This is a genomic window from Streptomyces sp. NPDC048659, from assembly GCF_040650575.1.
Lineage (GTDB): Bacteria > Actinomycetota > Actinomycetes > Streptomycetales > Streptomycetaceae > Streptomyces.
This window is the reverse complement of sequence record NZ_JBEZHM010000036.1, coordinates 1-56,916: the sequence shown is the minus strand read 5'-3', so window position 1 is coordinate 56,916 and position 56,916 is coordinate 1. Positions and strand designations below refer to the sequence as shown.

The window sequence follows — 56,916 nt, the reverse complement described above, 5'->3', positions numbered from 1 at the left end:
GACCGGCCCAGCCGCCCGGACCGCACAGAGAGCACCACGCACCCGTCATGGCCCCCAGCTCCGCCCAGGCCCCCGGACCCACCGCCGGACCCCCGTCCCCCGTCGGAGCCATGGGGGCGAGCCGCCCCGGTGACCTGCCCGCCGTGCACGACGCCCTCGTCTGCGTCGCCCTGCCCGCGCTCTCCGTCAGCCCCCGGCAGGCCCAGCTCACCGGCGCCGGCCTCGAAGGGGTCTACCTCTCCGGACGCAGGCTCCTCTCCCGCTGCGTCCTGCGGATCGCGGGCCGCGAACCCGTCCCGCTCCAGGGCCGCGCGAGCGCGGCGGACCGCGCCGACTTCCTCGGCGTCGTGCGCACGCCCGGCGACATCGGACCCGACCCCGGCCTCACCGTCGAACGCTCCCGGGAGGCCGACGGCACCGAGCGGATCACCCTGCGCAGCTCCGCCCCCCGCACCGTGCGGCTCCCCGTGGAGATCGCTCTGGGCACGGATCTCGCGGACCTGGGCGCGGTGGCGGCCGGACGCCCGGGGCCCGAGCTACGGGCCAGCGTCCACGGCACCGGGCTGCGCTGGACCGGCACCGACGGAAGCGCCGTGGCGGTCACGGCGGACCCGCCGCCCAGCGACGCCCTCGCCGCCGCCGGCCTGCTCCGCTGGGAGGCCGAGCTCACCCCCGGGGACGGCTTCGTCCTCACCCTCCGGGTCCGCGGCGAGCGGATCACCCGTCAGCCGGGCGGCGGCGCCGGCCGACCCGGCGGCCACATCCTCGCCGACGCCACCGCCGAGGGGGACGACCCCCGTCTCGGAGAGCTGCTGCGCACCTCCCTCGCCGACCTGCGCGCCCTGCTCCAGCGCGACCCGGTCCACCCCGTCGACGTCCACCTCGCCGCCGGAGTGCCCTGGCGCTGCGGGCCCGTCACCGCGGAGGCGCTGTGGGCGGCCCGCATGGCCCTCCCGCTCGGCACACGCCTCGCCGCCACCACCCTCCGCGCCCTCGCCCGCACCCAGATCCAGGGGGCCGGGCCCGAATCCGGCCGCGTCTCCGGGCCGCTGCGGGACGCGGGCCCCCATCTACCGCCCCGCTGCACCGGCGTCGAGGCCACCCTCGCCTTCCCCGCCGTGCTCGCCGAGGCCCGGCGCTGGGGACTGCCCGAGCAGGACCTCGCCGAGCTCATGCCGGCCGCCGAGCGCTGCCTGGAGTGGCTGCGGGCGTCCCTCGACGACAGCGGCTTCGTGCGGGAGTCGGGGCCCGCCGGTCCGGTCCGGGCCGAGACCCAGGCCCACGCGCACCGCGCCGCCGTCCTCGGCGCCGACCTCCTCGACGCCTGCGCGCGGCCCGGCGGGGATGCCTGGCGGGAGTGGGCGCGGGCCCTGCGCGACCGGTTCCGCGACCGGTTCTGGATCGACGACCCCACCGGCGGACGCCCGGCGCTCGCCCGCACCCCCGATGGCTGCCGACTGCCGTACTTCGGCGGCTGGGCGGCGCATCTCCTCGACACCGGGCTCACCGCCTCCGGACGGTACGCGCCAGGTCTGCTCGACAAGAGCCAGACGGAGCGGCTCGCCCGGCTGCTCACCGCTCCGGGGGCGGACTCCGGCTGGGGACTGCGGGGCCTCGGCACGAAGGAGCCGGGCTACAACCCCCTCGGGCACCGCTCCGGAGCGGTGCGGACCCACGAGACCGCGGTGGCCGTCGCCGGGCTCTCCGCGGCGGGGTACGAGGCCGAGTCGGCCGCGCTGCTGCGCGGGATCCTCGACGCGTCGGCCGCCTTCGGGCACCGGCTCCCCGAGATGTACGCGGGGGAGCGGCGGACGTCCGGCTCGCTGCCCGTGCCGCACCCGGCCGCCTGCCGGCCCGCGGCCGTGGCGGCGGCCGCCGGGGTCCAGCTGCTGGCCGTGCTGGTCGGCGTCCGGCCCGACGCCCCCGGCCGCACGGTCGCCCTGCACCCGCTCCGCTCGGCCCCGCTCGGCGAAGTCCGGCTGTCGGGGCTCCTCGTCGACGGCGAGCCCTTCGCCGCGCGGGTCGGGAGGCTCGGCCTCGGGATGGTCGAGGAGGCCGCGCCGGGCCTCCAGCTGGGGGTGTGAAGAAGTGGAAGGCGATCCTTCCCGCGGGCGTGTTTATCGTCAGGGAGACGACTATGATCGCGGCATGCCTCCCTACGACCCGTCGGCCTTTCCGCCCTTCGCTGTCACCGTCGACCTGGTCGTGCTCACCGTGCGGCGCCACGCCCTGTGCGCGCTGGTCGTGAAACGGGGCGAGCAGCCGTTCCAGGGGCGGTGGGCGCTGCCCGGCGGCTTCGTCCGGGCCGACGAGGACCTCGACGGCGCCGCCGCGCGCGAGCTGGTCGAGGAGACCGGGCTGTGCGTGCACGACCCGGGCGACCCCGGGCCCGTACCGGGGACCGGGGCGCATCTGGAGCAGCTCGCCACCTACGGGGCGCCCGACCGGGACCCGCGGATGCGGGTGGTCAGCGTGGCGCACCTGGCCCTGGCCCCGGACCTTCCGGCGCCCCGCGCGGGCGGCGACGCCAACAGCGCGCGCTGGGCACCCGTCGAGGAGCTGCTGGGCCTGGAGGCGGCCGGCGCGCACGAGGACGGGCAGCCCGAGGCGCTGGCCTTCGACCACGCCCGGATCCTCGCCGACGGCGTGGAGCGCGCCCGCTCCAAGATCGAGTACTCCTCGCTGGCCACGGCGTTCTGCCCGCCCGAGTTCACGGTCGGCGAGCTCCGCCGGGTCTACGAGGCGGTGTGGGGGGTCGCGCTCGACCCGCGCAACTTCCACCGGAAGGTGACCGGCACGCCCGGCTTCCTCGTACCGGCCGGTGGCACCACGACCCGTCAGGGCGGCCGTCCCGCCCAGCTGTTCCGCGCTGGTGGGGCCACCCTGCTGAACCCGCCGATGCTCCGCCCGGAGGTCTGACCCGCGGTCTTCCGGCGGCCTCGCGCCGCCAACCCTGCGCCAAAAGTCCGAAATGTGGCGTTATCTTGCTGGGACAGCCGCCCTGCCGCGGAGCGGTCTCACCTACCCGCGAGAGAAGCGATGCTCCAGGCCATCGGACTCACCAGCACCCCCCGCCGGGACCGCCCGGCCGCCGTGGACGACCTCACCTTCGAGGCCCGGCCGGGCGCCGTCACCGCCCTGCTCGGACCCGCGGGCTCCGGCAAGACCACCGCCCTGCGCCTCATGCTCCAGCTCGAACCGGGCCGTGGCGTCACCTACTTCCGGGGCCGGCCGCTGCACCGGGTCGCCCACCCGGCCCGCGAGGTGGGCGTGCTGCTCGGCGACGTCCCCGGCCACCCCTCCCGCACCCTGCGCAGCCAGCTCAGGATGCTCTCCGCCGCCGCCGGGGTGTCCAGTGCCCGGGCCGACGACCTCCTCCGGGCCGTGGGCCTCACCGGCGTCCACGACCAGCGCATCGGCACCCTCTCCCTCGCCATGGACCGCCGACTCGGCCTCGCGTCGGCCCTGTTGGGCGACCCCCACGCCCTGCTCCTCGACGAGCCTGCCGCCGGACTCTCCGTACGCGAGAGCGGCTGGCTGTACGCATTGTTGCGCGCCCACGCCGACGAGGGCGGCACCGTGCTCTACACCACCGCCGATCCCAAGGACGCGGCCCGCAACGCCGACCGGGTCCTCGCGCTCGACCGCGGCAGGCTCGCCGCCGACCAGGACGCCGCCGACTTCACCCGCACCCGGCTGCGCCCCCGGGTCGCCGTCCGCACCCCCCACGCCGCCCGGCTCGCCGCCGCGCTCACCCAGGAGTCCCGCGCCGCCCGCCGCCCCGTCGAGGTGGTCACGGACGGCGGGAACCGGCTCTCCGTCTACGGCAGCGACTGTGCCACCGTCGGCGAGAGCGCCTTCCGCAACGGTGTCCTGGTCCACCGGCTCACCGAGGAGACCGGCGACGACGGCCGGGCGCCGGCCGGGGACCATCCGGCAACCGGCGCCCACTCCGTCGCCGACGCCCCGACGCCCGCCGCCGCCCCGGGCACCCCCACCGGCGGTGCCGACACCGCCGCCGCACCCGCCTCCGCCGGGCGGACGCACCGCGTCCGGAGCCGTTCGCCCCTGCGCCCCCTGCGCTACGAGGTGCGGCGGCTGGTCGGGGTACCGTCCACCTTTCTCGTCGCCGGAGCGGTCCTGCTCGTCTCCGTGGCGCTCTCCGTGCTGCTCGCCCGCAGCGGGCGGACCCCGCTGCCCGCCGTACTGGCCGGGTGGCCCGGGATCTCGCCGCTGCCGCCCGCCGCCCTCGGGGCCGGGCTGCTCGGCGCCTTCGCCTTCGCCGAGGAGTACCGCTACCCGGCGCTCACCACCGGGCGCGGGGTCGTACCGCGCCGCCTCGGCCTGCTCCTCGCCAAGCTCGCCGTCGCGGCGGGCGTCGGCGCGGCCCTCGCGCTCCTCGTCGTCGTCGCCGACCTGGAGGCCCTGCGCCTCGTCTACGGCGGCGAGTTGATCCCCGTACCGGAGAACTGGGCCACTCTGTGCGCGAATTGGTTCGGGCTCGTGATCGGCTGTGCCTGGGCGGGGGTGCTCGGCGCCGGTGTCTTCCGGGCGGCGGCGGCAGGGGTCGCCGCCGTCCTCGCCGTACCCGTGCTCCTCGCCCCGCCGCTGCGGACCGCCCTCGCGGGGGCCTCCGGCCGCTCGGTGGCGGGACTCCCGGCCCGGCTGCGCGAGTTCGCGAGCGTCGAGTGGTCCTCGGCCGCCGACCGCTGGGTTATGGGGGCGCTGCGCGTGGTCGGACAGCCCGTGGGGATGGCGTTCGCGATGACATTGACGGTCCTGCTCTGCGCCTATGTGCTCACCGGCCTTCGCGGTAGAGCCCGTTGGTGATCATGTTTGGACCGAAATCGTTCGCTTGGCGTCAACTCCCTTGAAAAGCGCCCTTTATGTCCGTTTAATCGTCAATTGTGTAAGGAGCGCCGATCACCCTTTCGTGTGCTTTTCACCAAAGACCTCAAGGGGCACGAGGGGAGCGCCGACAAAGGATGCGTGAGTACCCTTGCGCACACGATGATGACCGCCGCCCGTTCCGTCGAGTCCGGCCTCGGCGCCCCGGGCGATCTCGACCGCTACCCCTACGCGGAGGCGCCCGGCGCCGACCGCGTCGGACCGCCCGCCTGGGAGGGCGCGGACTCCGACCTGGGCCGCGTCGGCCGCCGCACCGCCGGCAATCGTGGCCGCGGACTGCACGGGCAGCTCGTCCAGCAGCTCGGCCAGATGATCGTCTCGGGCGACCTCGGCGCCGACCGCCCCCTCGTGCCGGAGGAGATCGGGCAGCGCTTCGAGGTGTCGCGCACGGTCGTCCGCGAGTCGCTGCGCGTGCTGGAGGCCAAGGGCCTCGTCAGCGCCCGGCCCAACGTCGGCACCCGGGTCCGTCCGGTCAGCGACTGGAACCTCCTCGACCCCGACATCATCGAGTGGCGCGCCTTCGGCCCGCAGCGCGACGACCAGCGCCGCGAGCTGAACGAGCTGCGCTGGATCATCGAGCCCCTCGCCGCCCGGCTCGCGGCCGGCCACGGCCGGGAGGACGTCCAGCAGCGCCTCGCCGACATGGTCGAGATCATGGGGCACGCCTACGCCCAGGGCGACGGCATCACCTTCTCCCGCGCGGACGCCGAATTCCACGCCCTGCTGATCCAGCTCGCCGGCAACCGGATGCTGGAGCACCTGTCCGGCATCGTCGGTGCCGCGCTCCAGGTGTCCGGCGGCCCCGCCACCGGCTGCGACCGCCCCGGCGAGGCGTGCCTCGCGCACCACGCGCGGATCGTCGACGCCCTCGCCGCCGGGGACGCCCACGGCGCCGAGGCGGCCATGCGCCAGCTGCTGACCGTCCACCCCGAGGTGGAGCGTGTGGTCCCGGCCCCCCGCGAGCACTGACGCCCGCGCGCGCCGCCGCGGCCGGGGCGCGGTGGAAGGCCCCGCCGGGCGCCGCCGGACCCGAGCGGAGCCCGGGAGCGGACGGCGGTCCCCGGCCGCGCCCGGGTCCGGCGGCCCGTAGGCGCGGGCGGGCGGATCGCGCCGAACGGGTCGATCGCGCCGAGTCATGGTGATCACGAAGAAGCAGCCGATCGAGCTGATCGCGTCACCTTCCGACCCTTTCGTTCAATAATGGGCGTGAATGGGGTGTGACTCGGGCCACGTGGATTGGGCGTAACACTCCTCGAAGCCGCGCGATGACCTAAGAGGTGACAGCCGAGGAAGGAATACAGCAGCCGCTGAGGGCGCTGTGCAGTTCCCCGGTCCAGCCCGCGCCGTCGGCACATTCCCGGCCGACGGTCGTCGGCTCCAGCCTGATCCAGGGCGGGGCCGGAAGCCGTTTTCCATCGTTCCGAGAGGTTGTTCGTGTCGGCCAGCACATCCCGTACGCTCCCGCCGGAGATCGCCGAGTCCGAGTCTGTGATGGCGCTCATCGAGCGGGGAAAGGCTGATGGGCAGATCGCCGGCGATGACGTGCGTCGGGCCTTCGAGGCTGACCAGATTCCGCCAACCCAGTGGAAGAATGTTCTGCGCAGCCTCAATCAGATCCTCGAGGAAGAGGGTGTGACGCTGATGGTCAGTGCAGCGGAGTCGCCGAAGCGCGCCCGCAAGAGCGTCGCTGCGAAGAGCCCGGCCAAGCGCACCGCCACCAAGACCGTCACCGCCAGGACGACGACCGTGACGAAGACCGTCGCCGCCTCCGCGGCCGCGACGGCCGAGGGCGCGGACCCGTCCGACGAGGCGGGCGCGCCCGCGAAGAAGGCCGCCGCCAAGAAGACCGTCGCCAAGAAGACGGTGGCCAAGAAGGCCGTCGCCAAGAAGACGGCCGCCAAGAAGACGTCCAAGAAGGACGACGAAGAGCTGCTCGAGGGCGAGGAGCTGCTCGAGGACGTCGCGCCCGGCAAGGACGAGGAAGAGACCGAGGGCGAGAGCAAGGGCTTCGTCCTGTCCGACGAGGACGAGGACGACGCGCCCGCGCAGCAGGTGGCCGTCGCCGGTGCCACCGCGGACCCGGTCAAGGACTACCTGAAGCAGATCGGCAAGGTCCCGCTGCTCAACGCCGAGCAGGAGGTCGAGCTCGCCAAGCGCATCGAGGCCGGTCTGTTCGCCGAGGACAAGCTGGCCAACTCCGACAAGCTCGCTCCCAAGCTCAAGCGCGAGCTGGAGATCATCGCCGAGGACGGCCGCCGCGCCAAGAACCACCTCCTGGAGGCCAACCTCCGTCTGGTGGTCTCCCTGGCCAAGCGCTACACCGGCCGCGGCATGCTCTTCCTGGACCTGATCCAGGAGGGCAACCTCGGTCTGATCCGCGCGGTCGAGAAGTTCGACTACACCAAGGGCTACAAGTTCTCCACGTACGCCACCTGGTGGATCCGGCAGGCGATCACCCGCGCCATGGCCGACCAGGCCCGCACCATCCGTATCCCGGTGCACATGGTCGAGGTCATCAACAAGCTCGCCCGCGTGCAGCGCCAGATGCTCCAGGACCTGGGCCGCGAGCCCACCCCGGAGGAGCTGGCCAAGGAACTCGACATGACCCCGGAGAAGGTCATCGAGGTCCAGAAGTACGGCCGCGAGCCCATCTCGCTGCACACCCCGCTCGGTGAGGACGGTGACAGCGAGTTCGGTGACCTCATCGAGGACTCCGAGGCCGTCGTCCCGGCCGACGCGGTCAGCTTCACGCTCCTCCAGGAGCAGCTGCACTCCGTCCTCGACACGCTCTCCGAGCGTGAGGCCGGTGTCGTCTCGATGCGCTTCGGTCTCACCGACGGGCAGCCGAAGACGCTGGACGAGATCGGCAAGGTCTACGGCGTGACGCGCGAGCGCATCCGCCAGATCGAGTCCAAGACCATGTCGAAGCTGCGTCACCCGTCGCGTTCGCAGGTGCTGCGCGACTACCTCGACTGATCCACGGCATCGGCGTACGAAGGGCCCGGTTCCCCCGGAAGGGGGCCGGGCCCTTCGCCGTCCGCGCGTGCGGCGAAGGCGGGTGTGGACGACTCTGGGTGAACCGACATCACCGGAGAGTCAGGAGACTTCATGCGTCGTTCCATCGCCCGAGCGCTGACGGGTGCCCTGGGCCTGATCGCGGCGGCGGCGCCGCCCCTCGCCACGGCGGCGCCCGCCGCCGCGGACAGCGTCGTGGTCGGCGGTCAGCCGGCCAGGATCACCGACGCGCCCTGGGTCGTGGCGCTCTCCAGCCGTGACCGGTTCGGGGGTACGCGCGCGGGGCAGTTCTGCGGCGGGGTGGTCGTCGCGCCGACCAAGGTGCTCACGGCGGCCCACTGCCTGGGCCGGGAGGCCCTCGGCGGCGAGCCGTGGCAAGTGCGCGACTTCAAGGTCATCGCCGGCCGCACCTCGCTGCGCGGCCAGGGCGGACAGGAGGTCCGGGTCGCCGGGACCTGGGTGAACCCGGACTACGACCCGCGGACCAACTCGGGCGACATCGGCGTGCTCACCCTGGAGCGGGCGCTGCCCGCCTCGTACGTGATCGCGGTGGCGGCTCCGGGCGACTCCGCGCTCGGCCCGGGGACCCCCGCCGACGTGTACGGCTGGGGCGACACGACCGGGAACGGCTCCTACGCGATGTCGCTGCGCTCGGCGCGGGTCCAGGTGCTCCCGGACGCGGCCTGCGAGCGGGCGTACCCGGGCGGTGCGGGTGTCGCGTACCGCGGCGACACGATGCTGTGCGCGGGGGACCCGCAGGGGGGCAGGGACGCCTGCCAGGGGGACAGCGGCGGGCCGCTGGTGGCCCAGGGCCGGCTCATCGGCCTGGTGTCCTGGGGGAGCGGCTGCGGCCAGGCGGAGAACCCCGGGGTCTACACCCGGGTCCCGGCGGTGCTGCCGCAGCGCCTCTGAGGGCATGAGAACGGGCGGCCACCCCCCTTGTGCCTCGGGGATGGCCGCCCGTCGGCCGGTCGTCAGGAACCGGCGCCACGCTCGTCGTGGATGAGAAGCGTCAGTGCTCGTCGCCCATCGTGCGGGCCGGCACGTCGGTGAGCCGGTCCGTCTCGTCCTGTATCTCTGCGGCGATCTTCTTGAGTTCCGGCTCGAACTTGCGTCCGTGGTGGGCGCAGAAGAGCAAGTCACCGCCGCTCGTCAGCACGACACGCAGGTATGCCTGGGCGCCGCAGCGGTCGCAGCGGTCAGCGGCCGTCAGGGGGCTCGCGGGGGTCAGAACAGTAGTCACGTCGCCTCTTCTCTAGCTCGACGAGCTGTCGTACCAGGGTCAACATCCAACCAGGCCGAAAACGTTCCCGCTCGTGGCTTTTCCTCGAAACTTCTTCCCAAGGTGGCTGTCTGCTGCCGGTTGGCGGCGAATGAGCCGTATTGCTTCGCTCTACGGGTTTCGCATTGCTGTGTGTGGTCGCATCCTCCCGGCGGGTTGCCGGTTGTTCATGAGGACGTGCCCGAACCCTAAATGGTTCATGCCTGGAAGGGAACGTGATGTTCGCGTCACCCCATCGAGGGATCGAACATCCATGCGACCCTGGACTAGCATGAGGAATCAGGTGGGTGGCGTTACAACGGCTCTACCAGGCATCGGTACCCTCTGACCGGTGACCGAGGCCGGGCCCTACCCCACCGGGCCAGATTTCAAATTCAGCGAGGAGCGAACCGCGTGACCGCCGAGACGTCCGTGCCGTCCAGTGCGCTGCTGACCGCAGACCGTGACGGTTCCAACTACACCGCGCGGCACCTGCTCGTCCTGGAGGGGCTCGAAGCCGTTCGCAAGCGACCCGGCATGTACATCGGGTCCACCGACAGCCGTGGCCTGATGCACTGCCTCTGGGAGATCATCGACAACTCCGTCGACGAGGCCCTCGGCGGCTACTGCGACCACATCGACGTCATCCTCCACGAGGACGGCTCCGTCGAGGTCCGGGACAACGGGCGCGGCATCCCCGTCGACATCGAGCCCAAGACCGGGCTCTCCGGCGTCGAGGTCGTCATGACCAAGCTGCACGCCGGCGGAAAGTTCGGCGGCGGCTCGTACGCCGCCTCCGGCGGTCTGCACGGCGTCGGCGCCTCCGTGGTGAACGCCCTCTCCGCGCGGCTCGACGTCGAGGTCGACCGCAACGGCGCCACGCACGCCGTCAGCTTCCGCCGCGGCGTCCCCGGCATGTTCACCGAGCAGGGCCCCGACAGCCCCTTCGACCCGTCCGGCGGGCTGATCAAGGGCAAGCGCGTCCCCAAGACCCGCACCGGCACCCGTATCCGCTACTGGGCCGACCGCCAGATCTTCCTCAAGGACGCCAAGCTCTCCCTGGAGACGCTGCACCAGCGCGCCCGGCAGACCGCCTTCCTCGTGCCCGGCCTCACCCTCGTCGTCCGCGACGAGCGCGACCTGGAGGGCGTGGGCAAGAGCGAGGAGACGTTCCGCTTCGACGGCGGCATCAGCGAGTTCTGCGAGTTCCTCGCCCAGGACAAGGCCGTCTGCGATGTGCTGCGCCTCACCGGCCAGGGCACCTTCAAGGAGACCGTCCCGGTCCTCGACGACCGCGGCCACATGACCCCCACCGAGGTCACCCGCGAGCTGGGCGTCGACGTCGCCCTGCGCTGGGGCACCGGCTACGACACGACGATCAAGTCCTTCGTCAACATCATCGCCACCCCCAAGGGCGGCACCCACCTCTCCGGTTTCGAGCAGGCGATCACCAAGACGGTGAACGAGGTGCTGCGCTCCGCCAAGCTGCTGCGCGTCGCCGAGGACGACATCGTCAAGGACGACGCCCTGGAGGGCATCACCGCGGTCGTCACCGTCCGCCTCGCCGAGCCGCAGTTCGAGGGCCAGACCAAGGAGGTCCTCGGCACCTCCGCGGCCCGCCGGATCGTCGCCAACGTGGTCGCCAAGGAGCTCAAGGCGTTCCTGACCTCCACCCGGCGCGACGCCAAGGCCCAGGCCCGCGCGGTGCTGGAGAAGGCCGTCGCCGCCGCCCGTACCCGGATCGCGGCCCGCCAGCACAAGGAGGCCCAGCGCCGCAAGACCGCGCTGGAGACCTCCTCGCTGCCCGCCAAGCTGGCCGACTGCCGCAGCGACGACGTCGAGCGCAGCGAGCTCTTCATCGTCGAGGGTGACTCCGCCCTCGGCACCGCCAAGCTGGCGCGGAACAGCGAGTTCCAGGCGCTGCTCCCGATCCGGGGCAAGATCCTCAACGTCCAGAAGTCCTCCGTCTCGGACATGCTCAAGAACGCCGAGTGCGGGGCGATCATCCAGGTCATAGGGGCGGGCTCGGGCCGCACCTTCGACATCGACGCCGCCCGCTACGGCAAGATCGTCCTCCTGGTCGACGCCGACGTCGACGGCGCGCACATCCGCTGCCTGCTGCTGACCCTCTTCCAGCGCTACATGCGTCCCATGGTCGAGGCCGGCCGGGTCTTCGCCGCCGTGCCGCCGCTGCACCGCATCGAGCTGATCCAGCCGAAGAAGGGCCAGGACAAGTACGTCTACACGTACTCGGACGGCGAGCTGCGCCAGACGCTCCTGGAGTTCCAGCGCAAGAACGTCCGCTACAAGGACTCCATCCAGCGCTACAAGGGCCTCGGCGAGATGGACGCGGACCAGCTGGCGGAGACCACGATGGACCCCCGCCACCGCACCCTGCGCCGGATCAACATCGGCGACCTGGACTCGGCCGAGCAGGTCTTCGACCTCCTCATGGGCAACGACGTGGCTCCCCGCAAGGAGTTCATCACGAGCTCCGCGGCGACCCTCGACCGCTCGCGCATCGACGCCTGACGCCCGCCCGGGCACCACCGGCCGGTCCGTCCGATATGCCTATCGGACGGACCGGTCAGGCGCATCGGGGGATCCGTCACCTAATGGGGTGAAGAGCGCGGGAGAAGAGTCCGAGATCTTCCCGCTCTGTCCATCCTTGGCACGCGGCCGAAACGGTTCGCTGACAAGGAGAGTTCACCGGTGGAGAAGCAGGAGGGGCGCGAGCCCGCCGCGGTGCGGATCGACGACCCCTGGTACGACACACCGGCCGCCGGCCGGGGCGAGCACGACACGGTCGGAGCGCCCGCCACGGGAGCGCTCGGCGGCCTCCCCGGGCAACGGGCGCACAGCGCGGCCGAGATCTATCTGGAGGTCCAGCGCAGCCCCGCCTTCCAGGAGGTGCGACGCCGCTACCGCCGCTTCGTCTTCCCGGCCTCCGCCGCGTTCATCCTCTGGTACCTCGCCTACGTCGTCGCCGCGACCACCGCCCCCGGCCTGATGGCCCGGCCGGTCGTCGGCGCGGTGAACGTGGCGATGCTCGCCGGACTCGGCCAGTTCGCCACCACCTTCCTGCTGACCTGGGCGTACGCCCGGCACGCCCGGCTGCGCCGCGACCGCGCGGCGCTGGAACTGCGCTGGGACACCCAGGAGATGACCCGGGGGGCGCGCCGATGACCGCGCACCACCAGACCCTGTCCCTGGTGCTTTTCAGCCTCTTCATCGCCGTCACCCTCGGGATCACCACCTGGGTCGGCCGGAAACGGCAGGGCTCCGCCGAGGAGTTCTACGCCGGTGGGCGGCTCTTCTCGCCCATGGAGAACGGCTTCGCCATCGCGGGCGACTACATGTCGGCCGCCTCCTTCCTCGGCATCTCCGGACTGATCGCCCTCTTCGGCTACGACGGGATGCTCTACTCCGTCGGCTTCCTCGTGGCCTGGCTGGTCGTCCTCCTCCTCGTCGCCGAACTGGTCCGCAACTGCGGCCGGTTCACCCTCGCCGACGTCGTCGCCTCCCGGATGGCCGAGCGCCCCGTGCGGATCGCCGCCGGAACCTCCTCCGTCACCGTCTCCGTGCTCTACCTCGTGGCCCAGATGGTCGGCGCCGGAAGCCTCGTCGCCCTCCTCCTGGGCGGCACCAGCGAAGCCGCCCGCGCCTGGACCGTGATCGGCGTCGGCGCGCTGATGGTCGTGTACGTGTCGCTCGGCGGCATGCGCGCCACCACCTGGATCCAGATCGTCAAGGCCGTGCTCCTGATGGCCGGAACGATCACCCTGACCGTGCTCGTCCTGCTCCACTTCCACGGCGACTTCGGCCGGCTGCTCACCGCCGCGGCCGACCGCAGCGGCCACGGACGGGCTTTCCTGGCCCCCGGGCTGCGCTACGGCGGCGACTGGACCGCCCGCCTCGACTTCGTCAGCCTCGGGCTCGCCCTGGTGCTCGGCACCGCGGGACTCCCGCACATCCTGTCCCGCTTCTACACCGTCCCCACCGCGCGGGCCGCGCGGCGGTCCGTCGTGTGGTCGATCGGGCTCATCGGCTGCTTCTACCTGATGACGATCGTCCTCGGCTTCGGCGCCGCCGCCCTCGTCGGCCCCGATGCCGTCCGCGCCTCCAACAGCGCCGGCAACACCGCCGTACCCCTGCTCGCCCTCGACCTCGGCGGCGGCGCGGGATCCACCGGCGGCACCGTCCTCTTCGCGGTCGTCGCCGCCGTCGCCTTCGCCACGATCCTCGCCGTCGTCGCGGGCATCACCCTCGCCTCCTCGGCGTCCGTCGCCCACGACCTCTACGCCTCGCTGCGCCGCCGGGGCGCCAGGGAGTACAGCGAGGTGACCGTCGCGCGCTGCGCCGCCGCCGGGATCGGGGTCGCGGCCATCGGCCTCGGGCTGCTCGCCCGCGACCTCAACGTGGCCTTCCTCGTCGGCCTCGCCTTCGCCGTCGCGGCCTCCGCGAACCTGCCGGTGCTGCTGTACTCGCTGTTCTGGCGCCGCTTCACCACCCGGGGCGCGGTCTGGTCGGTGTACGGGGGCCTGATCCCCGCCGTGCTGCTGGTGCTGGTCTCCCCGGTCGTCTCCGGTAGTCCGGAATCCCTCTTCCCCGGTGTCGACTTCCAGCTCTTCCCGCTCCAGAACCCGGGTGTGATCTCCATCCCGCTCGGGTTCCTCGCGGGCTGGTTCGGCACGGTCACCTCGCACGAGCCGCCGGACGAGGCCCGGCACGCCGAGACGGAGGTACGGGCGCTCACCGGGGCGGGGGCGGTGTGAGAGCCCTCGGGGGCGGGCGGGGCCCGTCCCGGCACGCCGCGTGGGCCCGGGGCCCTCAGGCCGGCTCCGCGCGGCTCAGCGGGCCGCCGAGGTCGTCCACTCGTAGCGGTGCTCGGGGCGGCCCGTCTCGCCGTACTTCAGGGAGAGGCGGACGCGGCCCGTCCGCTCCAGCAGCTTGAGATAGCGCTGGGCGGTCTGCCGGCTCACCCCGGCCCGCTCGGCGATCTCCTGCGTCGACAGGGCGCCCTCGGCGGCGAGCAGCACCTGCCGCACCAGCTCCGCCGTCGTGGGCGAGTGGCCCTTGGGGAGTTCGGGGGCGACCGCGCCCGCCGAGAGCGCGGCGAAGAACCGGTCCACCTCGGCCTGCTCCGCCTCCCCGCCGCCCTCCAGGGCCCGCCGCAGCACCGCGTACGCCTCCAGCTTGGCCCGCAGCCCGGCGAAGCTGAACGGCTTGACCAGGTACTGCAGGGCCCCGTGCCGCATCGCCGCCTGGACCGTCGCCACGTCCCGCGCGGCGGTCACCATGATCACGTCGCTCTGCTGGCCGCGCGCCCGCAGCTCCCGGACCACCGCGAGGCCGTTGCCGTCGGGCAGGTAGTGGTCCAGCAGCACCAGGTCCACCGGGGGCTCGGCGTCGGCGAGCCGGGCCAGGGCCTCGGCCGCCGAATGCGCGACCGCGACCACCTGGAAGCCGGGCACCTTGGCCACGTACGCGGCGTTGATCTTCGCCACGCGGGTGTCGTCGTCGACGACCAGGACGCCGATCACCGGGCCTCCCCGCTCGGCTCCCCGGCGGGCGCGGGCAGCGCGGGCACCGCCTCGCCCAGCGCGTCCGGCAGGACGACGGTGAACTCCGCGCCCCCGTCCGCGCCCGTGCCGACCCGGGCGGCGCCGCCCCGGCGCTCCGCGAGCCGGCGCACCAGGGCGAGCCCGAGCCCGCGCTTGCCGTGCGCCGGGAGCTCCTTGGTGGTCCAGCCCTCGGTGAAGATCAGCTCGCGCCGCTCGGCCGGAACGCCGGGACCGCTGTCGGCGACCCGCAGGACCACCGTGCGGCCCTCCGCGCGCAGATCGACCTCCACGCGCGCGTCGGCGGTGCCGGCGACGGCGTCCAGGGCGTTGTCGACCAGGTTGCCGACGACCGTGACCAGCTCGCGCGGATCGACCAGGCGGTCCGGGAGGAGCGAGCCGGCGGCGATGCGGAGCGACACGCCCCGCTCGGCGGCGACGGTCGCCTTGCCGACGAGCAGCGCGGCGAGCAGCGGGTCGCGGACCTTCTCGGTGACCTGCTCGGCGGTGGTGCGGTGCACCCCGACCACCTCGTTGACGAAATCGGCCGCCTCCTCGTACATCTCCAGCTCCAGCAGCCCCAGCAGGGTGTGCATCCGGTTGGCGTGCTCGTGGTCCTGGGCGCGCAGGGCGTCGATGAGGCCGCGCGTCGAGTCGAGCTCGCGGCCCAGCCGCTCCAGCTCGGTGCGGTCGCGCAGGGTGGCGACGGCGCCGCCGTCGTGGGTGGGCATCCGGTTGGCGATCAGCACCCGGCTGCCGCGCACCGTCACGAGGTCCTCGCCCGTCGCGCGCCCAGCGAGCACGTCCGCCGTCCGCCCGGAGCCCAGCACCTCGTCCAGAGGGCGCCCGGTCGCCTCGGGGCCCAGCCCGAGCAGCCGCTGGGCCTCGTCGTTCATCAGCCGGATCCTGCCCGTCCGGTCGAGCGCCACCACACCCTCCCGGATGCCGTGCAGCATCGCCTCGCGCTCGGCCAGCAGCGCCGTGATGTCGGAGAAGGCCAGGTCGTGCGTCTGCCGCTGAAGTCTGCGCGAGATCAGGTACGCGGCCAGCGCCCCGGCCGCCAGGGCGCCGCCCGCGTACTTCAGGATGCCGGGGATCGCCGCGACCAGGCGGTCGCGGACGCTGTCGTACTCGATGCCGACGGACACCGCGCCCACGATCTCCCCCTTGGTGTCCCGCAGCGGCGCCTTGCCACGTGCGGAGCGCCCCAGGGTGCCGCTGTCGATCTCCATGACGTGGTGGCCGGCCAGGACCTCGCTGGGGTCGGTGGAGACGACCCGGCCGATCTGGCCGGGGTCGGTGTGGGACCAGCGGATCCCGTGGGTGTCCATCACCACCACGTACTCGGCGCCCGTGGTCCGCCGGATCCGCTCCGCCTCCGCCTGCACCGGGCCCCGCGCGGTGGGCTTGGTCGCCCGCAGGTCGGCGGCGACGTCCGGGGAGGCCGTGGTCTGCGCGATCGCGAGGGCCCTGCGCATGGCCTGGTCGTCCAGCTGGGCGCTCAGCGGGGCCAGGAAGAGGCCGGTGGCCAGCACGGTGACACCGGCGGCGATGGCCAGCTGCATCAGCAGGACCTGCGAGAACATCCGCCGGGGCCACCCGAACCTGCGGCGGCGGACGGGGGGCCGCGCGGAGGTGGGGGCTGCGGGGCTCATGGCGGAAACGGTACGGGGACGGGGGCGCCGACCGGAAATGCCGCTCCCCGGATCCCGGCGGCGGCCTGCCTATCCTGGGGGCTTCGCGCGCGGGCTCAGCCGACCCGCGCGGGCGCCGAAGTCCCGGAGGACAGCACCCTTGACCAGCCAGCGGATCCCCGTCGTCGTCCTGGCCGGGTTTCTCGGGGCGGGGAAGACCACCCTGCTCAACCATCTGCTGCGCAGCGCGCGCGGGACGCGGATCGGGGTCATGGTCAACGACTTCGGCGACATCGGCATCGACGCCATGACCGTCGCCGGGCAGGTCGGCTCGACCGTCTCGCTGGGCAACGGCTGCCTGTGCTGCGCGGTGGACGCGAGCGAGCTCGACACCTACCTGGAGGTGCTCACCCGGCCCGAGGTCCGCCTCGACGTGATCGTGATCGAGGCCAGCGGCCTCGCGGAGCCGCAGGAACTGGTCCGCATGCTGCTCGCCAGCGAGAACGAGCGGATCGTCTACGGCGGGCTGGTCGAGGTGCTCGACACCGCCGAGTTCGCCGCCACGCGCGCCCGGCACCCGGAGACCGACCGGCATCTCTCCGTCGCCGACCTGGTCGTCGTCAACAAGGCCGACCGGGTCGCGGCCGAGGAGCTGCGGGCCGTGCGCGAGACGGTGACCGCGCTCGCCCCGAGGGCGGCCGTGATCGAGGCGTCGCACGGGCGGATCGACCCCGAGCTGCTCTTCGACCGGGTCGTGCCGGAGGGCGAGATCGAGGGCCAGATGTCCATCGAGGACTTCCTCTACGGCCCCGACAGCCCCGACGGGGCCGAGGACACCGGGCACGCGCACCCGCACGCGGCCTACGACACGGTCTCCCTGAGCACGGCGACCCCACTGCACCCGCGCCGGCTGATGGCCTTCCTGGACGGGCGCCCCGAGGGCCTCTACCGGCTCAAGGGCTTCGTCGACTTCGGCGGCGCCGACCCGGCCAACCGCTACGGCGTCCATGCCGTCGGCCGCTTCCTGCGCTTCCTTCCCGAGCCCTGGCCCGAGGGCGAGGAGCGGCTGACCCAGCTGGTCCTGATCGGCACCGGCGTCGACGCCGCCGCCCTGCGCAAGGAGCTCGCCGGCTGCGAGCAGGACGGGCCGGGCGACCTTCCCGACGAGCGCTCCATGTGGGGCGTCCTGCGGTACGTGCCCGGCAGCGAGGACGAGCCCGAGGCCACGGACGGCACCGTCTAGACCGCCGCTTCGGCCGGGGCCGTGCCGAGGGCGGCGAGATAGCGGCCGAGGCCGCCCGCGTCCGCCCCGGCCCAGCCCACGTACCCGTCGGGGCGGATGAGGAAGAGGCCCGTCCCGTACGCCTCGTAGGCGGGCAGCTCGGCCGTGCGCACCGTGCCGTACGGCAGGGCGGGCAGCGGCATTCCGACGGCGAGCAGGGTCGGGTGCGGGCCCCGGAACACGTCGAAGAGCCGCCCGGCGCCGTACCGGCCGTCGGGGGCGCGGTCGCCCGCGCGCAGGGCGCCCTTGGGGAGCCCGGTCCGGGTCTCCGCGGTGAGCGGGGAGTCCCGGTAGCCCAGGGCGAGCTGCTGGACCTCCGCACCGCGCCGGGTGCCCGCGCCGCCGCCGGAGCCCGCCCGGTGCAGGCGCGTGCTGATGCCGAGGACACCGGCGGCGACGGGCAGCCGCTCGGCCTCGTAGGAGTCCAGCAGCGCCGCCGGGGCGCCGCGCCGCAGCACCCGGCCCAGCTTCCAGCCCAGGTTGTACGCGTCCTGGATGCCCGTGTTGAGGCCCTGCCCGCCCGCCGGGGAGTGCACATGGGCCGCGTCGCCCGCCAGGAACACCCGGCCGTCGCGGAAGCGGTCCGCCATCGCCGCGCGGGCGCGGAAGCCGGAGGCCCACAGCACCTCCAGGACGTCCGCCGCCCGCAGCGGCGTGCGGTCGGCGAGAAGCGCGCGCACCGCCTCGGGGCCGGTGCCCACGGTGTCTTCCTCGTCCTCGAAGGCGGCGGTGAGCTGGAACTGCTCGCCTCCCGGCAGCGGGCACAGGGCCACGGCCCCGCCCGGCGCCTTCGGCCACACATGCCAGTGGTCCCGGTCCGCGAGCGTGCCCGGGGCGAGCCGGAGGTCCGCGACCAGCATCGGCCGAGGGTCCACGGTCTCGCCCGTCATGCCGATGCCGAGTGCCCGCCGCACCGTCGAGCGTCCGCCGTCGGCCGCCACGAGATAGCGGGCCCGCACCCGCCCGCCGGTGGAGAGCTCGGCCTCGACCCCGTCCTCGTCCTGGCGGAAGGCGGTGAGCGCGGTGCCGAACGCCACCTCGCCGCCGAGCTCGCGGAGGCGTCCGTACAGCACCTCCTGGGTGCGGGACTGCGGGACGAGCAGGGTGTTCGCGTACGGCACCCGCTCGGTCGGCTCGGAGCGGGCCATCATGTCCCACTCGCCCTGCCGCTCGGCGCCCTCCCAGGCGCGCATCAGGGGATAGGGCGCGCCCGCGGCCAGGATCCCGGGCAGGGCCCCGAGGTCGTCGAGCACCTCCAGGCTGCGGGGCTGGATCCCCTTGCCGCGCGAACCGGGGAAGAGCCGGTCCGCCTTCTCCAGGAGCAGGGCCCGCACGCCCTGTCTGGCCAGGTCGACGGCGAGCACAAGACCGGTGGGTCCCGCCCCGGCGATGACGACGTCCGTCTCGACGACCTCGGTGGTCTCCATGCGCTGCCTCCACTCCCGGAATCCTTAACGGCGTTAAGTTCCGCTGATCAGAGGATCCCCTTAACGGCGTTAAGGTGTCAAGGGGATACCGTGACCGGGTGGCGACGAAGAAGACGACCCGGCTCGACCCCGCATCGGTCGCGGAGACCGCGCTGAGCCTGCTGAACGAACGGGGCCTCGACGGGCTGACGCTGCGCGCGATCGCCCAGGAGCTGAACGTCCAGGCACCCGCGCTCTACTGGCACTTCAAGAACAAGCAGGCGCTGCTCGACGAGATGGCGACCGTGATGTACCGGCGGATGGTCGAGGACCCCGCTTCACGCCCGGCCGGAGAGCTCACCTGGCAGGAGCGGATCCTCGCGGCCAACCGGGGCCTGCGGGCCGGGCTGCTGCGCTACCGCGACGGCGCCAAGGTCTACAGCGGCGCCCGCTTCACCGGCACCGACTTCGCCGCCGACATGGAGCTCCAGCTGGGCTCGCTCGTCGACGCGGGCTTCTCGCTGCACCAGGCCGTCCGGGCCAGCACCACGGCGTACATGTACACCCTTGGGTTCGTCACCGAGGAGCAGGGCACCGAGCCGGTGCCCGGCGAGCGCCGGGAGGGCTTCGACCTGGAGGCGCGCGCGGAGCGGCTCGCCGGCTACCCGCTCGCGGCGGCGGCCGGACCGGAGCTCTTCGCCGACTACGACAACGGCTTCGAGGAGGGCCTGCGCCTGATCGTCGCCGGGATCGAGGCCGTCTACGCCCCCGCCGGGGCCCCCTGAGGCGCCGCCGCCCGTACACCCGAAAGCCCTCCGCCCCGCGCGGGTGCGCGCGGGGCGGAGGGCTTTCCGGGGGACCGGGTACGGGCTAGCCGATCGGGCCCGCCACGATGTCCACCGGCTGCGCCAGCGGGGTGCCCGAGCCGTCGCGGCGCGGGTCGGGGTCCGGGAGCTGGGACGGGGTGCCGTTCTTCTGCGCCGCGTGGGCCGGGACGGCGCCCGCCCAGGCCAGGATCAGGACGTCCTCGCCCTTCAGGAAGCGCTGGCAGCGCACGCCGCCGGTCGCCCGGCCCTTGCGCGGGTACTGGTCGAACGGGGTCAGCTTCGCCGATGTGCCGGCCGAGGCGTCCAGCGTGCCCGTGGAGCCCGCGACCGTGAACACCACCGCGTCCGCCGCCGGATCGACGGCCGTGAAGGAGATGACCTCGGCGCCCGGGGTCAGCTTGACGCCGGCCATGCCGCCCGCGGGCCGGCCCTGGGGCCGGACCTGTGCGGCCGGGTAGCGCAGCAACTGGGCGTCGGAGGTGATGAAGACCAGGTCCTCCTCGCCGGTCCGCAGCTCCGTCGCGCCGACGATCCGGTCGCCGTCCTTGAGGGCGATGACCTCCAGCTCGTCCTTGTTGGACGGGTAGTCCGGCACCACGCGCTTGACCACGCCCTGCAGCGTGCCGATCGCGAGGCCCGGCGAGGTCTCGGCCAGCGTGGTGAGGCAGATCACCGTCTCGTCCGTCTCCAGGGAGAGGAACTCGGTCAGCGGCGCGCCACCCGACAGGTTCGGCGCGGTGGCCGTGTCGGGGAGCTGTGGGAGGTCGATCACGGCGATTCTCAGCAGCCGGCCGGTCGAGGTCACCGCCCCGACGTCACCACGCTGGGTGGCCGCGACCGAGGAGACGACGGCGTCGTGCTTGACGCGCTTGCCGTCCGGATCGGCGGGCGGCACCTCCGCCGTCGCCGTGCGGGCGAGCAGGCCCGTGGAGGACAGCAGCACCCGGCAGGGGTCGTCCGCGACCTCCAGGGCCACGGCGGCGACGGGGGCGCCCGCCGACTCCAGCAGGACCGTGCGCCGGTCGGTGGCGAACTTCTTGGCGACCGCCGCCAGCTCCGCCGAGACCAGCTTGCGCAGCTCGGAGTCGGAGTCCAGGATCCCGGTCAGCTCGTCGATCTCACCGGTGAGCCGGTCGCGCTCGGTCTCCAGCTCCAGCCGGTCGAACTTGGTGAGCCGGCGCAGCGGGGTGTCCAGGATGTACTGCGTCTGGACCTCGCTCAGGGAGAAGCGCTCCATCAGGCGCTCCTTGGCCTGCGCGGAGTTCTCGCTCTCCCGGATCAGCCGGATGACCTCGTCGATGTCGAGGAGCGCGACGAGCAGCCCCTCCACCAGGTGCAGCCGGTCGCGCTTCTTGCCGCGGCGGAACTCGGAGCGGCGCCGGACCACCTCGAAGCGGTGGTCGAGGTAGACCTCCAGGAGCTCCTTGAGGCCGAGCGTGAGCGGCTGGCCGTCGACCAGGGCCACGTTGTTGATGCCGAAGGACTCCTCCATGGGAGTCAGCTTGTACAGCTGCTCCAGGACCGCCTCCGGTACGAAGCCGTTCTTGATCTCGATGACCAGGCGCAGGCCGTGGTTGCGGTCGGTGAGGTCCTTGACGTCGGCGATGCCCTGGAGCTTCTTGGAGCCGACCAGGTCCTTGATCTTGGAGATCACCTTCTCCGGGCCGACGCTGAAGGGCAGTTCGGTGACGATGATGCCCTTGCGGCGGGCCGTCACGGTCTCCACGCTCGTGGTCGCGCGGATCTTGAACGTGCCGCGGCCCGTGGCGTACGCGTCCTTGACGCCGGAGAGGCCGACGATCCGGCCGCCGGTCGGCAGGTCGGGACCCGGCACGAAGCGCATCAGCGCCTCCAGGTCCGCGTTCGGATGCCGGATCAGGTGGCGGGCCGCCGCGATGACCTCGCCCAGGTTGTGCGGGGGCATGTTGGTCGCCATGCCGACCGCGATGCCGGAGGCGCCGTTGACCAGCAGGTTCGGATAGGCGGCGGGGAGCGCGACCGGCTCCTGCTCCTGGCCGTCGTAGTTCGGCGCGAAGTCGACGGTGTCCTCGTCGATGGACTCCGTCATCAGGAGCGCGGCCGGCGCCATCCGCGACTCCGTGTACCGCATGGCGGCCGGCGGGTCGTCGTTGCCGAGGGAGCCGAAGTTGCCGTGGCCGTCGACCAGCGGGAGGCGCATGGAGAAGGGCTGCGCCATGCGCACCATCGCGTCGTAGATCGACGCGTCGCCGTGCGGGTGCAGCTTGCCCATGACCTCGCCGACGACACGGGCGCACTTGACGAATCCGCGCTCGGGACGCAGACCCATCTCGCTCATCTGGTAGACGATGCGGCGCTGCACGGGCTTCATGCCGTCGCGGGCGTCGGGCAGCGCGCGCGAGTAGATCACCGAGTACGCGTACTCGAGGAAGGAGCCCTGCATCTCGTCGACGACGTCGATGTCGAGGATTCGCTCCTCGAACGCGTCGTCCGGCGGCGGTGTCTTCGTGCTGCGGCGGGCCATCGCGGCTGCGGCTCCTTCACCAACAAGGTTGATCTGACGCGGACCATTGTGGACCGTCCCGCTGACAACCGGCACCGCGACCCGTGCCTGACGGCCCTCGGGGTCACCGTCGCGCCCCTCCGCGACCCGGAAGAGGGACGTCGGCGGGGGACGGGAACTTCGCCAGGTGTCGGCGCGCTTGCATACAGTGGCAGGACTTCACATCGCGATCGAAGGGACGTACATGCCCATGGGTCACACGGCCACGGCCGAGGCCGGCTCCGGCGGCCTGACAGCGACCGAGCACCGGCTGGCCAACGGCCTGCGCGTGGTGCTCTCGGAGGACCACCTGACCCCGGTCGCCGCGGTCTGCCTCTGGTACGACGTCGGCTCGCGTCACGAGGTCGCGGGCCGCACCGGCCTCGCCCACCTCTTCGAGCACCTGATGTTCCAGGGCTCGAAGCAGGTCCACGGCAACGGCCACTTCGAGCTGGTGCAGGGCGCCGGCGGCTCCCTCAACGGCACCACCAGTTTCGAGCGCACCAACTACTTCGAGACCATGCCGGCCCACCAGCTGGAGCTCGCGCTCTGGCTGGAGGCCGACCGCATGGGCTCGCTGCTGGCCGCCCTCGACGACGAGTCGATGGAGAACCAGCGCGACGTCGTCAAGAACGAGCGCCGCCAGCGCTACGACAACGTGCCGTACGGCACCGCCTTCGAGCGCCTCACCGCCCTCGCCTACCCCGAGGGCCACCCGTACCACCACACGCCCATCGGCTCCATGGCCGACCTGGACGCGGCCACCCTGGAGGACGCGCGGAACTTCTTCCGCACGTACTACGCGCCGAACAACGCGGTCCTCTCGGTCGTCGGCGACATCGACCCGGAGCAGACGCTCGCCTGGGTCGAGAAGTACTTCGGCTCGATCCCCGGCCACGACGGCAAGCCCGCGCCGCGCTCCGGCGAGCTCCCCGAGGTCATCGGCGAGCAGCTGCGCGAGGTCCTCGAGGAGGAGGTCCCGGCCCGCGCGCTGATGGCCGCCTACCGGCTGCCGCACGACGGCACCCGCGCGTGCGACGCCGCCGACCTGGCGCTGACGATCCTCGGCGGCGGCGAGTCCTCCCGCCTGCACAACCGGCTGGTCCGCCGCGACCGCACCGCCGTCGCCGCCGGCTTCGGCCTGCTGCGGCTGGCCGGCGCGCCCTCGCTCGGCTGGCTGGACGTGAAGGCGTCCGGCGGCGTCGAGGTGCCCCAGATCGAGTCGGCCGTCGACGACGAGCTGGCCCGCTTCGCCGCCGAGGGCCCGACACCCGAGGAGATGGAGCGCGCGCAGGCCCAGTTGGAGCGCGAGTGGCTGGACCGGCTGGGCACGGTCGCCGGCCGCGCCGACGAACTGTGCCGGTACGCGGTGCTGTTCGGTGACCCCCAGCTCGCCCTGACCGCGGTGCACCGGGTCCTCGACATCAGCGCCGAGGAGGTGCAGGAGGTCGCCAAGGCCACGCTGCGCCCGGACAACCGCGCGGCGCTGGTCTACGAGCCGGTGGGCGCCGACGGCGACAGCGAGAGCGACGAGGAAGAGGGAGCGGACCAGTGACCGACACGGCCGCGTCTTTGACGAACATGACGTTCCACCCCCAGCCCCAGCCGGGCCAGGCCAAGCCCTGGGCCTTCCCGGCCCCGGAGCGCGGCGCCCTGGACAACGGGCTGACGGTGCTGCGGTGCCACCGCCCCGGCCAGCAGGTGGTGGCCGTCGAGATCTCCCTCGACGCCCCCCTGGACGCCGAGCCCGAGGGCCTGGACGGCGTGGCCACGATCATGGCCCGCGCCCTGTCCGAGGGCACCGACCAGCACACCGCCGAGGAGTTCGCCGCCGAGCTGGAGCGCTGCGGCGCCACCCTGGACGCGGCGGCCGACCACCCGGGCGTACGGGTCTCCCTGGAGGTCCCGGTCTCCCGGCTGCCCAAGGCGCTCGGCCTGCTCTCGGAGGCGCTGATCTCCCCGGCGTTCCTGGAGACCGAGATCGAGCGGCTGGTGAACAACCGGCTCGACGAGATCCCGCACGAGTCGGCCAACCCGGCCCGCCGCGCGGCCAAGCAGCTCTCCAAGGAGCTGTTCCCGGCCTCCGCGCGCGTGTCCCGGCCGCGCCAGGGCACCGAGGAGACCGTCGCGGCGATCGACGCCACCGCCGTCCGCGCCTTCTTCGACGCGCATGTGCGGCCCGCCACGGCCACCGCCGTCATCGTCGGCGACCTCACGGACGTGGACGTCGACAAGGTGCTCGCGGAGACGCTGGGCGCCTGGACGGGCGACGCCGGCACCCGGCGCCCCATGCCGGCCGTCACGGCCGACGACACCGGCCGGGTCGTCATCGTGGACCGCCCCGGCGCCGTCCAGACGCAGCTGCTCCTCGGCCGCGTCGGCCCCGACCGCCACGACCGCGTGTGGCCGGCCCAGGTGCTCGGCACGTACTGCCTCGGCGGCACCCTCACCTCGCGCCTGGACCGCGTCCTGCGCGAGGAGAAGGGCTACACGTACGGCGTGCGCGCCTTCGGCCAGGTGCTGCGCTCCGACGACGCGGGGCACGGGGTCTCGCTGCTCGCCATCAGCGGCTCGGTGGACACCCCCAACACGGGCCCGGCACTTGACGACCTGTGGAAGGTGCTGCGCACCCTCGCCGCCGAGGGCCTGACGGACGCCGAGCGCGACGTGGCCGTGCAGAACCTGGTGGGGGTGGCCCCGCTCAAGTACGAGACGGCCGCCTCCGTCGCGGGCACCCTCGCCGACCAGGTCGAGCAGCACCTCGCGGACGACTACCAGGCGCAGTTGTACGCGCGGCTGGCCGAGACCGGCACGGTGGAGGCGACCGCGGCCGTGGTCAACGCCTTCCCGGTGGACCGGCTCGTGACCGTGCTCGTCGGCGACGCGGCGCAGATCGAGGAGCCGGTGCGCGCCCTGGGCATCGGCGAAGTGACGGTCGTGACCGGCTGATTGAGCCGCTGTCACGCGGACGAGGAGACCCCGACGACCTGGTTCGTCGGGGTTCTCCTTTTTGTCCGTATTGTCGTGCGTGTGATCTTCTGCCCTGTGGCATGTCTTACAAAAGAGCGTGTCTGTTTGGCGATTGACCGAAGATCGGCCTAGCGTCGATCCGGCTGTCCGGCCGTTGTACGACGCCGCATTCGCGGCAACGGACAGTCATCGCCGAGTCCCCGTAAGGCGCGAGCCTGGGGAGCCGGGGACCCATCGCAGTCCCTGGGGTGAATCGGACGCCTTCGCTCGGTGAGCGGAGGGGCCCGTAGGAGACCTTCCTGCTCCGAACCCGTCAGCTAACCCGGTAGGCGAGAGGGAAGGAAAGGATCAGCCACTACATGGCGTTCACCCGTGCCACCGGGAAGCATCGTGGTCCGAGCCGCATGGCGCGCCGCTCCGTGGGCATCGCCGGTGTGGCGACCCTCGCGACGACCGGCGTCATCGGCACCCTGGCCTCCCCGGTGTTCGCCGCCGACGCGGAGCCCGCCTCTCCGGAGGACACCGGCCTCACCCAGGTGATCACCGCCGAGTCCATCGCCGAGCGCGTCGACGCCCAGGCCGATGCCCAGGAGAAGGAGGCCGTCGAGGCCGCCGCCCGGGTCAAGGCCGCCGCCGAGGCCAAGCGCAAGGCCGAGGCCCGCGCCAAGGAGGCCCGCGCGGCCGAGGCCCGCGCCGCCCGCGAGGCCGAGCGCAAGCGCCTGAACTCCTTCCAGCTCCCCGTCGCCGGCACGTACGTGAGCACCGGCTACAAGACCGGCGGCTCGCTCTGGTCCTCCGGCAGCCACTCCGGCATCGACTTCCACGCCGCCTATGGCAGCAAGGTCGTCTCCGTCGGCTCCGGCACCGTCGTCGAGGCCGGCTGGGGCGGCGCGTACGGCAACAACATCGTCATCCGGATGAACGACGGCACGTTCACCCAGTACGGCCACCTCGCCTCCATCGGCGTCGCCGTCGGCCAGACGGTCACCCCCGGCGACCAGATCGGCGTCTCCGGGTCCTCCGGCAACTCGACCGGCCCGCACCTCCACTTCGAGGCCCGTACGAGCGCCGAGTACGGATCGGACGTCAACCCGGTCTCCTACCTGCGTGCCCGCGGGGTCCACGTCTGACGTGTGCGTTCTGTGAAGAAGTCCCGGCTCGAACGAGCCGGGGCTTCTTTTTTGTTTCCGTATTATCGGGTGGCATCGGAAATTCCGGCGTCCTGCAATAGAGTCGCAGGGGCGGATCGAAGAGGCTCGAAGCGGATCGAATAGCGGATCACATACGGAGGTCGGACATGCGTGTTCCCGCGCGCTCGGTATGCACGGCGATCCGGGACGACATCGTCTCCGGCGTCTTCGCGCGAGGTGCCCGCCTGACGGAGGAGCAGCTCGCGCGCCGCTACGGGGTCTCCCGCGTCCCGGTCCGCGAGGCGCTGCGCACGCTGGAGTCCGAGGGCTTCGTGGTCACCCGGCGGCACGCGGGCGCGCATGTCGCCGAGCCCACCGACCAGGAGGCGGCGGACCTGCTCGACGTACGGACCCTGCTGGAGCCGCTGGGAGCCGCCAGGGCCGCCCAGCGCCGCTCGGACGCGCACCTCAAGGTGCTGCGCGGGCTGGTCAGGCTGGGGCAGGAGCGGGCCAGGCGCGGCCAGGGGGAGGACCTGCGCGCGCTCGGCTCCTGGTTCCACGAGACGCTCGCCCAGGCGTCCGGCAGCCCGCCGCTCACCGCGCTCCTCACCCAGCTGCGCCACAAGATCGCCTGGATGTACGCGGTCGAGCCGGCCACCCGGCCCGTGGAGGCGTGGGCCGAGCACGGGGCGATCGTCGACGCCGTCGCGCGCGGGGACGCGGAAAGGGCCCGCGCGCTGACCGCGCTGCACGTGGAGCGCGCCCTTCCGCTGCACCGGCCGCGGCGGCCGGAGCGCCCCCGTGTGAGGGTTTCGCAACACGTCGTCAACACGGCGGGGCCGCGGAATTAACGCGGGCGCCGTATACAAGGGGGAGTGGATTTCCGGCGGTCGCTCTAATTCGTGCCGCCGAATAGGGTGACTTGCGTAATGCCTGCGGAATGCCCGTGGGAAAATACTCCAGGGAAGCGGAAAGGACCGTACCGGCCGGAATTCCGGCGAGTACGGCCCTTGGTGATCCGTCGTCGGGGAGGAGACGGATCAGACGGTCTCGGGAAGCTCCTCGAGACCCTCGGCGACCAGCTTCGCGAGGCGGTCGAGCGCGGCCTCGGCGCCTTCGGCGTCCGAAGCGAGCACGATCTCCTCGCCGCCCTGGGCACCCAGGCCGAGCACCGCGAGCATGGACGCGGCGTTGACCGGGTTGCCGTCAGCCTTGGCGATCGTCACGGGGACGCCGGCGGCCGTGGCGGCACGGACGAAGATGGAGGCGGGGCGGGCGTGCAGGCCCTCGGCCCAGCCGACGTTGACGCGGCGCTCAGCCATGGTGGTTGCCCTTCAACTTTCAGCGGTTGTCTAGACCAGTCTCTCACGGGAGGCGAGATGCTCGTGCCGACCTTCGGCCCGATGTCGGCGGCCTTTAGGCCCTCCCTACCTTGCACGGCGGGCACCCACCGCGCGACCGGTGCCGCTGTCGGACCCCGGTCGTAGTCTTGCCCCATGCAGAGCGCGTCGGAACAGTCCGAACAGCCGGAGCACGCGTACCCCGACCACTGGGAAGCCGACGTGGTCCTCCGTGACGGCGGCACCGCGCGCATCCGCCCGATCACCGCCGACGACGCCGAGCGGCTGGTCAGCTTCTACGAGCAGGTCTCGGACGAATCGAAGTACTACCGCTTCTTCGCGCCCTACCCCCGGCTCTCCGCCAAGGACGTGCACCGCTTCACCCACCACGACTTCGTGGACCGCGTGGGACTCGCCGCCACGGTCGGCGGGGACTTCATCGCCACCGTGCGCTACGACCGGATCAACCCCCTGGGGCGCCCCGCCTCCGCCCCCGCCGACGAGGCCGAGGTCGCCTTCCTCGTCCAGGACGCCCACCAGGGGCGGGGCGTCGCCTCCGCGCTCCTCGAACACATCGCGGCGGTCGCGCGGGAGCGGGGCATCCGCCGGTTCGTCGCCGAGGTGCTGCCCGCGAACACCAAGATGATCAAGGTGTTCACGGACGCCGGCTACACCCAGAAGCGCAGCTTCGAGGACGGCTCCGTCCGCCTCCACCTCGACCTGGAGCCCACCGACCGCTCGCTCGCCGTCCAGCGCGCCCGCGAGCAGCGCGCCGAGGCCCGCTCCGTGCAGCGGCTCCTCACCCCCGGCTCCGTCGCCGTCATCGGCGTGGGCCGCACCCCCGGAGGGGTCGGCAGGGCCGTGCTGCGCAACCTCCTGGACGCCGGTTACACCGGCCGGGTCCACGCCGTGAACAGCGCCCTGGGGGACGGGCCGCACGAGTTGGAGGGCGTCCCCGCCTTCCGGGGCGTCGCCGACATCGGCGAGGACGTCGACCTCGCCGTCGTGGCCGTGCCCGCGGAGCGCGTCCCCGAGGTCGTCGCCGCCTGCGGGGAGCACGGCGTGCGGGGCCTGGTCGTGCTCTCGGCCGGCTACGCGGAGAGCGGGCCCGAGGGCCGCGAGCGCCAGCGCGCGCTGGTGCGGCAGGCCCGCTCGTACGGGATGCGGATCATCGGGCCCAACGCCTTCGGGATCATCAATACGGCCGAGTCCGTCCGGCTGAACGCCTCGCTGGCCCCCCAGATGCCGGCCGCCGGGCGCGTCGGGCTGTTCACCCAGTCCGGCGCCATCGGCATCGCCCTGCTCGCCGGACTGCACCGGCGCGGCGCCGGGCTCTCCTCCTTCATCTCCGCCGGGAACCGGGCGGACGTCTCCGGCAACGACCTCCTCCAGCACTGGTACGACGACCCCGCGACCGACGTCGTCCTCCTCTACCTGGAGTCGATCGGAAACCCCCGGAAGTTCACCCGGCTCGCCCGCCGCACCGCCGCCGTCAAGCCGGTCGTCGTCGTCAAGGGCGCCCGGCACAGCGGCAGCGCCCCGCCCGGCCACCGGGTCCCCGTCACCCGCATCCCGCACGCCACGGTCTCCGCCCTGCTGCGGCAGGCCGGCGTCATCCGCGTGGACACCGTCACCGAGCTCGTCGACGCGGGCCTCCTCCTCGCGGACCAGCCCCTCCCGGCCGGCCCCCGCGTCGCCATCCTCGGCAACTCCGAGTCGCTGGGGCTGCTCACCTACGACGCCTGCCTCACCGAGGGCCTGCGCCCGCTGCGCCCCCTCGACCTGACCACCGGGGCCACCCCCGCCGACTTCCGCACCGCGCTCGCCGCCGCCCTCGCGGACGACGCCTGCGACGCCGTGGTCGTCACCGCGATCCCCTGGGTCGGGGAGAACGGGGCGACCGAGTCCGGCGACGGCGAGGTCCTGGCCGCCGCCCTCCGCTCCGCCGTCGAGGACGCGCGGGGCACGGCCAAGCCGGTCGTCGTCGTCCACGTCGAGATGGGCACCCTCGCGGACGCCCTCGCCGCGGCGACCCGCACCCGCCCGGCGGCGGGCGAGCGTACGGGCGGGGCCGGGCGTACCGGCGAGGCCGGCAGGTCCACTCCCTCCCGGCTCGCTCCAGCTCCCGCTCCTTCCGTTCCTGCCCCTGCTACTGCTCCCGCTCCCGCTCCCGCTTCTGCGCCCGCAGCCGGGCATCCCTCCGCGTCCGATCCGGAGACCCCGCCCCCCGGCGTGCCCGTCGTCCGTCCCATCCCCGCCTACCCCGCCGCCGAGCGGGCCGTACGGGCGCTCGCCGAGGCCGTGCGGTACGCGCAGTGGCGGCGGCAGGCGGCGGCCGAGCCCGGGCGGGTGCCCGAGTTCGACGGCATCGACGAGAGCGGGGCGGCCGGCCTCATCGCGCGGGCGCTCGCCACCGACGGCGGCGACCCGCGCGGGGTGACGCTCGACGCCGAGGGGACCAGGGAGCTTCTCGGGCGGTACGGGATCCAGGTCCCGCCCACCTTTGCCGCGCCCACCCCGGACGAGGCCGTCCGCGCAGCCGCCAGGCTCGGTTTCCCCGTCGCCCTCAAGACCACGGCCCCGCACCTGCGCCACCGCCCGGACCTCGGCGGAGTCCGGCTCGACCTGGCCACCGAGGAGCAGCTCCGCACCGCGTACGCCGAGCTCACCGAGGCGCTCGGCAAGCCCGAGGAGCTCCAGCCGGTCGTCCAGGCGATGGCCCCGCGCGGGGTCGACACCGTGGTCCGCGCGGCCATCGACCCGGCCGTCGGCGCCGTTCTCTCCTTCGGCCTCGCCGGAGCCGCCTCCGAGCTCCTCGGCGACATGTCCCACCGGCTGGTTCCCGCCACCGACCGGGACGCCGCCGAGCTCGTCCGCTCCATCCGCACCGCCCCGCTCCTCTTCGGCTGGCGGGGCGCCGCCCCCGTCGACACCCCCGCCCTCGAAGAGCTGCTGCTGCGGGTCTCCCGCCTGGTCGACGACCACCCCGAGGTCGTAGCCCTCTCCCTCGAACCGGTCGTCGTCGCCCCGCGCGGCCTCTCGGTGCTGGGCGCCACCGTCCGCCTCGCGCCGCCCCCGCCCCGGACCGACCTCGGCCCCCGCCACCTCCCGAGCTACCAGTGACCGACGCCGACGCAGCCGACGCAGCCGACGCCGGCGGCACCGACGCCACAGCTGCCACCGCCGACACCGGCGGCACCGCAGACACAGCCGCCACCGCCGACACCGGCGATGCCGCGACTCCCCCCGGCGAGTCCGATGTCACATCCCCGGCGCTCACGAACGGCCCCGACCCCGCGCACAACCGGCCAAGCCGTCCTTGTGCACGGATTAGGATGGAGTCCATGGCGAAGACCGGTACGACGACCCAGGGGCTGCGCGCGGCGATCGAGCGCAGCGGCTATTACCCGGCCCTCGTGGCCGAGGCGGTGGAGGCCGCCGTCGGCGGCGAGGCGGTCTCGTCGTACGTGGTCCACCAGGAGACCACCTTCGACGCGAACGAGGTCCGCCGCCACGTCACCGTCCTCGTCCTGACGGCCCACCGCTTCATCGTCAGCCACACCGACGAGCAGGCCGCCGACACCAGCTCCCCGACGCCGTACGCCACGACGTCCACCGAGTCCGTGAAGCTCGACCGGATCTCGTCCATCGTCGTCAGCCGCGTCGTCGCCAACCCGGAGTCGTACACCCCGGGCACCCTGCCCCGCGAGGTCGTCCTCACCATCGGCTGGGGCGCCGTCTCCCGGATCGACCTGGAGCCCGCCGCCTGCGGCGACCCGAACTGCGACGCCGACCACGGCTACACCGGCAACTCCACCGCCGACGACCTCAGCCTCCGGGTCAGCGACGCCGGCGACGGACCGGACACCGTCCGCCAGACCCTCGCCTTCGCGCAGGCGCTCTCCGAGGCCACCGCGGACACCGCCTCGGTGACCCGCTGATGGCCCAGCCCGCCGCCATGGCCCAGGGCTGGCCGGACGACCCGGTCCCGCTCGACCCGGCCACCGCGCCGCTCCCCGAGTACGGCAGCGGTTCCCTCGGCGACCTGCTCCCGACGCTCGTGGTCGGCCAGGGTGTGCCCGGCTTCGAGGCCCGGATAGCGGAGCTCGCCCCCGCCGACCGCAACTGCGTCTTCCTCATCGACGGGCTCGGCTGGGAGCAGATCAAGGCCCACCCCGACGAGGCCCCGTACCTGACCTCGCTGCTCGCCGGCTCCCGCGGCGGCACCGGCCGTCCGCTGACCGCGGGCTTCCCGGCCACCACCGCCACCTCGCTCGCCTCGGTCGGTACCGGCCTCGCCCCGGGCGTCCACGGACTCCCCGGCTACACCGTGCGCAACCCCGCGACGGGCGAGCTGATGAACCAGCTCCGCTGGAAGCCCTGGACCTCGCCGCGCGCCTGGCAGCCGTACCCCACGGTCTTCCAGCTCGCCCACGAGGCCGGGATCCACACCGCCCAGGTCTCCTCCCCGATGTTTCAGGACACCCCGCTCACCAAGATCGCGCTGAGTGGCGGAACGTTCCACGGGCGCCTGTCCGGCGACGAGCGGATGGACTTCGCGGCCGAGCAGCTCGCCGCGGGCGACCGCTCGCTGGTCTACACGTACTACAGCGAGCTCGACGGCGCCGGGCACCGCTTCGGCATGGACTCCGACGCCTGGCGCGGCCAGCTGATGTTCGTCGACCGTCTCGTGCGGCGCCTGGCCGAGCAGCTTCCGCCGCGCGCCGCGCTCTACGTCACCGCCGACCACGGCATGGTGGACATTCCGTTCGACGAGGACCACCGCATCGACTTCGACGAGGACTGGGAGCTGCGCGCCGGCGTCGCCCTCCTCGGCGGCGAGGGCCGCGCCCGGCACGTGTACGCCGTCCCGGGCGCCGAGTCCGACGTCCTCACCTGCTGGCGCGAGGTCCTCGGCGACCGCTTCTGGGTGGCGGGCCGCGACGAGGCCATCGAGCTCGGCTGGTTCGGCGACCGGGTCGACGAGCGGGTGTACGGGCGCATCGGCGACGTGGTCGCCGCGGCCCAGGACGACCTCGCCATCACGGCCTCCGTCAACGAGCCGAACGAGTCCGCCATGGTGGGGATGCACGGTTCGATGACCGCCGCGGAGCAATTCGTGCCGCTGCTCGAAGTACGCTCCTGAGGCCGCGGCGCGCCGCCCGCACCACGCCCGACCCGCCCCCGACCACCCGTACGCCCTCCGTCGCCCCTGACCCGAAAGGTCCCCGACCTCCCATGCCCGAGCTGGTGTTCTTCTCCGGAACGATGGACTGCGGAAAGAGCACCCTCGCTCTTCAGATCGAACACAACCGGTCCGCGCGCGGGCTCCAGGGCATGATCTTCACCCGGGACGACCGGGCCGGCGAGGGCAAGCTGTCCTCGCGGCTCGGCCTGGTCACCGACGCCGTCGAGGCGGCCGAGGGCTTCGACTTCTACGCGTACCTCGTCGCCCACCTGTCCAAGGGCGGGCGCTGCGACTACGTCATCGCCGACGAGGCGCAGTTCCTCGCGCCCGAGCAGATCGACCAGCTCGCCCGGGTCGTCGACGACCTCGAACTCGACGTCTTCGCCTTCGGCATCACCACCGACTTCCGCTCCAAGCTCTTCCCCGGCTCCCAGCGGCTCGTCGAGCTCGCCGACCGGGTCGAGGTCCTCCAGGTCGAGGCCCTCTGCTGGTGCGGCGCCCGCGCCACCCACAACGCGCGCACCGTCGGCGGCGAGATGGTCGTCGAGGGCGCGCAGGTCGTGGTCGGCGACGTCAACGCGGGGGACCAGGTCGGCTACGAGGTACTGTGCCGCCGCCACCACCGCCGCCGGATGACGGCCGCGTCCGCCCGCGCCGCCGCGCTCTCCCCGGACGTCCTGCCGGTCCCGCAGGGCTGACCGCGCCCGCCGCTCATTCCCCGGCCGGGGCGGAGGCGGGTGCGGGGACAGGCGCGGGCCCGGCACCGGTGACGGCGCCTCCGCCGGGCACGGCGCGGAACCGGCGCCGGTACTCCATCGGCGTCGTGTCAAGACGGCGGCGGAACGCCCGGATCAGCGTGTCCGTCGTGCCGAACCCGCACAGCGTCGTGATCCGTTCGAGCGTGGCGTCGGTGGATTCCAGTTGGTGGCGCGCCCGCTCGACCCGCGCCGACTCCACGTACGCGCTCGGCGTCATGCCCAGCTCCGCCTTGAAGATACGGGTGAGCTGACGCTCGCTGACATGGGCGGTCGCCGCCAGGTCCGCCAGGGTCAGCGGCTCGCCGAGGTGGCGCGTGATGTGGTGGCGCAGGTCCTCGATCCGCCGCGTCGTGGAGACCGGTTCGAGCGGCACGCTGAACTGGCTCTGCCCGCTGGGCCGCTTCAGGTACATCACGAGCTGCCGGGCCACCCGCAGCGCCACCGCCTCCCCGAAGTCGTCGGCCACCAGCGCCAGCGACAGGTCGAGGCAGGAGCTGATCCCCGCGCCCGTCCACACGTCGCCGTCCCGGATGAAGATCGGGTCCGCGTCGACCTCGACCTCCGGGTGCTCGGCGGCGAGCTGCCCCGCCGTCGACCAGTGGGTGGTGGCCCGCTTGCCGTCCAGCAGCCCGGCGGCGGCGAGGAGGTGCGCCCCGACGCACACCGACGTCACCCGCCGGGTCCGCTCCGCGAGCCTCCGCACCCACGCCACGACGGCCGGATCGACCAGGGCGCGGACCCGCCGCCGCTCGTCCGTCTCGACCGAACCGGGCACCAGCAGCGTGTCGATGGCGCGCCCGGCCAGCTCCTCGAAGGTGATGTCGGGGAGGACCCGCACCCCGGCGGAGGTGGTGACCGGGCCCGTCGTCTCGGCGGCCAGCAGCACCTGATAGCCCGTCGACTCGTCGGTCTCGCGCCGCAGCAGGGCGAAGACCTCCGGCGGCCCGGTGACATCGAGCAGGTCGACGCCCTCGAAGAGGACGATGACGACGAGTCGTCCGGCGCTGCTCATGGTGTCTCCGTCCGAGGGGTGCGGGCGAGCCCGATGTCCGGATCCGCATGTTAGGCGACGTCACCGACATCGAGCGGGCCCGCCGCCGGGGACGGCACGCGCACCGGCTGTTCACCTGAGGTGCGCCCGGGGACCCCCTCCCGCTCGGGCGCGGGTCGTACGCCTCGGCGGTAATGCGTCTCTACGCCGATGAGCCCGGCCGGCTCCATGCCGATCAGCCCGCCCGGCCGAACCCGCCCTGGAGGAAGTGTGCCACCCGCCGCCGAGACCGCGCCCGCCCCGTCCCGGTCCCGGCCGAGGCTCCGGGCGGCGACCGGCGCGGCCCTCCTCACCGGAGCGCTGTTCTGCCTCGCCGGGGCGCTCGCGGGCAGCCACCCCTTCGGCCCCCGGACGCGCAACATCGTCGATCTCGGGCAGCAGTACCTGCCCTTCCACGTGTACTGGCGCAAGCTGCTCCTCGGCGACACCCACGGCGACCTCTTCCTCAACTGGTCCTCGGGCTTCGGCGCCAACTTCCTCGGCGACTTCGGTACGTACCTGAGCAGCCCCTTCGACCTGCTCGTCCTGCTCTTCCCTGCCGACCGGCCCGAACTCGCCCTGTACGTGATCACCGCCGCCAAGATCGCCGCCGCGGCCGCGGGCATGGCGGCCCTGCTGCTCACCCTGCGCCGCGGCCCCTGGCCGGTGGCGGCCGTGCTCGGCACCGCGTACGCGCTCTCCGGCTGGACCTTCAACTACGGCGCCACCGTGCCCATGTGGCTGGACGGGCTCGCGGCCTTCCCGCTGCTGTGCCTGGTGGGGGAGTGGGCCCGGCGCGGACGCCGCCCGGTGCTCGGGCCGCTGGTGGTGGCCCTGGCCTGGTTCGCCAACTTCTACACCGCGTACATGGCGACGATCGGCGCGGCGGTCGTCCTGACCGTACGGCTTCTGACGACGAATCCGGAGTCGGCCGATCCGGCGTACGGCACCGGGTTCGTCCCCCGCCACCCCCGCCTCACCGCCCTCCTCCGCGCCGCCCGCAGCGTGCTCATCGGGATCGGGCTCGCCGCCCCGCTCGTCGTCGTCATCTTCTTCGCCACCCGGGTCGCCGACCCGACCCCGCCCACCGCCTTCGTCCCCGCCGACTGGACCGACGTCCTGGCCCGCCTGCTGCCGGCCACGGCGAGCGTGGCGACCCCGGCGCTGTTCATCGGCACACCCGCCCTCGCGCTCGCGCTCACCCTGCCGTTCAACCGCGCGGTCGCGACCCGCGTCCGCGCCGGGTGGACGGGCGCGATCGTCCTGGTCGCGCTCTCCCTCCAGTGGAAGCCCACCCATCTGCTCTGGCACGCCGGGGCCTCGCCCAACGGCATCCCGTACCGCCAGACCTTCGTCCTGTGCGGGCTGCTGCTCATCGCCGCCTGGCTGTCGACCGCCCAGGGCCTGCCCCGGCCCGCCGCGCTCCTCTGCGGCGGCGCCCTGCTCGCGGGCGCCGCGTGGGCGGCCCGGGGCAGCGCGGACATCGACCGCTGGACGTACCCCGCCGTCGCAGCCGCCGGTGCCCTCGCCGTGCTCGCGGCGGCGGCGGCCCTGCTCGGCGCCCGCCGGGGCGGGCGACTGCTGCCCACCCTCGCGGTGCTCCTCCTGCTCGCCGCCCAAGCGGGCGAGACCCTCGTGACCGGCAAGCGCATCGAGGAGCAGCAGCTCGCCAAGGTCTCCTGGGCGCCGAGGCTCGGCCCCTGGCACACCGACACGGCCCGCGCCGTCGCCGAGAAGGACGCCTGGCCGCGCCACCGCACCGAGCCCGGCGAGGTCCCGGGCGGCAACGACGCCCTGCTCGTCGGTGGCGAGGGCGCCGACTACTACAGCAGCCTCACCTCCGACACGTACTCCCGCACCCTCGCCGGGCTCGGCTTCGGCTACTACGCCAAGGGCCGGCACCCGGTCGGCCTCGACAACCCGGTCACCGACGCGGTCTTCTCCGTCGGCAGCCGCGTCCGCTCGGTCCCCGAGGGCCCCCTCGCCGTCGACCGGCTGCCCCGGGCCGACGTGACCGCCGCCGACAGCCCCGTACCGCCGCTCGTCACGGTCCACCCCGCCGACCCGGAGACGCCGTCCCAGGGGGACGCCGACTCCGCCTTCGCCCGCCAGGAACGACTCCTCGGCCACACCGTGTACGAGGTCCCGGACGTCCGCCGCATCAGTACGGGCACGAGTACGGCCACGGGCACAGGCGCAGGCACGAGTACGGGCACGGGCACGGGCGCCGGTAAGGGCCCCGGCGCCCCCCTCACCCTCACCGCGCGCTGCCCCGTCGGCTCCCAGGTCTGGCTCTGGGCCCCCGAGTACCAGGGCACCGCCGCTCTCGACGGACACCCCTTCGTCTCCTTCGCCGGGAAACTGCCCTCGGTCCTCGCCCCGATGCGGGCGCTCGGCGCGGTCCCCGGCTCGGGCGAAGTCCGGGTGACCCTGAAGCCCGAGGCGGGGTCCCGGCCCACGCTGCCCGCGCGGGCCGTCGGCTGTCTCGTGCCCGAGCGCCTCGCCGCCGCCGTGCGGCAGCTCACCGCCACCGGTGCCACCGCGGTCCGCACCACCGGCCACACCCTCACCGCAGACCTGCCGCCCGGCAGCACCGGCACCGCCGTCCTCGCCGTGCCCAGGATCTCCGGCTGGCGCTGCGCCGCGGGCGACGCGCCCCTCGCCCCCGCCCGCAGCCGCCTCGGCCTCGTCGCCGTCCCGCTCGACGGCCGGGCCACCTCCGTGACCTGCTCCTTCCGGCCGCCGGGCGTCAAGCTCGGCGGGGCGGTCGGCGTGACCGCCCTCGCCGCGTTGCTGGCCACGGCGTGGCTCCACCGGCGTCGGCGCCGCACCCGCGAACCCGCAGGACCGCAAGAGTTCACCGCCCGTGCACACGAGGCTCGTCCGGCCGAGAAAAGCGCTGTCTAACCTGTCTGCTCTGCCCGCCAGTACGCGAGTTGGGAATTCCCGAGTGCCGAAGCTGTCCGTCGTCGTGCCCTTCCACAATGTCGGGCCCTATGCGCCCGACACCCTGCGCAGTCTCGCGGACAACGCGGACGCGGACACGGAATTTCTGCTGGTCGACGACCATTCCACGGACGAGACCCCCGATCTCCTCGACCGCTGGAAGGGCAGAATTCCGCAGGCCAGGGTCATTCGCCATGAGACGAATCTCGGCGTCGCGCAGGCACGCAACACCGGAATCGACGCGGCCACCGGCGACTACCTCACCTTCCTCGACGGCGACGACTGGTACGCCCCCGGCCACCTGGCCGCCATGCGGGCCGGGATCCACTGGCTGGGCTGCGACTTCGCCCGCACCGACCACGTCCTGTCCACCGACCGTACCCGGCAGATCCGCTACGCCCCGGCGAAGGCGCGCGACACCGTCATGGACCCCAGGGACGGCATCGCACCGGCCAGCATGGTGACGATGGTCGACTATCCGTTCGTCCCGTTCGGCATTTACAGCGCCCGTCTGTTCGAAAACGGCGCCTCGCGTTTCGAGACGAAACTGCGGACCGCCGAGGACCGCCTCTGGATCTGGCGTCTGCACCTCACCGCCCGCACCTATGCGGCACTTTCCCTGCGCGGCGTCTTCTACCGGCGCGGAGTCACCACGTCGCTCACCCAGATCACCGACAACCGGCAGCTGGACTTCATTCCCTCGTACGACCTCCTCCTCGAAGAGGTCTCCCAGGACCGCGACGCCGAACGCTTTCTCCCGAAGGCCGTCCGCACCTATTGCGCGATGATCGCCTTCCACATGGCCAAATCCGACCAGTACGAGCCGGCCGTGGCCAAGCGGCTCCGGCGCGACGTCACCGACGCCCTGCGCCGGATGCCCCGACAGGTCCTCGACGGGACTCTCGCGACCATGGACACCCCCCGCGCCACCCTCCTCAGGAGCCTGCGCGACACCGGAAAGGCCGCCTGAGCATGTCGCCCACCGACCGCGTCCAGATCTTCCAGGCGTCCACGCTGTACGGGGCCGCCACCGTCGCCGCCGCGATCGACGCCGGGCGGTTCGGCGCCCCCGGAGACGCCCGCCGCCTGCTGCTCGTCTCGAACAACGCGGAGATCCCCGAGACCGCCCTGCGCCTCGACGAGATGACCGGCTACGACCGGATCGCCGCCCGCTTCGACGGGACCGTCGACTGGAACGAGGCGATCCACCCGCACCACCCCAGCTCCTGGGCACCCCGCCCCGAGGAGTCCCCGCTGTGGCAGCGGGTCTTCCGCACCGCCTGGGGCCTGGGCACCGCCACCGTCGAGCTCGTCGTCGAATCGATCCAGGTCAACCCGGCCAAGGCGCTCGCCGCCGTCTTCGCCGAGAGCGCCGTCCAGGTCTACGCCGACGGGCTCATGAGCTACGGCCCGACCCGCGACGAGCTGCCCCAGTCCATCGCCTGCCGGGTCCGCCGCGTGCTCCACCTCGACCTGGTGCCCGGACTGCGCCCGCTGCTGCTCACCGAGTACGGGGTCGGGGCCGAGCTCGTCCCCGACGACGCCTTCCGCGCGGTGCTGCGCGAGATCGCCGAGGCCGCCGCCGACGACCCCCGGCTCGCGGCCGCGTCCGAGGCCGCGCCGACCGCCCTGCTGCTCGGCCAGTACCTCGCCGTCCTCGGCATCCTCACCGCCGAGGAGGAGGAGGAACTGCACGCGCGGATGCTGCGCGGCGCCGCGGCGGCCGGACACCGCGGCGTCGTCTTCAAACCGCACCCGACCGCCCCGGCCCGCTACTCCCGGGCGCTGCACGAGGAGGCCGCCCGCGCGGGCGTCGCCCTCACCGTCCTGGACGGTCCTCTTCTCGCCGAGACCTTCTACGAGCGCTGCCGTCCACACCTCGTCGTGGGATGTTTCTCGACCGCGATGCTGACCGCCGCCGTCTACTACGGCGTCCCCGTCGCCCGGGTGGGCACGGAGACCGTCCTGGCGCGCCTGACCCCGTACGAGAACAGCAACCGGATCCCGCTCACCATCGTCGACCACCTCGTGCCCGACCTGGAGAGCGGCGCCGCGCCCGGGGTCCCCGGGACCACGCCCGCCACCCTCGCCCCGCTGGTCCGGGCGGTCGGCTACTGCATGCGCCCGACCGCACACCCCGGGCTGCGCGAGGAGACGGTCCGCCACCTGGAGCGGCACGCCGAGGCGCACCACTTCCCGGCGGACCGCCTGACGGAGCTCGGCCTCCGCGTCCCGGCGGCGCGCTAGGGCCTGGTCATCCCGGAGGCGCCTCGTCCGGTCCCCGCCCTCCGTCCGACGACCGCACCAGCGTGAACACCGCGCCCTCCGGGTCGGCCACCACCGCCGACCGCCCCGCCGCACCCTCGTGCGGCGGGCGCACCACCCGGCCGCCGAGCTCGGCGGCCAGCCGGGCCGACGCGTCCACGTCGGCGACCTCGAAGTACGTCATCCAGTGCGCGCCCCGGTCGCGGGGCAGGGCGGCGCCCACGCCGTGCAGGGAGGCGACCGGGCGGCCGTCGAGGCGGAGCGTCAGGCGGTCGAGGTCGGCCGGGGCGGCGGGCTCCGTCTCGTACCCGAAGATCGTTCCGTAGAACTTCGCGACCGAACCCGTCTCGTACGTCAGGAGCTCGTTCCAGACGGGCGTCCCGGGCGGGCCCGTCGTGGCGGTGCCGGGATGGGCCCCGGCCTGCCAGACGCCGAAGACGGCGCCGGCCGGGTCGGAGCAGATCACCATGCGCCCCGCCTCGCCCGCGTCCAGCGGGCCGACCGCGACGGTGCCGCCGCAGCAGCGGATGCTCTCCGCGGTCTCGTCGGCGTCGTCGGTGGCCAGATAGGTGGTCCAGGCGATCGGGAGATGCCGGTCCGGGGGCAGCTGGCCGATGCCGGCCACCTCCCGGCCGTCGAGCAGCGCGCGCACGTAGGGGCCGAGCTGCTGCGGACCGGGTGCGAACTCCCAGTCGAACAGCGCTCCGTAGAATTCCCGCGTCGCGTCAAGTCCATGCACCATCAGGCTCACCCAACAGGGTGTACCCGGTGTGCGCCGAGTCGCCTCGGTCATCGTCTTCGTCTCCTCGCCAGTGGCCGTACGAGGTGGGGCCGGCGGGCCGCGAAGCGGCTCCCCGGCGGGTCCTGCCCGCCGTCCGCCCGTCGTACACCCGGGCAGGTCGTGCGTCCCGTGCCGATGGTTGCACCACGCGACCGGCCGCGCGCCCCGGCGCATCGGTGCGAGGGGCGTTCTCAGGGGGCGGGCTGCGCGAGGATGGCCCCCATGAAGCCCATCATCTCCGCAAGCGAACTCGTGAGCGAGTCGGCCGGGGCGGTGCCCCCGGTCCTCCTGGACGTCCGCTGGACCCTCGGCGGCCCGCCCGGGCGCCCCGAGTACGAGGCAGGACACCTCCCCGGCGCCGTCTACGTGGACCTGGACACAGAGCTGGCCGGCCCGCCCGGGCGCGGCGGCCGGCACCCGCTGCCGGACCTCGCGGCCTTCGGCGCCGCGATGCGCCGCGCGGGTGTCTCGGCGGACCGGCCGGTCGTCGCCTACGACGGCGGTCTCGGCTGGGGCGCGGCCCGCGCGTGGTGGCTGCTGCGCTGGGCGGGCCACCCGGACGTGCGGGTCCTGGACGGCGGTCTGGCCGCCTGGACGGGGGAGCTGTCCAAGGACACCCCGGCGCCCGAGGAGGGCGACTTCACGCCCGCGCCGGGTGCCCTCGGGCTGCTCGACGCGGACGCGGCCGCCTCCCTGGCCCGCTCCGGGCTGCTCCTGGACGCCCGCGCGGGGGAGCGGTACCGGGGCGACGTGGAGCCCATCGACCGGGTCGGCGGGCACATCCCGGGCGCGGTCTCGGCCCCGACCACGGAGAACGTCGGCACCGACGGGCGCTTCCTGCCCGAGGCGGCCCTCACGGCCCGCTTCACGGCCCTGGGCGCGGCCGAGGCCCCCGAGGTCGCGGTGTACTGCGGTTCGGGCGTCTCCGGCGCCCACGAGGTGCTCGCCCTGGAGATCGCGGGCTTCCGCGCGGGGCTCTACGCCGGCTCGTGGTCCGAGTGGTCGGCCGACCCGGCCCGCCCGGTGGCCACGGGTCCGGATCCCCGGTAGCGGCCGCCCGCGCGGGTACGCGAAAAGGGGCCCGCGCCGTCGGAACGGCGCGGGCCCCTCTCCCGTACGCGAGGCGTCAGTCCTGCTTCTTGCGCCGGGTGCCGAAGACGATCTCGTCCCAGCTCGGGACCGCCGCGCGGCGGCCCGGCCGGACGCCGTCCGCCTCGGCCTGCCGGTCGGTGGTGCCGGTGAGCCGGTCGCGGTGACCGGACACCGCGCGGGGCATCAGGACGTCGGCGTAGGCCGAGCCCGCGCCCGCGGAGGCCGCGGGAGCCGGCGGCTCCTCGGTCTCGACCTCGTCGGACGGCTCCGTGTCGGCCGGCTCGGGCACGACCATGTCGCCGCGGAAGCTCGGGACCGCCTCCAGGAGACTGGTCAGGGAGTCGCGCTCCTCCTCCGGCTCGGGCGCCGGAGCGGGCCGCTCCATCTGGCGGTCGAGCGCGCGGTCCAGCGGCCGGTCCCGGGGCAGCCGGGCGATCCGCGGGACGAAGGGGAAGCTCGGCTCCGGCACCGCGGCGAGGGTGTCGTCGGTCTCGCCGATCAGCGCCCGCGCCTCGTCGTCCACGGCCTGCACGAGCCGCCGGGGCGGGTCGTACGTCCAGCTGGCCGTGTGCACCTCGCCCGCGACCCGGTACACGAGCAGCACCTCCCAGGTGCCGTCGTCACGGCGCCAGGAGTCCCACTGCACGGTGTCCTTGTCGGCGCCGCGCAGCAGCAGGCGCTCCTGCACCGCCTCGCCGAGCTGGGGTCCGGTGTTCTCGCCGGGACGGCGGACCGGGGTCTTGCGGGCCCGCTCGGCCATGAACGCGCGCTCGGCGAGCACCGGGCCCTCGAAGCGCCGGACCCGGTCGACGGGGATGCCGGCGAGCTGTGCGACCTCCTCCGCGGACGCACCCGCACGTATCCGTGCCTGGATGTCGCGGGGGCGGAGGTGGCTCTCCACCTCGATCTCGATCTGGCCGAGGCGCGCGCGGTCGTTGCGCACGGCGGCACGCAGCCGCTCGTCGATCGGAAGCGTGTACTCCGTGCTGTCAGCAGCCTTCAGCACCAGTCGTGTGCCGTCGTTCGAGACGGCCACGACACGCAGTTCGGGCATGGGAACCTCCCGGGTGGTGCCTGCCGACGTCACGTGCGTCGCTGCTTCCGCTAGTCGAGTGTGGCCTGCCCGGGTGCAGCCTGCCACAACCCTGCCGAGTTGCCCGGCGTGTCGGGCCTGGACCCTGGAACGCCGCTGTGACACGGTTGCCTTTTCGCCACCCAGAGTGACAGGTCGTCACGCTGCGTCGCGGGCGTCCGTGCGGTGCCGTGGCGCCGCCGGTTCGAGTGCCACCTGCGGCCCCCTTCCGTCGATTCCGGACACCCATGGGGGAGTCCGGACCCAGGGCTCGCCACAGTACTCCATTCGGGCCACCGGGGTGGACCGGCGCGCCGCCCAACTTCTCGGGCGGTACGGGAGTTGAGTCTCCGCGATCTCCGGGCACGCGTGTCCCTCTTCACAGAAGCGCCAGAAACGGAACTAATCCCTTCGTGCATTTGTCCCTTCTGGGTGCATGGTGGAACGAATGAACAAGCAGGGGTTGGACATGCGCGAGAGGCTGGAATCGGGTGAAGCGGCCACGGAGGAGAAGAAACGATTCGACCTGAGCCTGGCGCAGGTCGCGGGGAGTGCCGTCGCGGCGGTGGTCGCCGCCAAGCTCGCCTCCACGCTCGGCGTCTACGGGACGATCCTCGGCGCCGGTGTGATCAGCGTCATCGCCACCTGCGGCGGCCCGCTCCTCCAGCACGTCTTCAAACGCACGGGCCAGCAGATGCGCGAGGCCACCGTCGCGACGAAGCCCAAGGGGCAGCAGCTTCCCGAGGCGTACGGCCGGGAGGCTTACAGCGAGGAGTTCGGCGCGCCGACCACCCATGGCACCCGGGTCCGCGGCTGGAAGCGCTCCGCCGTCGGCGCCGCCGCGGTCTTCCTGCTGGCGATGGGCGGCATCACCGTCTACGAGCTGACCGCCGGTCAGGACCTCAGCGGCACCAAGGGCACCACGACCTTCGGCTCCGTGGTCCGCAACGACGGCGGCGGCAAGGGCGGGGACCGTTCGGACCCGGCGGGCACGCCGTCCTCGACGCCGAGCGGCGGCGGGCGCCAGGAGGAGAAGGGCGGCGGGACCCCGACCCCGGGCACCACCCCGTCGAGCCCGGCCACCCCGGACACCACACCCACTCCCACGCCGACGCCCTCGCAGTCGACCGAGCCCACCGGCGGCACCACCACCCCGCCCCCGACGACACCGCCGGCCACCCCGCCCACGGTCCCGCCGACCGCTCAGGACCCGGCGGCCGGCGGCACCGGCTGAGCCGGCGTCAGTCGCCCAGGACCCGGCGCAGGTAGTCGTTGCCGAAGCGCCGGTCCGGGTCGAGCCGGTCGCGCAGCGCCGTGAACTCGGCGAAGCGCGGATAGACCTTCTCGAAGTAGGCGGCGTCCCGGGTGTGGACCTTGCCCCAGTGCGGCCGGCCGCCGTGCGCGGTCATGATGCGCTCCACCGCGGTGAAGTACGCGCGGTGGGGCGTCCCCTTGTAGAGGTGCACCGCGATGTACGCCGACTCCCGGTCCGAAGCGGTCGACAGCGTGATGTCATCGGCGGGCGCGGTCCGCACCTCCACCGGGAAGCTCACCTTCAGCGGTGAGCGCTCCACCATCGCCTTCAGCTCGCGCAGCGCCGAGACCGCCGCCCCGCGCGGGAGCGCGTATTCCATCTCCAGGAAGCGCACCCGGCGCGGCGAGGTGAACACCTTGTACGGGATGTCGGTGTACGTACGGGCCGACAGCGCGCGGCTGGAGACCTTGGCGATCGACGGGATCAGCGGCGGCACGGTGCGGCCCAGGGCGCAGGCGACCTGGAAGACGCCGTTGGAGAGCAGCTCGTCCTCGACCCAGCCGCTCAGCTTCCCGGGCGGCGCGACGGGGCCCGTACCGCGGTTGTTGCGCTTGGTGTTGCAGTTGTCCGTGTGGGGGAACCAGTAGAACTCGAAGTGCTCGTTCTCCGCGTGGAGCGCGTCGAACTCCGCGGTGACCCGGTCGAAGGACATCGGCTCCTCCCGCGCGGTGAGCAGGAAGACCGGCTCCACGGCGAAGGTGAGGGCGGTGATCACCCCGAGCGCGCCGAGGCCGATCCGGGCGGCGGCGAAGACCTCGGGGTTCTCCGTGGCGGAGCAGGTCATCAGGCGCCCGCCGGCGGTGACCAGTTCGAGCGCGCGGATCTGCGCGGCGATCGAGGCCGAGTCGCGCCCGGTGCCGTGGGTGCCCGTCGAGGTGGCCCCGGCGACCGTCTGCTCCATGATGTCGCCCATGTTCGTGAGCGACAGGCCCTCCCGGGCCAGCGCCACGTTGAGGCGCTTCAGCGGGGTGCCCGACTCCACGGTGACGGTCATCGCCTCGCGGTCGATCCGGCGGATCCCGGTGAGCAGATGGGGCCGGATCAGCACCCCGTCGGTGGCCGCGATCGAGGTGAAGGAGTGGCCGGTGCCGACCGTCTTCACCCGCAGGCCGTCCTCGGCCGCCGCGCGGACCGTGTCGGCGAGCTCCTCGGCCGAGGCCGGGCTCACCTCCCGTACGGGACGGGAGGTGACGTTCCCCGCCCAGTTACGCCAGGTGCCGCTCGTCGTCCCGCTGTTCCCCCAGCGCCGTGTCGTGCTGCTCTCGCCCACTCTGCCCCTCCCGCGTCGGCACCGGCTTGCGCAGCCGGCGGTAGCCCAGGAGCGCCACCAGGACCGCGAGCGCACCCGAGGCGACGGGCACCACGTACCCCGCCTTCGCGCCCGAGGCGTCGACCACCCAGCCGGCGGCCGAGGAGCCGAGCGCCACGCCGATCGCGAGGCCGGTTCCCGTCCAGGTCATGCCCTCGGTCAGCTGTGCGCGCGGTACGTGCGCTTCGACGAGGGCCATGGTGGTCACCATCGTCGGCGCGATGGAGAGGCCCGCGACAAAGAGCGCCACGGCCAGCAACGGCAGGTTCCCGGCCAGTAGGAGGGGGATCATACTCACGGCCATCGCGCACACGCCCACGAGCCAGCGCACCGACGGATCGCCCTTGAGGTGGAGGAGGCCGAAGACGGCGCCGGCGAGGCAGGAACCCAGCGCGTAGACGGCGAGCACCAGGCTCGCGGCGGCCTTCTGGCCGCGCTCGTCGGCGAAGGCCACCGTGACCACGTCGACGGAGCCGAAGATCGCGCCGGTGGCGACGAAGGCGAGCGTCAGGACCTGGAGCCCGGGGGAGCGCAGGGCGGAGCCGCCGCTCTGCTCGCCGCGGGGGTGCGGGGCGGGCTCGGTGGCGCGCTGCGCGGTCAGCCAGAAGACGCCGACGGCGAGGAAGACGCCGGCGAGCAGCGGGCCGGCCTCGGGGAACCAGATGGTCGACAGGCCGATGGAGATGATCGGGCCGAAGATGAAGCACACCTCGTCGACGATCGACTCCCAGGAGTACGCCGTGTGCAGCCGCTGGGCCTCGCCGCGGTAGATGTTCGCCCATCGCGCGCGGGTCATCGCGCCGAGGCTGGGCACGCAGCCGATGAAGGCGGTGAACAGGAACAGCGTCCAGTCCGGCGCCTTCTGCTGGACGCAGAGCAGCAGTCCGGCGGCGGCCACCAGCGATATGAGGGTGGCGGGGCGCAGCACCCGGCGCTGGCCGTAGCGGTCGACCAGCCGGGAGATCTGCGGGCCGAGCACGGCGGCGGAGCAGGCGAGCGTCGCGGACAGCGCGCCGGCGAGCCCGTACCGGCCCGTGACCTGGGAGATCATGGTCACGATGCCGATGCCCATCATGGACAGCGGCATCCGTCCGAAGAAGCCGGCGATGGAGAACATCGTGCTGCCGGGGGCCGCGAAGATCGCGCGATAGGGACTGGGCAAGGGGATCTCCGGGCTTCCGTGCAGGGCGGTGAGACCACACGCGTCGCTCAACACGTGTAATTAATAGCTAAAGCCTACGGTGTTGAACTGGTCTGGTCACCCCCCTTTTCGGTCGGGGCGAGCCACCGGCTGTCAGCGGCGGGTGGGAGGATCGGTGCCATGTCCGACGAGCTCGATCCCGCCCCGTACGACGCCCTGCTGCTGCTCTCCTTCGGTGGCCCCGAGGGCCCGGACGACGTGGTCCCGTTCCTGGAGAACGTGACCCGCGGCCGCGGCATCCCCAAGGAACGGCTGAAGGAAGTGGGGCAGCACTACTTCCTCTTCGGTGGCGTCAGCCCCATCAACGAGCAGAACCGCGCCCTGCTCGACGCCCTGCGCGCGGACTTCGGCGAGGCCGGCCTCGACCTCCCCGTCTACTGGGGCAACCGGAACTGGGCGCCGTACCTGACCGACACCCTGCGCGAGATGATCACCGACGGGCGCCGCCACATCGCCGTCCTCGCCACCAGCGCGTACGCCTCGTACTCCGGCTGCCGGCAGTATCGGGAGAACCTGGCCGACGCCCTCGCCGAGCTGGAAGCGGAGGGCCTGCGGCTGCCCCGGGTCGACAAGCTCCGGCACTACTTCAACCACCCCGGCTTCGTCCGCCCCATGGTCGAGGGCGTGCTCGCCTCCCTCGACGCGCTCGACCCGTCCGTCCGCGCGGGCGCCCACCTCGCCTTCACCACGCACTCCATCCCGGACTCCGCCGCCGACACCTCGGGCCCCGTCGCCGACCACGGCGAGGGCGGCGCCTACGTGAAGCAGCACCTCGACGTGGCACGCCTGATCGTCGACGCCGTCCGCGCGGAGACCGGCACCGAGCACCCCTGGCAGCTCGTGTACCAGTCGCGCAGCGGCGCCCCGCACATCCCCTGGCTGGAACCGGACATCTGCGAGCACCTGGAGGAGCTGCACGGCGCGGGGGCGCCCGCGGTCGTCATGGTGCCCATCGGCTTCGTCTCCGACCACATGGAGGTCCTCTACGACCTCGACACCGAGGCCACCGCCAAGGCCGCCGAGCTCGGCCTCCCGGTCCGCCGCTCGGCGACCGTCGGAGCCGACCCCCGCTTCGCGGCGGCCGTCCGCGAGCTCGTCCTGGAGCGCGCCGCGACCGAGCGCGGGCAGCGCGCCGAGCGCTGCGCCCTGGGCGCCCTCGGCCCCTCGCACGACCTCTGCCCGATCGGCTGCTGCCCCGCGCGCGCGGAGCGCGCCGCCGCGGCCGGCGCCGACAGCCCGTACGCCTGAGGAGCCCCGCCGTGACCGAACCGCACGCGTCCCCCGTGACCGATCCGCTGCTGCGGGAGCTGCTCGACGTGGCCCTGGAGGCCGCCCGCCGCGCGGGCGCCCTGCTGCGCGACGGCCGCCCCGACGACCTCGCCGTGGCCAAGACCAAGACCAGCCCCATCGACGTCGTCACCGAGATGGACATCGCCGCCGAGAAGCTGATCACCGGCTTCCTCGCCGAGCGCCGCCCGCACGACGGCCTCCTCGGCGAGGAGGGCGCCGCCAGCCCCGGCACCAGCGGCGTCCGCTGGGTGATCGACCCGCTGGACGGCACCGTGAACTACCTCTACGGCCTGCCGACCTGGGCGGTCTCCATCGCCGCCGAGCGCGACGGCGAGAGCGTCGTCGGCGTCGTCGAGGCGCCGCTGCGCGGCGAGACCTTCCACGCCGTCCTCGGCGGCGGCGCCTGGCTCGGCGACCGGCGGCTGTCCGCGCGCCCCTCCCCGGAGCTCGACCAGGCCCTCGTCGGCACCGGCTTCGCGTACGTCCAGACCCGCCGCGCCCACCAGGCGGACATCGCCCAGCGGCTCATCCCGCGCGTGCGCGACATCCGCCGCGGCGGCTCGGCGGCGATCGACCTCTGCGACGTGGCCGCCGGACGCCTGGACGCGTACTACGAGCGCGGGCTCAACCCCTGGGACCTGGCCGCAGGCGACCTCATCGCCCGCGAGGCGGGCGCGCTGACCGGCGGCCGTCCGGGGGAGCGGGCGTCCGGGGAGCTGGCGCTGGCCGCCTCCGAGGGAGTCTTCGGGCCGCTCCAGGAGTTCCTCGACGAGGCCGGCGCCTGGCACGACTGACCCGCCCCACGCGGACGCGGAAGGGCCCCCGGAGCCGATCGGCTCCGGGGGCCCTTGCTGTCCGGGGTGTCAGGCGCGGGTCGCGCCGACCTCCACACCGTGTTCGGCGGCCAGGCGGTGCAGGTCGTCCAGCTCGGCCTGCTCGACGTCCGCGAGGAAGTCGTCGCCCGTCTCACGAGCGCGCGTGAGGTCGGACTGAGCGGCCTTGATGCGGTGCAGCAGGCCCGCGGTGAAAGCGTCCATCGTGCGCCCCCTCGTCGTGGGTCGTGGCACGGGGAGTGCCGGGGGTTGGGCGGATCACACACTGCTACCTCTGGGGGACAGAGAGCGGTAGGTGGCGTGCCACCTACAGGGCGTGATCTCGGGGTGTGCAGTCGTCCTCCCCAGCCCGTTCCGCGCAGAAACCTCAACTGGCCCGGGAATCAGGTGAATTCTTCCCTAGCCGGTACGAGCCGCCCGCACCGCGCGGGGCCCGCACCGCCGCCTTACAGCCGGTTTACGCGCGTTCGGGGCAGGATGGACACGCACAGTCAGTGCGCAGACCCGGCCCGTCCGCGTCCGGACCAGGGCCCCAGGAGAGGACTTACAGACGTGCGCGTACTCGTCGTCGAGGACGAGCAGCTGCTCGCCGATGCGGTGGCCACCGGACTGCGCCGGGAGGCCATGGCCGTCGACGTCGTGTACGACGGCGCCGCGGCCCTGGAGCGCGTCGGGGTGAACGACTACGACGTCGTCGTGCTCGACCGGGACCTCCCGCTCGTACACGGCGACGATGTCTGCCGGAAGATCGTCGAGCTCGGCATGCCCACCCGCGTCCTGATGCTCACCGCCTCCGGCGACGTCAGCGACCGCGTCGAGGGCCTGGAGCTGGGCGCCGACGACTACCTTCCGAAGCCCTTCGCCTTCACCGAGCTCACCGCGCGCGTGCGCGCCCTGGGCCGGCGCACCACCGTGCCCCTCCCGCCCGTCCTGGAGCGCGCCGGGATCAAGCTCGACCCCAACCGCCGCGAGATCTTCCGCGACGGCAAGGAGGTCCAGCTCGCGCCCAAGGAGTTCGCCGTCCTGGAGGTCCTGATGCGCAGCGAGGGGGCCGTCGTCTCGGCCGAGCAGCTGCTGGAGAAGGCATGGGACGAGAACACCGACCCGTTCACCAACGTCGTCCGGGTCACCGTGATGACCCTGCGCCGCAAGCTGGGCGAGCCCCCGGTCATCGTCACCGTCCCCGGCTCCGGCTACCGGATCTGATCCGATGGCCCAGACCCCGGCGCCGCTCCAGGCGCCTCCGAAGCCGACCTGGGACCCGCGGGACCCGGTGCGCCCGCTGCTGCGCCCGACGATCCGGATAAGACTCACGCTGCTCTACGGCGGGATGTTCCTGATCGCCGGCATCCTGCTGCTCGCGATCATCTACCTCTTCACGGCGCAGGCCCTGCGGGACAGCACCTCCCAGCTGCCGTTCAAGGTCGTCAGCGGCACGATCACGCCGACCAGCGACTGGTGCCAGTTCCCCAAGGAAGCCAACACCGAGACGCTCAGCAGCGCCGCCACGATGTGCCTGCGCCACCAGAGCGACCTGGCTCTGGACGACCTGCTGCGCCGCTCGCTCTTCGCCCTGCTGGGGCTGAGCATCATCGCCTTCGCCTTCGGCTACGCCATGGCGGGCCGGGTGCTCTCCCCGCTGGGCCGGATCACCCGGACCGCCCGCAAGGTGGCCGGATCCGATCTGTCCCGCCGGATCGAGCTGGGCGGCCCGGACGACGAGCTGAAGGAGCTCGCGGACACCTTCGACGAGATGCTGGAGCGCCTGGAGCGGGCCTTCACCGCCCAGCAGCGCTTCGTCGCGAACGCCTCGCACGAGCTGCGCACCCCGCTCGCGATCAACCGGACCCTGCTGGAGGTCCAGCTCGCGGACCCCGCCGCCCCGGTGGAGCTCCAGCAGCTCGGCAAGACGCTGCTGGCCACCAACGAGCGCAGCGAGCAGTTGGTCGAGGGCCTGCTGCTGCTGGCCCGCAGCGACAACCAGATCATCGAGCGCAAGCCCGTCGACCTGGCGGAGGTGGCCACGCGCGCCATCAACCAGGCCCACGCGGAGGCCGAGGCCAAGGGCGTCGAGATCCGGGGCGAGCGCGCCCTGGCGGTCGTCCAGGGCAACGGCGTCCTGCTGGAGCGGATCGCGCTGAACCTGGTGCAGAACGCGATCCGGTACAACGTGCCGGAGGGCGGCTGGGCCGAGGTGACCACCGAGACCCAGCACGGGCTGGCGATCCTGACGGTCACCAACACCGGTCCGATGGTCCCGGCGTACGAGGTCGACAACCTTTTCGAGCCATTCCGGCGCCTCAGACAGGAGCGCACCGGGAGCGACAAGGGCGTCGGGCTCGGCCTGTCGATCGCGCGATCCGTCGCGCGTGCCCACGGCGGCCGTATCATCGCGGAGCCCCGCGAGGGCGGTGGCCTCGTGATGCGTGTCACTCTCCCGATCTGACACACTGCACGAGCCGACCGGATCTGTTCGCTTTGCGCGGAATTTCCGGTCCCCGAACCTGAGACGGTCCTGTGTGATCGATCACAGGACCGGGTGTCCGCACCTCCACTCTCCGTGATCGCGAATCCCGCAAAAAACCCGGAAAAGTCCGGGTTTCCGGGGGTCCGCCGGGCGGGAAGAACACGGGGTGGCACCCGAGAGGGACGGCCGACGGACCGTGTACGGTCCGGTTCGCCACCCAAAGCCGCTCACTCATGAGAGGGCGGATTGGGTGTCGATTGAGTAACAGACCTTGATGTGAGGCAAAATCTCCGCCTCGGGTCGGGCACAAGTCCGGCCTCTCACGCGTTACGTGCGCTGGAGACACCGCAAACCACCCAGAGGGGGAGAGCGACATGGCAACGGATTACGACACCCCACGCAAGACCGACGACGACGTCGACTCGGACAGCCTTGAAGAACTGAAGGCCCGCCGGAACGACAAGTCGACCTCGACCGTCGACGTCGACGAGTTCGAGGCCGCAGAGGGCCTGGAGCTGCCCGGCGCGGACCTCTCCAACGAGGAGCTGGCCGTCCGGGTCCTGCCCAAGCAGGCCGACGAGTTCACCTGCATGAGCTGCTTCCTGGTGCACCACCGCAGCCAGCTGGCTCGGGAGAAGAACGGCCAGCCGATCTGCCGCGACTGCGACTGAGATCGGTCGGCCGTGGCAGGCGATACACCGTCTCGGAAGCGGCGGCTCCGGCTCCCTGGGATGCCGGGGGCGCACCGGGGCGGCTCAGGCCCGGTGGAGGACGCCCAGCAGGGCCCCTCGACCGCGCACTCCGCCCCCCTGCCCACTTCTGGCGCACCTGACGACGGGCGAGGCCCCACGGCCTCGCTCGAAGCAGCTCAAGCGCCACAGCCGGGCGACCGGCAGCCCGTCCCGAACGCGCGGGACGACGGGCCCAAGCGGGGCGCCCTGCGGCGCGTCGCCGATCCGGCGCGCCTGCGCCTGGAGCGTCTGAAACCGGACAGCGCCCGCATCGAGGCCGTACGCCGCGGTGTGCAGCGCGGCGGCCAGGGCGCCAAGGCCGGCATCGGCTATCTCGCCGACCGGGTCATCGAACTCGCGCCCAGGGTCCCCGTGCGGGACCTGGCGACCCTCCGCAGGCATTTCCCGGGGCTCGGCCCCGAGGAGATCGCCGACAAACTCGTCGCCGGCGCGTCCAGCGCCAGCGCCACCGTCGGCGCCGGCATCGGTGCCGCGGCGATGCTGCCCGTACCGCCCGCGATGCCCGCCGAGCTCGCCGCGGAGATCACCGGCGTGGCCGCCATCGAGCTCAAGCTCATCGCCGAGCTGCACGAGGTCTACGGCCTCCGCCCGCCCGGCACGCTCCCCCAGCGCTCGACCGCGTACCTGACCTCCTGGGCCGAGGAGCGGGGCATCGACCCCACCAAGCCCACCACGGTCAACGCGGCCCTCGGCGGCCAGCTCAAGCGCGAACTGCGCCAGCAGATCACCAAGCGCCTGGTGCGCAACCTGCCGAACCTCACCCCGTTCATGGTGGGCGCGGCCGTCGGCGCGGTGATGAACCGGCGCGACACCAGAAAGCTCGCCGCGCACATCCGCAAGGACCTGCGCGACCGCCAGATCCCCTGGGACGCCCTCCCGGCCCTGCCCCCGCTGGAGCCGCCGGACGGCCCCAAGGAGATCGACTTCTAGGGCTCGCTCCCGGGCCGGACCCGGGAGCCGCCCCCCTGGGCCGGCGGACGGGCCCTCAGGCCCCCGGGGCCTCCTGTGCCCCATGCGCCTCCACGGCGTCCCCGGCCCCGCCCCGGGACGCCTCCAGGGCCGCCACGAGGCCCTCGGGGTCGCGGCTGGACAGGTAAACGTACGGCGTCGGGTCGGCCGGGTCCACGACCTCCACCCGCACCGCCGTCGGCACATAGCTGCGCATCAGCATGAAGGCGCGCGTATCGGCCTTGTGCGTGCGCCAGGCGCGCGCCTCCTCCACGTCCAGCGCCTCGGCCGCCCCCAGGGCCGACACCGGGATCCGCGCGTCCCCCGCGACCAGCGAACCGGCCACCACCCGGATCCGGGCCGAGCCGTACGAGGACACCGCGACCGCCGCGAGCGCCGCGGCGCCGATCAGACCGCCGAGCGTCGGGACCGTACCCAGCGGGAACATGATCAGGCCGCCGGAGACGCCCAGCAGGGCCACGATGACCCACCAGGAACGGGGCGCCGTCAGGCGCTCGTCGAAGCTCGGGGCGGGGGGAGGTGCGGAAGGCTGCATGTCCCCCAGCTTGGCACGGCGAGACCGGCGCCCGGCAGCGCGGGTAAGGTCTGCGCCTGTGACTGGAACATCTGCCGCCCTCACCCCGCCGGCCGACGCCATACCGCCGGTACGCCACGCCGACGCGCCCGCCCCCGGCGAGCTGCTCGGCGCGCACTACGCGCACTGCTTCGGCTGCGGCGGCGGACAGCCCCACGGGCTGCACCTGGAGGCCCGCGCGGGCGAGGGCGTGACCGTCACCGCCGAGTTCACCGTGACCCCCGACCACCAGGGCGCCCCCGGTCTCGCGCACGGCGGCGTGCTCGCCACCGCGCTCGACGAGACCCTCGGCTCCCTGAACTGGCTGCTGCGGGTCATCGCGGTCACCGGCCGCCTGGAGACCGACTTCGTACGCCCCGTTCCGGTCGGCACCGTGCTCCACCTGGAGGCCGAGGTCACCGCGGTGCGCGGCCGCAAGATCTACTCGACCGCCGTCGGCCGGATCGGCGGGCCCGAGGGGCCCGTCGCCGTCCGCGCCGACGCCCTCTTCATCGAGGTGAAGGTCGACCACTTCATCGACAACGGCCGCCCGGAGGAGATCCAGGCCGCCATGTCCGACCCCGACCAGGTCAGGCGCGCCCGCGCCTTCGAGGTGAACCCCTGATGCGCAATCCCGTCGACGTACTCATCCGCCGTGTGGACCCCGAGGTGCCGATCCCGGCCTACGGGCACCCCGGCGACGCCGGAGCCGATCTGGTGACCACCGAGGCGGCCGAGCTCGCCCCGGGCGAGCGGGCCGTGCTGCCCACCGGGGTCTCCATCGCGCTGCCGGACGGCTACGCGGCCTTCGTCCACCCCCGCTCCGGCCTCGCCGCACGCTGCGGCGTCGCGCTCGTGAATGCCCCGGGGACGGTCGATGCCGGGTACCGTGGAGAGATCAAAGTGATCGTGGTCAATCTGGACCCGCGCGAGAGCGTGCGGTTCGAGCGATTCGACCGGATTGCCCAACTGGTCGTCCAGCAGGTCGAGAAGGTGCGCTTCCACGAGGTGGCGGAGCTTCCCGGCTCGGCGCGGGCCGAGGGGGGCTTCGGGTCCACCGGCGGTCACGCCGCCGTGGACGGCACTACGGGTGGGAATCGATACGCTTCGGTCGTATCCGACCGGGAAGGACAGTGACGTGTTCGGACGTCGCAAGAAGAGCGGTGCCGCTGAGGACGCAGCGGGCGAGGCCGAGCAGGTCGTCGACGCGGTGGACGGCGAGGACGCGGCCGACGCGGCCGCGCCGCGCCGGGTGAACCTTCCGCCGGCGCCCCGGCCCGACGGTCCCTGGGACATCTCCGAGGTCCCCACGCCCGAAGAGGGCCGGGTCGACCTGGGCGGCATCTTCGTGCCCGGAGTCGAGGGCATGGAGCTGCGGGTGGAGGTGGCGGGCGACGCGATCGTCGCGGCCACCGTGGTGCTGCGCGACAGCGCCGTGCAGCTCCAGGCATTCGCCGCGCCCAAGAAGGAAGGCATCTGGGGCGAGGTCCGCGACGAGATCGCGGGCGGCATCACCCAGCAGGGCGGTGCCATCGAAGAGGTCGAGGGCCCGCTGGGCTGGGAGCTCCGCGCCCAGGTTCCCGTGCAGCTCCCGGACGGCAACCGGGGCGTGCAGCTCGTGCGCTTCGTGGGTGTCGACGGACCGCGCTGGTTCCTGCGCGGCGTGATCTCCGGCCAGGGCGCTGTGCAGCCCGAGGCCGCCGGTCTGCTGGAGCAGATCGTCCGGGACACCGTGGTCGTCCGCGGCGAGGGCCCGATGGCCCCGCGCGACCCGATCGTCCTCAAGCTGCCGAACGACGCGCAGATGGTGCCGGACGGCGTGCAGCAGGACGACCAGGCCGGTTCCCGGTTCTCCGGCGGCATGGGCCAGCTGCAGCGTGGTCCGGAGATCTCCGAGATCCGCTGACGAGCCGATCCGCTGGTCGGCCGAACCGCCGATGAGCTGATCGCCGAGGGGCCCTCCATGGGTGGGCCCCCGCGATGACGTGTGCTTTCGGGCCGTGCCGTTCCCATCCCCCTCCGTCCGGAGCGGGCGGGGACGGCACGGCCCGTTCGCTTTTCCGTGCCCCCGGCACGGTTGTCCACAGGCGGTTGTCCACAGACCTGGCCTCCGCGCCCGTGATCGGCCCATACTGACGGCGCACACGTTCGATCGAGGGGGGCACCACGGTGAGTGAGAGCAACGCACGGACCGGTACGGCCGTGATCGAGGACCCGGCCGGCACGCCGATGGTCCGGATCGAGAATCTGAAGCGGTCGTACGGCACGGGTGCCGCGGCCGTGCACGCCCTGCGCGGAGTCTCCTTCGACATCCCGCGCGGCGAGCTGGTCGCCCTCAAGGGCCGCTCCGGCTCCGGCAAGACCACCCTGCTCAACCTGGTCGGCGGGCTCGACTCCGCCGACGGCGGCCGCATCGTCATCGACGGCACCGACCTCGCCGGGCTCGGCGAGGAGGGGCTGCTGGAGCTGCGCCGGGACCGGATCGGATTCATCTTCCAGTCCTTCGGCCTCATCCCGATCCTGACCGCCGCGGAGAACGTCGGCGTGCCGATGCGGCTGCGCAAGGCGGACCCGAAGGAGCGCGAGGAGCGGGTCGCCCTGCTGCTGGCGCTCGTGGGGCTCGGCGACCACGCGGCCCAGCGCCCGGGCGAGCTCTCCGGCGGCCAGCAGCAGCGCGTCGCGATCGCCCGCGCCCTGGCGAACCGGCCGGCCCTGCTCATAGCCGACGAGCCGACCGGTCAGCTCGACGCCGAGACCGGGCTCGCGGTCATGGAGCTGCTGCGCGCCGTCGTGCGCAGCGAGGGCTGCACGGCCCTGGTCGCCACCCACGACTCCCAGCTGCTGGGGCTGGCCGACCGGGTGCTGGAGCTCCGCGACGGCGAGATCATCGAGCACTGAGCGGGCGGCGCCTGGGGGCCGGTCCGGGATCGCTGTCGGCCCTGACAGGGGCCGGTCCCGGCCGTCGTGGGGCCGTCAGGATCACGTCAATACGGCTCTGACCTCCCACACTCGTGCGGAATGTCCGTTTGGCTGGACGTAAGGTCGAGCCATGGGACGCGGCAAGCTTCGGATCTACCTCGGTGCGGCGCCGGGTGTCGGCAAGACGTACGCGATGCTCTCCGAGGGGCACCGGCGGGTGGAGCGGGGCACGGACTGCGTGGTGGCGTTCGTGGAGCATCACGACCGGCCGCGTACGGAGGTGATGCTGCACGGTCTGGAGCAGGTGCCGCGCCGGGAGAT

At 73.3% G+C, this 56,916-nt stretch carries 47 protein-coding genes, 1 pseudogene and 1 riboswitch; of the genes and pseudogenes, 35 read left to right on the top strand and 13 right to left on the bottom strand.

Annotated features, from left to right (window positions below):
- Positions 1-110 precede the first annotated feature (110 nt).
- From AB0C99_RS25240 to AB0C99_RS25215, 6 genes are all read left to right on the top strand, one after another.
- Positions 111-2,084 (top strand): glycogen debranching N-terminal domain-containing protein, encoded by a 1,974-nt coding sequence (locus AB0C99_RS25240; protein WP_362479206.1) that lies wholly within the window; start codon positions 111-113, stop codon positions 2,082-2,084.
- A gap of 64 nt (positions 2,085-2,148) precedes the next feature.
- Complete coding sequence (locus AB0C99_RS25235; protein WP_362479135.1) at positions 2,149-2,919, top strand: NUDIX domain-containing protein; 771 nt, start codon at positions 2,149-2,151, stop codon at positions 2,917-2,919.
- 120 nt (positions 2,920-3,039) lie between these two features.
- Entirely contained in the window at positions 3,040-4,830 is a 1,791-nt protein-coding gene (locus AB0C99_RS25230; protein WP_362479132.1) for an ABC transporter ATP-binding protein, read from the top strand.
- Positions 4,831-4,989: 159 nt separating this feature from the next.
- Positions 4,990-5,877 (top strand): FadR/GntR family transcriptional regulator, encoded by an 888-nt coding sequence (locus AB0C99_RS25225; RefSeq protein ID WP_362479129.1) that lies wholly within the window; start codon positions 4,990-4,992, stop codon positions 5,875-5,877.
- A 465-nt stretch (positions 5,878-6,342) separates the two neighbouring features.
- The gene (locus tag AB0C99_RS25220; protein WP_362479126.1) at positions 6,343-7,884 is read left to right on the top strand and encodes an RNA polymerase sigma factor; all 1,542 of its coding nucleotides are present in this window, start codon (positions 6,343-6,345) and stop codon (positions 7,882-7,884) included.
- A 132-nt stretch (positions 7,885-8,016) separates the two neighbouring features.
- Positions 8,017-8,835: a serine protease gene (locus tag AB0C99_RS25215; RefSeq protein ID WP_362479123.1), complete on the top strand. Its 819-nt coding sequence runs from the start codon at positions 8,017-8,019 to the stop codon at positions 8,833-8,835.
- A 100-nt stretch (positions 8,836-8,935) separates the two neighbouring features.
- Here AB0C99_RS25215 and AB0C99_RS25210 read toward each other — a convergent pair whose 3' ends face one another.
- Positions 8,936-9,166, bottom strand: coding sequence for a hypothetical protein (locus tag AB0C99_RS25210; protein WP_046910811.1), 231 nt, complete (start codon positions 9,164-9,166; stop codon positions 8,936-8,938).
- Between the two features lie 432 nt (positions 9,167-9,598).
- On the opposite strand from AB0C99_RS25210, the gene AB0C99_RS25205 reads away from it, so the two are divergent.
- The 3 genes from AB0C99_RS25205 (at position 9,599) to AB0C99_RS25195 (ending at position 13,959) form a co-directional block, all read left to right on the top strand.
- Complete coding sequence (locus AB0C99_RS25205; RefSeq protein WP_362479120.1) at positions 9,599-11,716, top strand: DNA topoisomerase IV subunit B; 2,118 nt, start codon at positions 9,599-9,601, stop codon at positions 11,714-11,716.
- Between the two features lie 180 nt (positions 11,717-11,896).
- The gene (locus AB0C99_RS25200; protein ID WP_362479118.1) at positions 11,897-12,370 is read left to right on the top strand and encodes a DUF485 domain-containing protein; all 474 of its coding nucleotides are present in this window, start codon (positions 11,897-11,899) and stop codon (positions 12,368-12,370) included.
- Positions 12,367-13,959 (top strand): cation acetate symporter, encoded by a 1,593-nt coding sequence (locus AB0C99_RS25195; protein WP_362479115.1) that lies wholly within the window; start codon positions 12,367-12,369, stop codon positions 13,957-13,959. Before AB0C99_RS25200 ends, AB0C99_RS25195 begins: the two co-directional genes overlap by 4 nt.
- A 75-nt stretch (positions 13,960-14,034) precedes the next feature.
- Here AB0C99_RS25195 and AB0C99_RS25190 read toward each other — a convergent pair whose 3' ends face one another.
- Positions 14,035-14,727, bottom strand: coding sequence for a response regulator (locus AB0C99_RS25190; RefSeq protein ID WP_362479112.1), 693 nt, complete (start codon positions 14,725-14,727; stop codon positions 14,035-14,037).
- Positions 14,724-16,400, bottom strand: coding sequence for a sensor histidine kinase (locus AB0C99_RS25185; protein ID WP_362479110.1), 1,677 nt, complete (start codon positions 16,398-16,400; stop codon positions 14,724-14,726). Before AB0C99_RS25185 ends, AB0C99_RS25190 begins: the two co-directional genes overlap by 4 nt.
- Positions 16,401-16,539: 139 nt before the next feature.
- Between AB0C99_RS25185 and AB0C99_RS25180 the strand changes: the two genes are divergently transcribed.
- Positions 16,540-17,622: a GTP-binding protein gene (locus AB0C99_RS25180; protein WP_362479107.1), complete on the top strand. Its 1,083-nt coding sequence runs from the start codon at positions 16,540-16,542 to the stop codon at positions 17,620-17,622.
- On the opposite strand, the gene AB0C99_RS25175 is transcribed toward AB0C99_RS25180, so the two are convergent.
- Positions 17,619-19,088 (bottom strand): FAD-dependent monooxygenase, encoded by a 1,470-nt coding sequence (locus AB0C99_RS25175; RefSeq protein ID WP_362479104.1) that lies wholly within the window; start codon positions 19,086-19,088, stop codon positions 17,619-17,621. The two genes, AB0C99_RS25180 and AB0C99_RS25175, sit on opposite strands and share 4 nt — an antisense overlap.
- 98 nt (positions 19,089-19,186) lie before the next feature.
- Between AB0C99_RS25175 and AB0C99_RS25170 the strand changes: the two genes are divergently transcribed.
- Positions 19,187-19,852, top strand: a complete 666-nt coding sequence (locus AB0C99_RS25170; RefSeq protein WP_362479101.1) for a TetR/AcrR family transcriptional regulator C-terminal domain-containing protein — start codon at positions 19,187-19,189, stop codon at positions 19,850-19,852.
- Between the two features lie 85 nt (positions 19,853-19,937).
- Here AB0C99_RS25170 and AB0C99_RS25165 read toward each other — a convergent pair whose 3' ends face one another.
- A complete protein-coding gene (locus AB0C99_RS25165) occupies positions 19,938-22,397 on the bottom strand; it encodes a DNA topoisomerase IV subunit A (protein ID WP_362479098.1) in 2,460 nt (819 codons plus the stop codon).
- A 223-nt stretch (positions 22,398-22,620) separates the two neighbouring features.
- Between AB0C99_RS25165 and AB0C99_RS25160 the strand changes: the two genes are divergently transcribed.
- The 4 genes from AB0C99_RS25160 to AB0C99_RS25145 all read left to right on the top strand — a co-directional run bounded on the left by AB0C99_RS25160 (position 22,621) and on the right by AB0C99_RS25145 (position 27,366).
- Positions 22,621-23,970 (top strand): pitrilysin family protein, encoded by a 1,350-nt coding sequence (locus AB0C99_RS25160; RefSeq protein ID WP_362479096.1) that lies wholly within the window; start codon positions 22,621-22,623, stop codon positions 23,968-23,970.
- 26 nt (positions 23,971-23,996) lie between these two features.
- Positions 23,997-25,364, top strand: coding sequence for a pitrilysin family protein (locus tag AB0C99_RS25155; RefSeq protein WP_362479203.1), 1,368 nt, complete (start codon positions 23,997-23,999; stop codon positions 25,362-25,364).
- A gap of 201 nt (positions 25,365-25,565) precedes the next feature.
- A riboswitch (cyclic di-AMP (ydaO/yuaA leader) is annotated at positions 25,566-25,732 on the top strand.
- A gap of 12 nt (positions 25,733-25,744) precedes the next feature.
- On the top strand, positions 25,745-26,515 hold the full coding sequence (locus tag AB0C99_RS25150; RefSeq protein WP_362479093.1) for a M23 family metallopeptidase: 771 nt from the start codon (positions 25,745-25,747) through the stop codon (positions 26,513-26,515).
- Between the two features lie 167 nt (positions 26,516-26,682).
- Positions 26,683-27,366 (top strand): GntR family transcriptional regulator, encoded by a 684-nt coding sequence (locus tag AB0C99_RS25145; protein WP_362479090.1) that lies wholly within the window; start codon positions 26,683-26,685, stop codon positions 27,364-27,366.
- Positions 27,367-27,555: 189 nt separating this feature from the next.
- Here AB0C99_RS25145 and AB0C99_RS25140 read toward each other — a convergent pair whose 3' ends face one another.
- Entirely contained in the window at positions 27,556-27,837 is a 282-nt protein-coding gene (locus AB0C99_RS25140) for an HPr family phosphocarrier protein (RefSeq protein WP_362479088.1), read from the bottom strand.
- Between the two features lie 174 nt (positions 27,838-28,011).
- Between AB0C99_RS25140 and AB0C99_RS25135 the strand changes: the two genes are divergently transcribed.
- From AB0C99_RS25135 to AB0C99_RS25120, 4 genes are all read left to right on the top strand, one after another.
- Positions 28,012-30,978 (top strand): GNAT family N-acetyltransferase, encoded by a 2,967-nt coding sequence (locus AB0C99_RS25135; protein ID WP_362479085.1) that lies wholly within the window; start codon positions 28,012-28,014, stop codon positions 30,976-30,978.
- A 221-nt stretch (positions 30,979-31,199) separates the two neighbouring features.
- The gene (locus AB0C99_RS25130) at positions 31,200-31,796 is read left to right on the top strand and encodes a DUF5998 family protein (RefSeq protein ID WP_362479083.1); all 597 of its coding nucleotides are present in this window, start codon (positions 31,200-31,202) and stop codon (positions 31,794-31,796) included.
- Positions 31,796-33,001 (top strand): nucleotide pyrophosphatase/phosphodiesterase family protein, encoded by a 1,206-nt coding sequence (locus tag AB0C99_RS25125; protein WP_362479081.1) that lies wholly within the window; start codon positions 31,796-31,798, stop codon positions 32,999-33,001. The genes AB0C99_RS25130 and AB0C99_RS25125 overlap by 1 nt, the downstream gene beginning before the upstream one ends.
- 92 nt (positions 33,002-33,093) lie before the next feature.
- The gene (locus AB0C99_RS25120; RefSeq protein ID WP_362479078.1) at positions 33,094-33,741 is read left to right on the top strand and encodes a thymidine kinase; all 648 of its coding nucleotides are present in this window, start codon (positions 33,094-33,096) and stop codon (positions 33,739-33,741) included.
- Between the two features lie 13 nt (positions 33,742-33,754).
- On the opposite strand, the gene AB0C99_RS25115 is transcribed toward AB0C99_RS25120, so the two are convergent.
- Positions 33,755-34,813, bottom strand: coding sequence for a DJ-1/PfpI family protein (locus AB0C99_RS25115; RefSeq protein ID WP_362479075.1), 1,059 nt, complete (start codon positions 34,811-34,813; stop codon positions 33,755-33,757).
- A 249-nt stretch (positions 34,814-35,062) separates the two neighbouring features.
- On the opposite strand from AB0C99_RS25115, the gene AB0C99_RS25110 reads away from it, so the two are divergent.
- From AB0C99_RS25110 to AB0C99_RS25100, 3 genes are read left to right on the top strand one after another with little or no spacing between them, the layout of a single operon-like run.
- Positions 35,063-37,738 (top strand): YfhO family protein, encoded by a 2,676-nt coding sequence (locus tag AB0C99_RS25110; protein ID WP_362479072.1) that lies wholly within the window; start codon positions 35,063-35,065, stop codon positions 37,736-37,738.
- Positions 37,739-37,781: 43 nt separating this feature from the next.
- Positions 37,782-38,747 (top strand): glycosyltransferase family 2 protein, encoded by a 966-nt coding sequence (locus AB0C99_RS25105; RefSeq protein ID WP_362479071.1) that lies wholly within the window; start codon positions 37,782-37,784, stop codon positions 38,745-38,747.
- Between the two features lie 2 nt (positions 38,748-38,749).
- Positions 38,750-40,024 carry a polysialyltransferase family glycosyltransferase gene (locus AB0C99_RS25100; protein ID WP_362479068.1) on the top strand — a complete coding sequence of 425 codons (1,275 nt, stop codon included), beginning with the start codon at positions 38,750-38,752 and terminating at the stop codon, positions 40,022-40,024.
- A gap of 7 nt (positions 40,025-40,031) precedes the next feature.
- On the opposite strand, the gene AB0C99_RS25095 is transcribed toward AB0C99_RS25100, so the two are convergent.
- Complete coding sequence (locus AB0C99_RS25095) at positions 40,032-40,835, bottom strand: VOC family protein (protein ID WP_362479065.1); 804 nt, start codon at positions 40,833-40,835, stop codon at positions 40,032-40,034.
- 210 nt (positions 40,836-41,045) lie between these two features.
- Between AB0C99_RS25095 and AB0C99_RS25090 the strand changes: the two genes are divergently transcribed.
- Positions 41,046-41,873: a sulfurtransferase gene (locus AB0C99_RS25090; RefSeq protein ID WP_362479062.1), complete on the top strand. Its 828-nt coding sequence runs from the start codon at positions 41,046-41,048 to the stop codon at positions 41,871-41,873.
- Between the two features lie 76 nt (positions 41,874-41,949).
- On the opposite strand, the gene sepH is transcribed toward AB0C99_RS25090, so the two are convergent.
- Positions 41,950-43,002 carry a septation protein SepH gene (gene sepH, locus AB0C99_RS25085; protein ID WP_362479059.1) on the bottom strand — a complete coding sequence of 351 codons (1,053 nt, stop codon included), beginning with the start codon at positions 43,000-43,002 and terminating at the stop codon, positions 41,950-41,952.
- A gap of 454 nt (positions 43,003-43,456) precedes the next feature.
- On the opposite strand from sepH, the gene AB0C99_RS25080 reads away from it, so the two are divergent.
- The gene (locus tag AB0C99_RS25080; RefSeq protein ID WP_362479057.1) at positions 43,457-44,221 is read left to right on the top strand and encodes a hypothetical protein; all 765 of its coding nucleotides are present in this window, start codon (positions 43,457-43,459) and stop codon (positions 44,219-44,221) included.
- Between the two features lie 7 nt (positions 44,222-44,228).
- Here AB0C99_RS25080 and AB0C99_RS25075 read toward each other — a convergent pair whose 3' ends face one another.
- Positions 44,229-45,572, bottom strand: coding sequence for a D-arabinono-1,4-lactone oxidase (locus AB0C99_RS25075; RefSeq protein WP_362479054.1), 1,344 nt, complete (start codon positions 45,570-45,572; stop codon positions 44,229-44,231).
- Positions 45,508-46,773: an MFS transporter gene (locus AB0C99_RS25070; protein WP_362479052.1), complete on the bottom strand. Its 1,266-nt coding sequence runs from the start codon at positions 46,771-46,773 to the stop codon at positions 45,508-45,510. Before AB0C99_RS25070 ends, AB0C99_RS25075 begins: the two co-directional genes overlap by 65 nt.
- Before the next feature lie 159 nt (positions 46,774-46,932).
- On the opposite strand from AB0C99_RS25070, the gene AB0C99_RS25065 reads away from it, so the two are divergent.
- Both AB0C99_RS25065 and AB0C99_RS25060 read left to right on the top strand, forming a co-directional pair.
- The gene (locus AB0C99_RS25065) at positions 46,933-48,060 is read left to right on the top strand and encodes a ferrochelatase (protein WP_362479049.1); all 1,128 of its coding nucleotides are present in this window, start codon (positions 46,933-46,935) and stop codon (positions 48,058-48,060) included.
- Between the two features lie 35 nt (positions 48,061-48,095).
- Positions 48,096-48,896 (top strand): inositol monophosphatase family protein, encoded by an 801-nt coding sequence (locus AB0C99_RS25060; RefSeq protein WP_362479200.1) that lies wholly within the window; start codon positions 48,096-48,098, stop codon positions 48,894-48,896.
- Between the two features lie 69 nt (positions 48,897-48,965).
- Here AB0C99_RS25060 and AB0C99_RS25055 read toward each other — a convergent pair whose 3' ends face one another.
- A complete protein-coding gene (locus tag AB0C99_RS25055; RefSeq protein WP_362479047.1) occupies positions 48,966-49,139 on the bottom strand; it encodes a hypothetical protein in 174 nt (57 codons plus the stop codon).
- 348 nt (positions 49,140-49,487) lie between these two features.
- Between AB0C99_RS25055 and AB0C99_RS25050 the strand changes: the two genes are divergently transcribed.
- From AB0C99_RS25050 to AB0C99_RS25035, 4 genes are all read left to right on the top strand, one after another.
- Positions 49,488-50,141, top strand: coding sequence for a response regulator transcription factor (locus tag AB0C99_RS25050; RefSeq protein ID WP_362479044.1), 654 nt, complete (start codon positions 49,488-49,490; stop codon positions 50,139-50,141).
- A gap of 4 nt (positions 50,142-50,145) precedes the next feature.
- Entirely contained in the window at positions 50,146-51,381 is a 1,236-nt protein-coding gene (locus AB0C99_RS25045) for an ATP-binding protein (protein WP_362479041.1), read from the top strand.
- Between the two features lie 395 nt (positions 51,382-51,776).
- Positions 51,777-52,073, top strand: coding sequence for a DUF4193 domain-containing protein (locus tag AB0C99_RS25040; protein WP_003955561.1), 297 nt, complete (start codon positions 51,777-51,779; stop codon positions 52,071-52,073).
- A 12-nt stretch (positions 52,074-52,085) separates the two neighbouring features.
- Complete coding sequence (locus AB0C99_RS25035; RefSeq protein WP_362479038.1) at positions 52,086-53,084, top strand: hypothetical protein; 999 nt, start codon at positions 52,086-52,088, stop codon at positions 53,082-53,084.
- A 55-nt stretch (positions 53,085-53,139) separates the two neighbouring features.
- Here AB0C99_RS25035 and AB0C99_RS25030 read toward each other — a convergent pair whose 3' ends face one another.
- Complete coding sequence (locus AB0C99_RS25030) at positions 53,140-53,658, bottom strand: DUF3093 domain-containing protein (protein WP_362479035.1); 519 nt, start codon at positions 53,656-53,658, stop codon at positions 53,140-53,142.
- A gap of 58 nt (positions 53,659-53,716) precedes the next feature.
- Here AB0C99_RS25030 and AB0C99_RS25025 point away from each other — a divergent pair, with 58 nt between their 5' ends.
- From AB0C99_RS25025 to AB0C99_RS25005, 5 genes and pseudogenes are all read left to right on the top strand, one after another.
- Positions 53,717-54,301, top strand: coding sequence for a PaaI family thioesterase (locus AB0C99_RS25025; protein WP_362479032.1), 585 nt, complete (start codon positions 53,717-53,719; stop codon positions 54,299-54,301).
- Complete coding sequence (gene dut / locus AB0C99_RS25020; protein ID WP_128977708.1) at positions 54,301-54,813, top strand: dUTP diphosphatase; 513 nt, start codon at positions 54,301-54,303, stop codon at positions 54,811-54,813. The genes AB0C99_RS25025 and dut overlap by 1 nt, the downstream gene beginning before the upstream one ends.
- A gap of 1 nt (position 54,814) precedes the next feature.
- Positions 54,815-55,582: a DUF3710 domain-containing protein gene (locus tag AB0C99_RS25015; protein WP_362479029.1), complete on the top strand. Its 768-nt coding sequence runs from the start codon at positions 54,815-54,817 to the stop codon at positions 55,580-55,582.
- 323 nt (positions 55,583-55,905) lie between these two features.
- Complete coding sequence (locus AB0C99_RS25010) at positions 55,906-56,574, top strand: ABC transporter ATP-binding protein (RefSeq protein WP_362479198.1); 669 nt, start codon at positions 55,906-55,908, stop codon at positions 56,572-56,574.
- Positions 56,575-56,725: 151 nt separating this feature from the next.
- Positions 56,726-56,916 (top strand): annotated as a pseudogene (locus AB0C99_RS25005) (sensor histidine kinase KdpD); the annotation flags it as partial.

Bases quoted from the DNA above. Each gene is read 5' to 3' on its own strand.
- AB0C99_RS25135 (WP_362479085.1), top strand. From the start codon at position 28,012: ATGCAGAGCGCGTCGGAACAGTCCGAACAGCCGGAGCACGCGTACCCC.
- AB0C99_RS25090 (WP_362479062.1), top strand. From the start codon at position 41,046: ATGAAGCCCATCATCTCCGCAAGCGAACTCGTGAGCGAGTCGGCCGGG.
- AB0C99_RS25115 (WP_362479075.1), bottom strand. From the start codon at position 34,813: ATGAGCAGCGCCGGACGACTCGTCGTCATCGTCCTCTTCGAGGGCGTC.
- AB0C99_RS25165 (WP_362479098.1), bottom strand. From the start codon at position 22,397: ATGGCCCGCCGCAGCACGAAGACACCGCCGCCGGACGACGCGTTCGAG.
- AB0C99_RS25030 (WP_362479035.1), bottom strand. From the start codon at position 53,658: ATGCAGCCTTCCGCACCTCCCCCCGCCCCGAGCTTCGACGAGCGCCTG.
- AB0C99_RS25130 (WP_362479083.1), top strand. From the start codon at position 31,200: ATGGCGAAGACCGGTACGACGACCCAGGGGCTGCGCGCGGCGATCGAG.
- AB0C99_RS25195 (WP_362479115.1), top strand. From the start codon at position 12,367: ATGACCGCGCACCACCAGACCCTGTCCCTGGTGCTTTTCAGCCTCTTC.
- AB0C99_RS25045 (WP_362479041.1), top strand. From the start codon at position 50,146: ATGGCCCAGACCCCGGCGCCGCTCCAGGCGCCTCCGAAGCCGACCTGG.
- AB0C99_RS25215 (WP_362479123.1), top strand. From the start codon at position 8,017: ATGCGTCGTTCCATCGCCCGAGCGCTGACGGGTGCCCTGGGCCTGATC.
- AB0C99_RS25160 (WP_362479096.1), top strand. From the start codon at position 22,621: ATGCCCATGGGTCACACGGCCACGGCCGAGGCCGGCTCCGGCGGCCTG.
- AB0C99_RS25150 (WP_362479093.1), top strand. From the start codon at position 25,745: ATGGCGTTCACCCGTGCCACCGGGAAGCATCGTGGTCCGAGCCGCATG.
- AB0C99_RS25125 (WP_362479081.1), top strand. From the start codon at position 31,796: ATGGCCCAGCCCGCCGCCATGGCCCAGGGCTGGCCGGACGACCCGGTC.
- AB0C99_RS25010 (WP_362479198.1), top strand. From the start codon at position 55,906: ATGGTCCGGATCGAGAATCTGAAGCGGTCGTACGGCACGGGTGCCGCG.
- AB0C99_RS25235 (WP_362479135.1), top strand. From the start codon at position 2,149: ATGCCTCCCTACGACCCGTCGGCCTTTCCGCCCTTCGCTGTCACCGTC.
- AB0C99_RS25055 (WP_362479047.1), bottom strand. From the start codon at position 49,139: ATGGACGCTTTCACCGCGGGCCTGCTGCACCGCATCAAGGCCGCTCAG.
- AB0C99_RS25080 (WP_362479057.1), top strand. From the start codon at position 43,457: ATGCGCGAGAGGCTGGAATCGGGTGAAGCGGCCACGGAGGAGAAGAAA.
- AB0C99_RS25095 (WP_362479065.1), bottom strand. From the start codon at position 40,835: ATGACCGAGGCGACTCGGCGCACACCGGGTACACCCTGTTGGGTGAGC.
- AB0C99_RS25100 (WP_362479068.1), top strand. From the start codon at position 38,750: ATGTCGCCCACCGACCGCGTCCAGATCTTCCAGGCGTCCACGCTGTAC.
- AB0C99_RS25145 (WP_362479090.1), top strand. From the start codon at position 26,683: ATGCGTGTTCCCGCGCGCTCGGTATGCACGGCGATCCGGGACGACATC.
- AB0C99_RS25240 (WP_362479206.1), top strand. From the start codon at position 111: ATGGGGGCGAGCCGCCCCGGTGACCTGCCCGCCGTGCACGACGCCCTC.
- AB0C99_RS25120 (WP_362479078.1), top strand. From the start codon at position 33,094: ATGCCCGAGCTGGTGTTCTTCTCCGGAACGATGGACTGCGGAAAGAGC.
- AB0C99_RS25040 (WP_003955561.1), top strand. From the start codon at position 51,777: ATGGCAACGGATTACGACACCCCACGCAAGACCGACGACGACGTCGAC.
- AB0C99_RS25185 (WP_362479110.1), bottom strand. From the start codon at position 16,400: ATGAGCCCCGCAGCCCCCACCTCCGCGCGGCCCCCCGTCCGCCGCCGC.
- AB0C99_RS25065 (WP_362479049.1), top strand. From the start codon at position 46,933: ATGTCCGACGAGCTCGATCCCGCCCCGTACGACGCCCTGCTGCTGCTC.
- dut (WP_128977708.1), top strand. From the start codon at position 54,301: ATGCGCAATCCCGTCGACGTACTCATCCGCCGTGTGGACCCCGAGGTG.
- AB0C99_RS25230 (WP_362479132.1), top strand. From the start codon at position 3,040: ATGCTCCAGGCCATCGGACTCACCAGCACCCCCCGCCGGGACCGCCCG.
- AB0C99_RS25140 (WP_362479088.1), bottom strand. From the start codon at position 27,837: ATGGCTGAGCGCCGCGTCAACGTCGGCTGGGCCGAGGGCCTGCACGCC.
- AB0C99_RS25155 (WP_362479203.1), top strand. From the start codon at position 23,997: ATGACGTTCCACCCCCAGCCCCAGCCGGGCCAGGCCAAGCCCTGGGCC.
- AB0C99_RS25175 (WP_362479104.1), bottom strand. From the start codon at position 19,088: ATGGAGACCACCGAGGTCGTCGAGACGGACGTCGTCATCGCCGGGGCG.